Consider the following 57,671-nt stretch of genomic DNA (forward strand, 5'->3'; position numbering starts at 1 on the left):
TTTCTATTTTGCTGGAGGCGTTGTAAGTAGTAATTATAATAATGTAAAGCGCTCTTACTACAAAACCAATACAACTGCTTTGCTTAATTTGGATTATAAATTAAACAGCAATAACAAGTTAAAGTTGACATCCAACTACATCCATTCTTCAGAGCAAGATGCAAAAGTCTATACAGGGTTTAATAACGATGTTTCTCAAAACGTAATCATAAACAGGGGTGATAATAAATTAACTGATACCTGGATCAATCAGTTTTCAGGAAGTCATAAAGTCGGAGGCTGGACAGGTGATTGGGCTGTGGGTTATAACAAATTGAATAGTAAAAGACCAGATCGTCTTCAAAACACCATCAATGCAGCTAATAACACGCTTATTGCAAGCTCCGCTATCAGCAACCACAGGTATTTTGATGACCTTAATGACGGTACTGTTTTAGGACATATTTATTTGACCAGAACTTTTGCGGACAAATATAAATTGAATTTCGGTTATGATGGTTCTTATAAAGATAGAGATTTTGAACAAACAACAATTGGTCTGAACTCCACTTCTTCTACAATGGTTAATCCCGAAGATATTGATGCTTACATCAATGCAGGAAACAGAGATGCTTTCAGCTATAATGTAACTAGAAGTACTTATACGATGAAGAGAAATATCCAATCTGGTTTTGCTAACCTTGACATTAATTTTTCAGATAGATTCGTAGTTCAGATCGGTGGTCGTTATGACTTCATCAACTTTGATAACGCTTGGCAAGACATTCTCAATACAGGTGAAAAAAATACAACATATAATAAGTTTTTGCCCGCTCTTAATGCAAAATATATGTTAAATGACAGACAGAATCTTAGATTCGCGGCTTCTAAAACTTATACTTTGCCACAAGCCAAAGAGCTCATTCCTATCGCTTATTATGATGTAACAACAAACGTTTTAGGTAATCCTAATCTTTATGCATCAGATAATTACAATATTGATTTGAAATGGGAACTATTCCCAAAATCTGGAGAGATTATCTCTTTGACGGGTTTTGGAAAATATATTCAGAATCCAATTGCAAGAACAACATTCTCTTCTGCTTCGCCGGATATGACGTATTTCAATGTTGCTAATTGGGCTTACATCTTCGGAGCCGAATTTGAAATCAGAAAAGATATTTACAAATGGAATAGTTCCAAAATCTATACGTTCATTAATGCTACCTATATGCACTCGCAGCAAGAACTGAAAAGCGAAGCTGAAATTGCAAAAGAAAATGCTGGGACAATAGCACAATTTAGTGGGCAGGAAAAAGACGACGTTCAAGGGGTAGCAGATTTCTTAGCTAATGTCAATTTAGGCTACAATTACAAATGGAGTACTAATAATACTGTGGATTTTGTCTTGTCGTATTCTAGAGTAGGGAAAAACCTTTATGCTATTGGAACCAATAAAATAGGTAATTTCTATGAATTGGCTAGAAATGTTTTAGATGCTAATGTAAACTTTACAGTGAATAACTACAGTATCGGAATCAGTGCAAAAAATTTGTTAAATCCACACTATAAAATCGAACAGAATTATCTGGACGGGTCTGCAACTTTTACCCATAAAGATTACACTAGAGGTCGTCAGGTTGGGCTCAACTTATCTTATAAATTTTAAAATATAATAATAAAGTAAATTTAATAAAATGAAAAAGACATTCTTAAAAGCAATCGTAGGTTTATCATTACTGGCTTCAACAACTGCAGTATTTGTATCTTGTAGTAATAGCGATGATACTACAGAGGAAACGATTATTGATAATTCAGGGATCGATCCAAACAATTTCAAAGGAGATATTACAGGTAATGTAACCTTGGACGCTTCTAAAACTTATACACTAACAGGTAAATTAGCTGTTAAAAGCGGAGGTTCTCTTACAATCCCTGCCGGTACAAAGTTTAAAGCGACTGCAGGTGAGCTTGATCCTACTACTGGGGCTGCTAAAAACGTATCATACCTTATCGTAGAAAGAGGTGCAAAGATTTTTATTAATGGTACTGCTGCTAATCCGGTAGTTTTCGAAGGAACAGAACATAAACAAGGTCATTGGGGTGGTATCGTCCTTCTTGGTAATGCACCTTCAAACAGAAGTGCTGCAGGTACTTCTACATCAGAATTAGGTGATTCTATTTATGGAGGAACTGATAAAGTTGATAATGCTGGAGCTAGTGTTATTCAATATGTAGTGATTAAAGATTCAGGTTTCAAATATAGCCCGACAAAAGAATTCAACGGTCTTTCTTTATTTGGTGTTGGTAGCGCTACTAAGGTTTCTTATGTTTTTGTAACAGATGGTGCTGATGATGGTGTTGAGATGTTCGGTGGAAATGTAAATGTTGATCACATTGTTATTACAGGTGTTGGAGATGATTCTTTTGACTGGACAGAAAGCTGGAGTGGAACAGTAGAATATCTTTATGCTGCAAGAAAAAAACAATACGAAAATGCATTGGAACCAGGAAACAGGGGTATAGAAGCAGATACTCAGGATACAGATGCTAATACAACTAATGGAGCAAATGGAGGTGTTTCTAACCCAACTGTTAAGAATGCTACATTCATCGGAAACAAAAAAGATCCAGAATCTCAAGCTTTGAAAGTAAGAGCTGGTTCTAATGGTAAGTTTGAGAACATCGTGATTGCAAACTTCAAAACAGGTCTTGATTTTGAAACACCTAGAACTTTGGATTGGTTCACTAGCGGTTCTTATATTACCAATGTAAGACTAATCAGTGTAGATACAGCTCACAAAGGTATTGGTGCAGCCAATTATACTGTAAACGCTAACGCAACAGGTGCTGGTGCCGGTACAGCTTTGCCAGACTGGGCAAAAGGTTGGACAGGTCTTACTAGTTTCGACATAGCTGATGCTGGTACTTTATAAGTACTCGGCATCTCAGAAATAAGATAAAATTTCTTTTTTCTTCATATCAAATCAAAAATTTTTGAACCTGCAGGTCCTCTGCAGGTTTTTTTATTTAATATTGGAGCGATCGAAAGTTATTTTCTTACACCCGAAAACAATATTGAAGTATCGAAATAATTATAGCCGTAATAATAAAACATTTCCCGAAATTTGCTATCAAACAAATCAAAATCTCCAGATGAATATCATCCTCGCATCCACATCCACTCTTTTCGGAGGTCAATATTTAGAATATCTCAAACCAGAACTCAAGATTCTTTTTCAAGGAATTGATGAATTAATTTTTATTCCCTTTGCAAGACCAGGAGGAATCTCCCACAACGATTATACACAGAAAGCAAAAGAATTTTTTGCGACAATTAATATAAATGTAAGAGGTCTTCACGAGTTCGAAAATAAAGAAGAAGCGATTAATTCGGGCAAAGCTTTTTTCACCGGTGGTGGCAACACCTTTCTCTTAGTTAAAACACTTCACGAATTAGGATTGATGAGTATCCTGAAACAAAATGTAGAATCAGGAAAACCATACCTTGGATGCAGCGCAGGAAGTAACATTGGCGGCATTAATATGAAAACGACCAATGATATGCCGATCGTCTATCCGCCAAGTTTTGATTGTATGGGATTAGTTGCTTTCAATATTAATCCTCATTATCTCGACCCAAATCCTGAAGTCAAACATAATGGAGAAACCAGAGAAACGAGAATCAAAGAATTCCTGACGCAAAATGACATCAAAGTCATCGGTCTGAGAGAGGGCAATTGGATTAGAAGAATTAATGATAAAATTACAGTTGAAGGTTCAGAATCAACAAGAATTTTCGAGAAAGGAAAAGAACCTTACGAAATACCGCCCGGGACACAACTTTAAATTTAAACCAATGAAAAAACCAGCATTATTACTGTCATTAGTCGTAATGGCGCAGCTCTCTCTGGCGCAATCAAAATTTATAATTACGGACGGATCCAAAAATTATGATGCAGAGATCACCGTTCAATCCTGCGAAAGCGACACCTGTAACGGTCAGGGAACTGTTGTTTTGATGGACAAGAAAACCAAAAAGAAGTTCCAGACACTTCAGTCGGAGGATTTGTATTTTTATCTCAACGAAAAGCAGAAGCCCAGCGTTAATATCATTCAGCTTTATAATGAGCAAAGTCCATTGATTTTTGATGATTTTAATTTTGATGGTTCAGAAGATATCGCAGTCAGAAACGGAAATCAAAGTAGTTATGGTGGACCATCTTATGATGTTTATGTTTATAATGTCTCAAAAAAACAATTCGTGCCAAGCGACGAGCTTACAGCATTGGCCTACGAAAATCTTGGAATGTTCCAGACAGATCACAAAAGAAAAAGATTGATAACCTTTGCAAAATCTGGTTGTTGCTGGCACATCACAACAGAATATGCCGTCATTCCGAAGAAAGGTTTGCAGAAAGTCTACGAGTTGGAAGAAGATGCAACCGGTGCTGACGAGTATATGAAAGTTATTACCAGAAAGTTGGTTAACAACAAATGGGTTATCAAGACAAAAAAATACAAGACAGATGATTATTACAAAGAATAAAAAATGAAAATACAAAAAGAAATAGATTTTATCCTGGCAGTTGATGCCTTGAAAAATGTACAGCGAAGAAACTACAATGCAGACGACTCCAGAAGAGAAAATACGGCAGAACACAGTTGGCAGATTATTATTCTGGCTCAGATTCTTTATCCTTATGCCAAAAACAATACTGAAATTAATTTGTTAAGAGTGATCAGAATGTTATCAATCCACGATTTGGTAGAGATTGATGCTGGCGATACATTTCTTTTTGATGAAGAAGGAATGAAAGGAAAATTTGAAAGAGAAAAATTGGCAGCCAAAAAGATTTTCGGAATTTTGGATCAACCAATTGCAGATGAGTTTTATAATCTTTGGATCGAGTTCGAAGAGGAAGAGACCCCGGACGCTATTTTTGCTTGTGCAATAGACAGGATTATGCCATTTATTCTTAACTCATACACTTCCGGTAAAAGCTGGACAGAAGCCGGAGTTACAGAGAAACAGGTTAGAAATATGTTAGAAAATGCCATCTGCAGAGCTTCTGATGATATGGGAGAATGCTTCCATCACTTGATTTCTAAATGTATTGATGAGAAAAAATTAACGATTAACTAAGAATCGATCTCAACAAAAAAACGCTTCCAAATGGGAAGCGTTCTTATTTTTTTATAAATAACTTTTAATTACTTAGTTGTAGCTGGTGCATGTGTCGCTGGAGCATTATTTGCTGGCCCGTTCACCGGTGCTTCAGATTTTACCGGTGCTGGCATTGTTGGAGCTGTTTGAGAAGGTTTTCCTGTAAGGATAATACTTAACAAAATCAAAACTACAATAGTAGTTCCTAGAGTCCAGGTTGCTTTTTCCATAAAGTCGTTGGTTCTCTGCACCCCGAAAGTAGCAGAAGAAGTTCCTCCGAAAGTTCCGGAAAGACCACCTCCTTTTGGATTTTGCGCCATAATGATGATAACTAATAAAATGCTAGCAATGATAATTAGAATCATAAACAGCGTAAATATTGTGCTCATAGTATCGTCTTAAGAATAAATTTTGAAGCGCAAATATAGGGATTATAAATCAATAAATGAAAACTTATTTTTTAATAAATTTCACAACATTAGTTTCATTGCTGAGGGAATTAAATAGATGAAATTACTCATTGTTACAATTACAGCAATATTTAATACCTTCGCTAAGTTTTTAAAATTAATTATTAATGAAACTAAAACATATTCTTGTTGCAACAGCAGCGCCTTTTATGATGAATGCACAACAGGTAATGACACCGGAAATTATGTGGACACTCAACCGCCTTGGTGTTCAGTCCGTTTCTCCGGATAATTCTGCTTTGATATATAAAATCAGCAAAACAGACCTTAAAACTGAAAAATCAAATTCCGAAACTTTTTGGCTTAATGCTTCCGGACAATCAACCAAAATTGATTTAGGAAAGAAAAGCTTGATTCAATGGGATAATAATGGGATTTATGCTTTAGAAAATAACAAGATTTTCTTGTCAAAAGATTCAGGGAAAACTTGGTCAGAATTTTACAATATTGGAGAGGTTGATAATATTGTAATTTCTCCGGACGGAAAAAAGGTAGCTTTCAGCAAAGCTGTTCATGTTGAAAACCTTTTAGGAAAAGATAAATATAAAGATTTACCAAAAACAACGGCTCAAATTTATACAGACCTTAATCATCGTCATTGGGACGCTTGGAACGAAGGTTCATACAACCACGTTTTTGTGGTGAATGTTTCAGAATCTGCAGACAAGGCGAAAGATTTGTTGGAAGGCAAAGCTTTTGACTCACCTCAGAAACCGTTTGGCGGAGCAGAGGATTTTGTCTGGAGTCCGGATTCTTCAGAATTGCTTTATGTGACGAAGGCAAAATCTGGGGCAGAATACGCCCAAAGTACCAATACAGATATTTTCGCTTATAATCTCGCTTCCGGAAAAACTACGAATTTAACAGAAGGAATGATGGGTTATGATGTTAATCCGAAATTCAGTAATGATGGAAAATTTTTGCTTTGGAATTCGATGGAAAGAGATGGTTACGAAGCAGATAAAAATGACATAATGGTTATGGATTGGAAGTCCAGAGAAAAAACTAATTTGACCAAAGCTTGGGACGAAAGTGTAACGGGCGATGTAAAATGGGCTTCGGATTCCAAATTAGTTTATTTCACTTCGGCTTTCAGAGGAACTAAGCAATTATTCTCCGTTGATGTGAAAAATAAAATTGTAAAACAATTGACTAAAGGAGATTTTGATATCAATGATGTTGTTTTGGAGAACAAGGGAAAACTTTGGGTAACGAAAACCGATATCAATCACAGTGCTGATTTATTCGAAGTTGATTCTAAAGGTTCTTTGAAACAAATTACTAATATCAATAAAGACAATTATTCCAAATTGGTTCAGGGAAAATCTGAACTGAAAATGGTAAAGACAACGGACGCAAAAGAAATGGGCGTTTGGTTCCATTACCCACCAAACTTTGACCCGAATAAAAAATATCCAACTTTGGTTTATTGCCAAGGTGGACCACAATCCGGATTGACGCAGTTTTTCTCCACAAGATGGAATTTCGCTTTGATGGCGGCCAACGGTTATATCGTAGTCGCACCAAACAGAAGAGGAATGCCGGGCTGGGGCGTGAAATGGAATGAAGAAATCAGTGGCGATTGGGGCGGACAACCGATTAAAGATTATTTGTCAGCAACCGATTTTGCTAAAACTTTATCTTATGTTGACGGAAATAGAGTAGCAGCTGTTGGAGCTAGTTACGGCGGTTATTCTGTGTTTATGCTGGCTGGCGTTCACGAGAACAGGTTCAAGACGTTTATTGCTCACGACGGATTGTTTGATATGAAATCTTGGTACGGAACGACAGAGGAACTTTGGTTTGCTAACTGGGATTTAGGCGGAAACTATTGGCAGAAACCAACGCCTAAAGCTTATTCAGATTTCAACCCGAGTAATTTTGTGGACAAATGGAACAAACCGATTATGGTTATCCAAGGCGGAATAGATTTCCGAGTTCCTTATGAGCAAGGCCAGGAAGCTTTCCAAGCCGCAAAACTAAAAGGCCTTAAAACCAAATTTCTTTATTTCCCGAACGAAAATCACTGGGTTTTACATCCGCAAAATGGTTTGGTTTGGCAGAGAGAATTCTTTGATTGGTTGAAGGAGACACTTTAGAAAATTCCCATCCTTTGGAGGGGTGGCAAAAATTTGAAAAAAATTTTGACGGGGTGGTTCAAAATATTTTAAATTGCAGTTGAAATTTTTCGGCTGCAATTTTTTATTTTAGCTGAATATAAAAAACACAAATATGAAATTTTTATTACCAATGCTATTCATCGGAACTTTGATGAATGCACAAGTTTCCACAGTTGTAAGACATCCCGATTCCTACAAAGATTTCCCTTATGAAGGAACGAGAATTATTCAGGTTGACGAAGCCAATTCGCCGGACAATGAGGATAATGTTTTCATTTTTTCTAAAATCGAGAAAGGTGCAAAACCCGACAAAATGACGTTCCAAAGATTTACGAAAGTTGATGGAAACTGGAAAGTTGTTGCGAAAAAGCAGATGACTCACGATGGGATTTTAAGTGCTTGGGGACAACGGAAAGCGTTTGCAGATTATGACAAAGACAAAAGTATCGACGCTTTATTTATCTACGCCTTGAACGATTATGATCTAAAGCAACAATCTGTTCATTTGATTTTTTCTAAGAAAGATAAGCTTTATGAGATTTCTACTTCGGCAGAAAGTGGCTATACCAAAGATGTTTATTCAGATAATTTCAAAACTTTGCCAGAAAATATTCAAAGTAAAATTTTAGAATATTGGAATAAGTTGGATAAGGAATAATTTTTAAAAACCCCTTCAAAGTTCAAAACTCTGAAGGGGTTTTTTGTGATTAAAAGGGAATTATTCAATCTCAACCGCCCAACCCGCTTTCCAATCTTGATTCTTCTCTAGTTTCAAAATCCCAAATTTCTCCGTCAATTCTTGATTATGATTTTCCAAATCTGCAATGCCTTGCCAAGGTTCTAAACAAACAAAATCCGCATTTTTCGCAGCCCAAATTCCGAAATAAGGAAAATTAGAAAAAGTGAAAATGACTTTGTGATTATTTTTATTATTTCTCAATATCAATTCTCTGCTTTTCATCGTTGTCATTACCAACGCATCTTTTGCGAATAATTCGTAAGACAACGGAAGCGTTTTGTTATCTAGCTCAATAGTTTGTGTTTCGTTGCTGATGAGATTATCAATCAACGGATGGATTTCTAGTTTTTCATCATCAGAAAAAGCAATTTCGTAATCGTTGTAATTCAGACCATTTTCTGTGTCGATGGCGAATCCAGGATGTGCACCAAGAGAAAAATACATTTCTTTTTCAGACAGATTTTTCACTTGATAAGAAACAGTCAGTTTGTTCTCAACCAAAGTATATTTGATTTCCAAACTGAATTCGAATGGATAAATTTTCAAAGATTCTTCATCAGATTTCAATTCAAAAATAACTTCATTTTCAGTTGAATTTTTTACTTCAAAAGTTCGTCTTCTTGCAAAACCGTGGCGAGGCAATTCATAAGTTTGACCTTCAAAAATATATTGTTCATTTTTCAAAGCGCCAACAGTTGGAAAAAGAACTGGACTTTGTCCTCCCCAAAAATCGGGGTTTCCACTCCACATTATTTCTTTTCCGGTTTCGAGATTGATGAGAGAAGTCAATTCTGCTCCAAGTTCGTTGAAAGTCGCTTTTAGTGTATTATTTTGAATCGTTATCATATTGTTAATTTACTTAAATGATTTAAAAATATTGGTTGAAACCTTATCAAAAACAGTTCTTTCATTCTCATCATACTGCAAAATGGCATAGGCAAAAGCGTCATTTTTGAGAATCGTTTTCTGATAAAATATCTTTCCGTTTTTATAGCCTGAGATTACAAAAAATGTCTTTCCGCGTTTTTGATAAGTTATTTTTGTGGCTGTATTTTTAGCGAGACTTTTAAGGTCTGCATCAAATTGTTGTTTCAAAGATATTGTTCTGCCTTCTGCATCCAGATTATTTCGTCCAAAAACTCGAAGCGTTTCTTCGTTCTTTTGATTGATGAAAATTCGTCCATCTCCATTAGAACTTTCTGGCTCTGGTGTCATCAATTGTTTTGGATAATCAACACAATATTGAAAACGAACATTACAGTAAGGTTCGTAATCCAGATTGGCTTGAACAATAGAGTTTGTTGATTGCCCATATCCAAGATTAACAATCAGCAAAGCAAAGAAAAAACAAATTTTTTGCATAACATCATTTCATTTTTGAATCAACAAATATCTGTAATAATCTTTGATTTTGTAGTCTATCATCCAAAAGTGTATCATCTGTCATCTCAATTTACAATATTTTCCTAAATTGCCGTTTAATAAGCAATAATGAAAGGTCTTAATTTTCTGAAACGCATCAATAGCTGGGTCGTATATATTATATTGACTTCCATCGTTGCAGGAATTATTATTTCCTCCAACTTCCTGATTCAACATCTTAGAGGTAAGGAAACCGAGAGAATCAAATCTCTGGCAACGGCAATGCGTTATCTCCAAGATAGTGATGTAGACCCGAGATTCAATGAACTGGCACTTTATGTCATTAGTGAAAATGAAGATTTGCCCATCATTGTTACCAACAAAAAAAGAGAGGTTTTAGAAAGCCGAGGTATTTCCGAAGAGATTCTTAAAGACAAAGAAAAACTAAAGGCAAAAATGACTGAAATGGAAAGCAAATATCCGCCTTTCGAGATTCAGTTGCCGGATTTTAATAATCAATATTTGTATTATGATAATTCTGATTTGATGAATTATTTGCGTTATTATCCTCTTTTATTAGCGATTTTTATTTCATTATACCTCGTTTTTTCATTTTGGTTTTTACGATTACTGAAGAAAACCGACGAAGGTTTTGTTTGGGCAGGTTTGGCCAAAGAAACCGCGCATCAGATTGGAACACCGCTTTCCTCAATGATTGGCTGGGTCGAGATTATGAAGCTCGAAGATGAAAATGGAATGGGCGTGAAAGAACTCGAAATGGATGTCAACCGACTCAAAACCATTTCCGAAAGATTCTCCAAAATCGGTTCAATTCCGACACTTAATGATTTGGATATCAATGAAACTGTTCAGCAAAATTTCGATTATTTAAAATCCAGAATTTCAACTAAGGTTGAATTTACCTTAAGAAAAACTTACGAACCTGTTTTGGTTCCACATAGCCAGATTCTGATGAGTTGGGTAATTGAAAACCTTGTGAAAAATGCGGTGGATGCAATGAAAGGTGAAGGCAAACTGGAACTTTCACTTTACAAAAAAAACAAAAATGTTTACATCGACGTAACTGATACAGGTTGCGGAATGACCAAACAACAAATCCGAAATGCCTTCAAACCCGGATTCTCGACAAAAAAACGGGGTTGGGGATTAGGATTGTCTTTAACCAAAAGAGTAGTGTCAGAATATCACAAAGGCGACGTCAGAATTGCAAACTCTGAAGTTGGAAAAGGAACGACTTTTAGAATTATTTTGAGGGAAGAGCAAAAATCGTAACATCCATAACCAAACAGATACAGAGTTTTTTGATTTTATTCTATGTGTCTATGTGATAAAAAATATCAGAAGTGATTACTATTAATTGATAATCTTTCCTTGATTTCAAAATCCATATCTTTGCCGGATGAAAACCACTTTTGCAGATTTCGATTTACCGGAAAAGATTCTTGATGTTTTAGCTGACCTCAACCTTTTTGAGCCAACGCCCATTCAGGAAAAAAGCTTGAAACCAATTCTTTCAGGGCGTGATGTGATGGGAATTGCTCAGACCGGAACGGGAAAAACTTTGGCTTATCTGCTTCCTGTTCTCAAAACTTGGAAGTATAACAAATCCGGGAATCCTACAGTTTTGGTTTTAGTTCCTACAAGAGAATTGGTCGTTCAGGTTACAGAAGTTTTAGAAAAACTGACGAAGAATATCACTGCAAGAGTTATCGGAGTTTATGGTGGGAAAAACATCAATACGCAGAAATTGTTGTTCAATGATGGATGCGATATTTTGGTCGGAACACCAGGTCGCGTGATGGATTTGTCGATTGATAATGCGATTTCTCTTAGAGAAGTTAATAAATTAATCATTGACGAGTTCGACGAAATGCTGAATCTAGGTTTCCGCCCGCAGCTGACTCATATCTTCGAAATGATGAGAGAGAAAAGACAAAATATCCTTTTTTCTGCAACAATGACCGAAGCTTTAGACGAAATATTAAATGAATATTTTGCGTCTCCAGTCGAGATTTCTTTGGCAAGGTCGGGAACACCTTTGGAGAAAATTGCCCAGACTGCAATTCCGGTTGATAACTTCAATACAAAACTGAATTTGCTAATTCATCTTTTGAAAACCGAAGATAATCTTGAGAAGATTCTAATTTTCGCAAATAATAAAAAACATGCAGATTTAATTTTCGAAAAATTGAATGTTGAATTTCCTAATGAATTTGGTGTTATTCACTCGAATAAATCTCAGAATTTCAGATTAAGAGTCATGCAGGAATTCAGCAATGAAAAATTGCGAGGCGTGATTACTACGGATATTATGGCGAGAGGTTTGGACATTCCGGATATTTCTCACGTTTTCAACTTCGAAGTTCCTGAAGTTCCGGAGCAGTATATCCACAGAATCGGTAGAACCGGGCGTGCAGACAAAGACGGAATCGCAGTGACTTTCTACACCAAAAAAGAAGAAGCACAACTTCTTGACATCGAATTGTTGATGGATAAAGAAATTGCAAAATCTGAGTTCCCAGAAGAAGTAACCATTTCGAAGGTCAAAATCGCTTCTGAACAGGATGAAGTGAAAATGAAATTCCTGACAACGGCCAAACTCAACGAAGGCGAATCTGCTTTCCACGAGAAAAAAGATAAGAACAAGAAAATCAATCTTGGCGGACCAAGCAAGCGTAAAGCACCTAAGAAATTTGGAGCGAATAGAGCTCAGCAAAAAGCAAAGTCTAAGGCCAAGAGAAAGAAATAATAAAACACTTCAGAATTTTCTGAGGTGTTTTGTTATTTTGTAAAATAGATATAAAGTTTATCTTCTTTTCCGTCATTATCATTATCATAACTTGGAATACTGATAACTATTAATTCATTTTTAGTAATTGAAGAGACTTCTACAGTAGTGACTTCATCGGCATACATTACCAGACGCTTATTTTGCTCGTCATAGCTAAAAGTTCCATTTGCAGTTCTGCTCACACAATTACCATTAAAATCAATTCCATAGCTTACAGAAGACATTTTTCCATCTTTTTGGAGAGTGAAATTATTTTGACTTTCACAAGAATCTAAAGTATATGTTTGTGAAGAGCCATTTCCAAACTTTAGTATAGATTTACTTATTTTCCAATTCCCAACAATTGTGGGTTTAGATTCATCATCATCTTTTCGACAAGAAATGATTGCTAGTGAAGCCAAAGCAAATAAGATAAGTTTTTTCACGGTATTAATTTTATAATAGTTTTTGAAATTCTAAAATCTCTATTTTTTGAAAATTCTGATTAATTTATCATCTGTTCCATCACCATCAAAATCGTGCTGCATCGCTACCAAAGTTAAATGATTACTTGTTAAATTTTCCACCTCTGCAGTTGTGACTCCTTCTTCTTCAAGCAAGAGCGTAATTGTTTTGTTGCTTTCCTGATAGTCGTAAGTTCCTTTAGAATTATGGATTTGACAATTTGTGCTAGATTCGTCTGATTTAAAATATCCGACAGAGCTTACCGTGCCATCATTTGAAAAGGTGATGTTGGTTTTGATTTCACAATCATCAAGTACGTCTGTTACTGTAGAACCGTTTCCGTATCTTGTTATATGTTTGTCAATTTTCCAAGTTCCTACAATTGTTGCTTGAGATTCATCATCATCTTTTCTGCAAGAAATAATTGATAACGAAGCTAAAGCAAATAGAATAAGTTTTTTCACAGTATTAATTTTCCACAAATAAAATAAAAATTGATTAATAATGAAAATCAACTTCTAATCCACTTCCAGATCTCCTTCAAAGTTGCCTTATTTCCGTACATCAAAATCCCAACTCTATAGATTTTCGCAGCAATATAAACCATCAGTAGAGTAGAAGCAATCAATAGGAAAATCGATAACAGAATCTCCCAAAGCGGAACCCCAAACGGAATTCTCGCAATCATCGCAACAGGCGAAGTGAAAGGAATGATCGATAACCAAAAAGCCATTGGTCCATCAGGATTATTCATAATCGTGAAACTTCCGTAAAGTCCCAACATCAAAGGAACAATCGCAAACATTGTGAATTGCTGAGTTTCGGTTTCATTATCAACAGCACTTCCAATCGCCGCGTACATCGAACTGTAAAAAATGTAACCGAACAAAAAGAAAAATACAAAAACGCTGATAATTCCTACATAATTCATATCCAAAAGAATATGAGAAACTTCGGTTGCGATTTGTTGAAAATCCATATTTTTCATTACTTCACTTTGTTCTGCAGGAATATTTTTTTGCATTGCTGCAAATCCAGTATTAAGGAAAAATGCAGCAGTCACAGACATCGCAATCCAAACAATGAACTGTGTTAAAGCCACCAAAGTCACACCTAAGATTTTCCCCATCATCAGTTCAAAAGGCTTGACAGATGAGATAATGATTTCCACAACACGGTTGTTTTTTTCTTCCAAAACGCTTCTCATCACACGAACACCGTAAATAATGATGAACATAAAAACCACGTACATCAATCCAAAACTCAACGCAGTCTTAATTCCGAAAGCCAGGTCACTTTCCGGTCGGTCGCTTTCCGTCACGTTTTGAGAAATGATTTTGAAGCTTTTATCAAGATTCACGATTCTGTCCTCGGAAATTCCAAGCATCTTGATTTTTTCTTTTTTCAAAATTTCGCTCAAATCTCTGGAAACCGCACTTTTCGTATCCACACCGATTTTCTTGTTGGTCAATAATTTTGTTCCATTTTCCAACGCATCAAAATTTTTGTCTTTCAATTCCGGGATGATGAGAATTCCGTCCGAACCTTTCAGTTCTTTCAGATTTTTAACCAATGCATTTTCCGTATTGGTCGGGACAAAAGTGTAAGTAATATCTTTTGTAGACTTCAGTTGGCCGGCAAAGATTCCGCTTTTGTCAACCACTTCAAATTTGTATTCCGCTTCGTTAGCCTTGAACATAAAGCCAATCAAAGCACCAAATCCAATAATCATCAGCGGAGCCAAAAGTGTCAGAATAATAAAAGATTTTTTCTTAACCTGCGTCAGAAATTCTCTTTTCGTTATGAGGAATATATTTTTCATTCTTTTTGTAAAAAGTAAAATGTATTAAGTAAAAAGTAAATCAATTATGGATTATCAGTTATCAATTATGACTTAACTGCATTAATGAAAACCTCATTCATACTCGGGATTTTCTCATTGAAGGTTCGTATCGTTCCTGTTTTAAGAAGGTCTTGAAGCAAAATATTCTGATTCTCTGTATTTTTCAACTCAAAATTGAACAAACCATTCGCAGTTCCAAGATTTTCAATTTGATATTTTCTCGTCAGTTCTTTCAGGTTTTCAGAATTCACATCAGATAAAACCACAGAAAAAACATTCTGCTTAAATTGTTCCCGAACATCAAAAACTTTCCCGTCCAGAACTTTCTTAGAATTGTTGATGAGCGCTACAAAATCACACATTTCCTCTACACTTTCCATTCTGTGAGTCGATAAGATTATTGTCGTTCCTTCGTTTTTCAGGCGAATGATTTGGTCTTTGATGAGGTTCGCATTCACTGGGTCAAATCCTGAAAAAGGCTCATCCAGAATCAGCAATTTCGGACGATGCAGAACCGTTACCACAAACTGGATTTTCTGCGCCATTCCTTTCGAAAGTTCACTCAGTTTTTTCTTCCACCATTGGTCGATGTTCAGTTGTTCGAACCAGAATTTCGCTTGCGAAAGCGCTTCCTGTCGGGACATTCCTTTCAGTTCCCCAAAATACAAAAGCTGGTCGCCCACCGTCATATTCTTGTAAAGACCACGTTCTTCCGGCATATAACCGATGTTTTTGATATGTTCCGGATTCAGTTTTTCGCTGTCAATCCAAACATTGCCCTCATCTGCTTGAGTAATTTGATTAATGATTCGGATAAACGATGTTTTTCCAGCGCCATTTGGACCTAAAAGCCCATAAATACTCGCAGTAGGAACTTCAATCGAAAAATCCTGAAGCGCAATTTTCTTCCCGGCGTTGTATGTTTTTTTGATATGTTCTGCTCTCAGCATACAGATTTTTTTAATTTTTTTTAGGAGCAACAAGATTGGTCCTTTGGTTCACTTTATCACCCCGCTTTCCGTTGCAATCTTTTTGTTTTCCAAAGAAAAACAAAAAGGATTTCCACTACAATCGGGGCTATGTTGAGGTTTCGTCTTTCTTTTCAACTATTTTTGAAACCCCACAAAATTAGTTTAAAAAAGATAAAAATGTTACAGAAAAGGATGATAGTTGAACTATAAGTTGTCATCCGAAGCAATTACCAAAGAACGATAATAATTTCCCGAAGTGTCCATTATCACCCAATCTTCCGATATTATCAGTTTTTAATGATTTTCTAAATACTGAAAACCTTGTTCTCAAAAATATGATGTTTCAAGATTTTGTTTCGAAAAAACAAAACATCAAATGCTTGTTTATTAATCTCAATTCCTATAAATTTACGATACAATCAATATTCCTTGAAAATTTTTCTTTTGCAAGAATTAGAATAACAAAAAATATAAACACCTACTTTATACATTCACATTAACACATCCAAAATGCTATACCTTTTACCAGCTTACCTTTCCGAAAATTCTCCAATAGATTATTTTGCGCCGACTATCAAAGATATTATTATGAATGTCGATCATTATTTTGTAGAGAACGAAAAGACAGCCAGAAAAGTCATCAAATTTTTTGCGCCGGAAAAAAAACAGCCGCAACTCAAATTATTTCTCCTCGACAAATATTCTGAAACTGCAGATTTGAAAGAAGCCCAAAAGCTGATGAAAGAAGGTGTAGATTTCGGGTTGTTATCAGAAGCTGGTTTGCCTTGCATTGGTGACCCAGGCAATATTATGGTGGGCTGGTCTCACAGCAATCATATCAAAGTGATTCCCATTAACGGGCCAAGTTCTTTCGTTCTGGCATTAATTGCGAGTGGATTTAATGGACAGCAATTTTCTTTTCATGGCTATCTGCCCATTGATAAGGAGAAAAAGAAGAAAGAGATTCAGAACCTCGAAAATTTGGTTAATAAAACCGGATTTACGCAGATTTTTATGGAAACGCCTTATCGTAACAATCAGCTTTTGGAAGATTTAACCAAGTTTCTCAATCCGAATACAAAACTCTGTATTGCAGCTAATATCAATGACCCGGAAACCGAGTTGATTCAAACTAAAACAATCGCAGACTGGAAAAAAAATAAACCAGAATTGCACAAAATTCCTGCTGTTTTTTTGATTGGAAAGTGATTTTAAAACCGCATAGGCATATAGCTATTTATTCTTTAAAGTTACAAAGACTATGTGTCTATGTGGTGAAATATTTTGTAATTTCAAGAATTGTAAATTAAGACTATGAATCAAACTTATCCTTTCTACCTGAAACTTTCTTGCATACTTATCAGTATAGTCATTCTGGGATTTTTGGCTATCATCGGTCAGCAGATTCTTGTTCCAATGGTATTAGGACTGCTGATTGCCATTTTATTAATGCCGATGTGCCGCTTTATGGAAAATAAACTGCGATTTCCCCGGGGGTTGTCATCCATTTTAGCAAGTATCTTTGCGTTAGCTGTTATTGGTGCTATCATCTACTTGATGTCGATTGAGGTGGCTAAGTTGGCCAACGATTGGCCGCAATTTCAAAAGCAGTTTACGGATTTGGTTGATAATCTTCAAAGCTGGATTTCCAGGACTTTCGGTGTCCGCAGGCGTGACCAGCTGGAGTATATGAACGACACACTGAAAAAATCAATCAGTACAGGAACTGCAATCTTAGAAAAAACTTTGACCTCTGTTGGCTATGTTTTGATGTTGACCGGTTTCACATTTTTATTCACATTATTTTTTCTTTTGTACAGAACCCATATTCTCAAATTTCTGGTCGCCAGTTTTACGGAAACTCACCACAAAACGGTTTTCGAGATTGTGGAAAATATCCAGTTTATGGTGAAAAAATATTTGGTTGGATTGTTTCTGCAGATGATTATTGTAACCATTTTGTCATTCATTGCTTATACGGTTATTGGTGTGAAGTATAATTTTATGCTCGCCATTTTAACAGGAATTTTGAATATTCTTCCTTATATCGGGATTTTCACGGCGTTGCTGATTGGTGCTTTGATTACGTTTGCAACTTCGGGAATCAGCCACGTGTTGTTCATTGTGATTGCTATTGTTGTGATTCATGCCATTGATGGAAATATCATCATGCCAAGAGTGGTTGGCTCTAAAGTGAAAATTAATTCTTTGATTGTGATTATAGGTTTGGTAGTTGGCGAAATGCTTTGGGGAATTGCCGGAATGTTTTTGACGATTCCGGTTTTAGCGATTCTGAAAATCATATTTGATAGAGTAGAAGGATTACAATCTTGGGGCTTCTTGATGGGTGAAGATGATGAAGTTCCGGTTTTTAAATCTACTTTTGATAAATATTTCTACACTAAGAAAGCCAAAGTCGATAAAATAATTGCTGATTCTGATAACGAAACTCAGGAATAACTAAGTGGTTCCACGAAGTCAAATAATTAAAATTAATCTATGAAAAAATTAAGTTTCCTATTCATTATATTGTCTCTGTTTCTAAATGCTCAGACGGAAAAAGAAAATGTTGCAGCAATTAAAAAGTTCCAAAAAGAACTGAATACAGAATATCTAAACCCAAAAGAATCACCTTTGCGAGGCGATAATCTGAAGAATTTCAAAAAGCATCCGTTCTTTCCAATCAATCTGAAATACAGAGTTACAGCAAAATTTTTAAAAACCGAAAATCCTATCCCGTTTGAATTGCCGACTTCTTCCGGTAAATTCAAGCAATATCAGGAATATGGAAAAGCGACTTTTGAATTGGACGGACAATCTTTGACATTGACTTTGTATCAAAGTCTGGATCTCATGAAAATGGAGAAATATAAAGATTATCTTTTTCTGCCTTTCCGGGATTTGACGAATGAGAAAGAAACTTATGGCGGCGGAAAATATATGGATTTGAAAATCCCATCAGGAAACGAAATTGTCCTGGATTTTAATCAATCTTATCAGCCATATTGTGCTTATAATGCTTTTGATTACAACTGCCCGATTGTTCCGGAAGAAAATAAGTTACCAGTAAGAATTGAGGCTGGTGTGATGTATGAGGATGTTTATCATCATTAATTTTTAACTTCTTAAGCGAATGTCAACCAAATAGTACAATTTTTTTAAGTTTCAAAATATGATTCAAAAATATCATTGATTTCTATTTTTTCATTTTCGGGTAATGTTTCAATGATTAAAGAAACTAATTGATAAGCCAATGAAAATGGCATTTTGTGGTGTTTTTTTATCCAATTCAACAACTTTGTATTTTTAGGATTTAAATCATCTATACTTTCTATTTTTTTCCAAAGATTGTCGTAGTTCGTTTTTTCGCTCTTTGCTACATCACCAATAATTTCAGCAATTTTTATTTTGTTATAAGTTTTGAAATGATAGCGCTTGATATTTTCTATAGTGATTTCATCATTGACATTAATAAAATCTTTAATGATAAAAGAATATTCCTTAGAATTGAATGATCTTTTTCCTACAAAATTTTCTTTTTCAAAATAAATCAACCATTCATTCAGAGTATCGTAATCGATTCCAAAGTCTTCTATAATTGTATTCTTTCCTGCAATATTGTGTTTTACATTTTCTCCTCTGTCTAAGATGTTTTGAAAAATGTCTAATAAAGGCTGGTATTTTTCAATATTGAAATCTTTTGGGATTTTTTGCTTAAGTTTTTCTAAATTACTGTGAATGTTTATAATAAAATCTTCAATATTTTTCCACTTATAATTTTCTGTCATATAATTAAAGATATTAATGAATTCATTTCTAATTTCCTCGTTTCTAAAAATTGATATGAGATCTTCTCTTTCTTTAGCGGTGGTAATGGATAAAAAAGCTTTTAGAAAAGCTCTAGGATTTGTAGCCTTAAAACTTTCGATGATTTTCATTTGGCTGTACATTTCAGTCTCTTTATTTTTCATAATTCAATTAAATAAAAATGCTATCAATAAAGATAGCATTTAGATGTGTTAATCGCCTTGGTAATTTTCATTGTTTGGGTTTAGCTGGTTGGAATGATTGTTTAAAGCTGCTTGATACGCATCATTGTTTGGATTGCAGATGTCTGCTTCATGATTTCTTGGCATGATTTTCTAAATTTAAAGAGTTAATAAAATTGTTTTGTTCGTCTGGATAAATATAAAATTCATCAATAATTTCGTTTTCTGCTAAATACATTTCTTTGTTTTTTTAGCAAATTTAAAAGACGTAGGAATGATATTTTCAAGAAGTAATCCGAATTAAAAAAAGTTTTTGAAATGGGTCAAAAACTAAAAACCTTTCAGAGTTCGTGACTGTGAAAGGTTTTTTTTATTAGTTATTTGAATTATTAAATTCTCTCTAATTCTCCCGAATCAATCGTGGTTTTGAAGGTTCCGTAGTTAACAATGACTTTGTTTTTTGAAATCTTTTCAATGGTGCCAACACTTGTACTTCCGGCGATTCGAACGCGTTGGCCAACTTTCATCCAAACCGCGCGTTCTGCTTTGCGTTTTTCTTCCAATTTTTCGTTGGTTTCAGCAATTTTTTCGATGACGTCTTCTTTCTTCAGTTGTTGCGTGATTTTACGTTTTACCACCTGAAGACGTTTTGTCTCATCTTTGTCTGTTCCCAGTTTTCGGAATTTTTCCTGTTCCAGGATTTTCACAAAATCTTTGACCACATCTTTTCGGGATTTACCTTTCACGTAACTGTCGATAAACGTTTCAATCTTATTTCCGAACTGCAGTTTTCTGTGTTCTTCTTCGTATAATTTTTGAAAATTGAATAACTTTTGCTGAAGCTGTTCATTCAGTTTTTGAAGATTATCACGTTTGTCTTCTACAGATTCTTTGGTTTCTGCAAGGTTGGATTTCAGTTTTTCAACTTCGAATTTTTCCTGCTGAAGTTTTACGATTGTTTTGTCAAGGTTGACAATGTCGTGCTCTACTTTCTTCCTTGCATTCTTGATAATGAATTTCGGAATCTTATTTTTCTCCGCCACTTCAAAAGTAAAAGAACTTCCGGCTTGTCCGATTTCCAATTTATAAAGCGGTTCCAAAGAATGTTCGTCAAAAAGCATTGCTGCATTGGTTGCTGCAGACAATTGTTCTACAACCAATTTGATGTTGGTGTAATGCGTGGTGATGATTCCAAAGCTTTTCTTGTCATAGAAATATTCCATAAAACTTTCCGCCAAAGCACCGCCCAATTCCGGGTCAGAACCAGTTCCAAATTCATCAATCAAAAGCAGAGTTTTGTTATCTGCTTCACGAATCATTCCGGACATTTTTTTCAGTCTCGATGAGTAAGTTGATAAGTGATTTTCTATGGATTGATTATCGCCAATGTCTGTCATTATTTTTTCAAAGAAAAACATCTCCGATTTTGGATGAACAGGAACTAAAATTCCACTCTGAATCATCAACTGTAACAATCCAACGGTTTTTAACGTGATGGATTTTCCACCGGCATTTGGTCCGGAGATACAGATGATTCGGTTGTGTTCGGTTAAGGTTAAAGTTTGCGAGAAAATCTCTTTGTTTTCGTTTTTATTTCTGATCCAAAGCAACGGATGAAAAGCGTCTTTCAAACGCAAGGTCTGATGTCTGTTGATCTTTGGTAAAATTCCGTTGACTTTTTCGGCAAATTTTGCTTTTGCTCGAATTAAATCTAAATCGAAAATATAAGTTTGATAATCCGAAAGTTGTGGCTGGAATTCTGCAATCTCAGCAGTTAGTTGACGAAGGATTTTATCGATTTCTTTTTTCTCTTCTTCCTGATTTTCTCTGAGTTTGAAATAATGTTTAACAACGCTTTCCGGCTGGATATAAGTGATGGAACCTGTTTTGGAAATGCCTAAAACACGTCCGTTTACTCTTTTTTTGAAACCTGATTTTACCGCTAAAACTCTTTGGTCTTCGACAATTGTTTCCCTGATATCTTCTAAAAAATCGGAATAAGTAACCAATGAACGGTTGAAGTTTTCATCAATCGCTTTTCTAGCGTGTTGGATTTCTGTTCTCAAGGTTTTCAGAATTGTTGAAGCTTCGCTTTTGACTTCTCCAAATCGGTTGAACACTTTGTCAACTTTATCGATGATTTCTTTTCGGAATTCCAAATCTTTGATTTCTTCCAATAATGTTGGAAAAGCTTCTGAGAATTGAGGAAAGAACTTTTGTAGTTTCCCGATTTGCTCAGTAATTGTTTTGATTTTGATAAATGATTTATTCTCTAATCGATAATTTTCTATCAGCATCAGTTTTAGTTCCTCTTCGATGTCTTCATATTCATCAAAAGGAATGGCGTTGGAACTTTCAAAACTTGTTAAAAATTCTGAGGTTTTTTTCAAAGAGATTTCTGCCTCGTCTATTTCCATCGGACGAAGTTCCATTATTTTGTCTGCCGTTTTCGGCGAGTAAGCGAAAGGGACGATTTCCGAAAGGAGTTCCGGAAATTCTAATTCGTTAAGGTCGGTTTGATTAATATTCACATTGCAAATTTAATCAATTTATAATGTAATTTTTTATTGAGCAATATTGTGAATTGATGTACTTTTAAATTTTAATAATGCAAATGAAATCTATTATTCAATTCTCACCATTATTAATGTACATCTGGATTATCCTGAATTGGATTCTGATGTTTCAAAATTTTGGTTCTCAAGATTTCTTGGATATGACAGAATCTAGAGTAGGAGCCGAAGTATTATTCCTTGCTGCTGGGTTTTTTCTGGTTGCTATCGGTTCTGGCAAGAAAACAAAGCAAGATAAAGGTATGTTTTGGGGGATTTTCATCGCGTTTCTTTTGCTTGGTTTTTTTATAACAAAAGATAATGGATACGGATTGCTTTCTGTTGCAGGGATTTTTACCAATCATATTATAGAATATTTTACCCAAACAGGGGATTATGGAAAAGATGCTAATGATAATTTTGCGAAGGGAAGAGGTGGGATTTTCAGATTTGTTCTATTGGTTTTGTATGGACTTCCAATTGGTTTTTTATTTCAATATTTAGGTTACGGCAATAATGCTTTGATGATTTGTGCTGCAATAATAGGTTATTACACAATACTTTTACTTATTGAACTAAATAATTCTTTGAATAGAAATTAGCCAAAATAAAAAGGAACCTACAGCTGATTCTGCAAGTTCCCTCGATTCACAATATCTTTCTAGCGCGATATCGTGACACTGAAAAATCTAATTATATGAAAAAGTTATTGGATTGATTTTAAATTTTGGTTGCTAAGCTGAATGTCAGGTCCAGGTCATCTTTTACGACGATCATTCCGCCCATTTTTTTCGGTGGCGTGATGTTAAAATCACTGAATTTTACATTCTTGCGTCCGATTAATTTGTTATTTTCTATCTCGAATTCTACGTTATATCTTTTACTTTGGTTCATCATTTTGACTTCTACAACAGCGATATAATTTTTCTGAACTTTGGTGAAGTTGATGAACTTGATAATCATATTCGGATACTTGTCAGAATTCAGGATTTTCTGAAAATCTTTGGTCATCATCTTGTTTCCGCAATCGAACTCGTTGACTTTTAAAATGATATTCGGAAGGCTTCTTTCTGTAAAAGTATAAACACCAGTTTCTGCTTTGAATTTGTTATTCACACATTGAAACTTGTTGACATTGGTACTTCCGTTGATCTGAACAAAATTTTCCTGTGCCTGCGCAAAAAGCGTCATAAAACCGAAAAGTAAATAAAGAAGTCGCATAATTTTAATTTTTAAAAACAGAGGAAACCTGAGGATTTCCTCTGCTTCTGTTAACTGAATATCTAGAAAGCTATGGCTGCTTCTAATACAAATCCATTGAATTTGCCACCATAAAGGATGTTGGTTGGCGCATATCCGTCATATTTTTGGTTGACATACTCCAGCTTGGTAAGAATATTTTTTGTCATAAACCATCCACCTCCAACATTGAATCTTGTGACATCCACTTTTTCGCCGGTAGCCAATTTTCCGTCTACGCCATTGTATCTTCCTGCAACGTATAGATTCTCGTTGTTCCCAAATCTGTAAAGCAATTCTGCAGCGTATTGGTTCCATGTTCTTCTGTCTGTCTCTGCGAAGTTTCTCCCAGATGCGTTTTCATAAGTTCCGAAGAATTCCAGTCCTTTATATTTTACAAACGGATTGATCATAAATGAGGTCAGTTTGTTTTTGAAGTCAGGAACAATCTGTCCAGATCTGAAGTTTGCAGAAGAAGTTGCGGCTGTATTTTCCATTACAAAGTAATATCTTGATCCTGCTCTGTCGCCATCATAGAAATCGAGTCTTTGGGTATGCGCTGTATTATAAACAGATCCTGTTAATCTCACTCTAAGATCTTCATTAAGCTGTTTGTCATAGCCTAATTTGGCGTAAAGAGAAGGACTCGTTCCTCCATTAGCAGTTTGGTTCAGCCTTCCGTTGGTTATACCTGCCATTCCTATAAATCCGTCTCTTCTGTAATAGACCTCAGCAAAAACCATTGTTGCAAAAGCATCCATCAGATAGTTGCCTACAAAAGGGTTGTTTGTAACATAAGCATTATCACTTCTTCTGAAATGGACATCGCCATAATTGATCTCATCGTGACCAAATTTGATGGTTGCATACTTCATCACGTCTTTAAGAAAGTCTTTCTTGATGAAGTCTAATTTGTTGATTTGTAAATAGCCGCCTTTTACATAAGTCTCGTTGTGATGACGAGAAGATAAAAAAGTTCTCAAATGTAAGTTAACGCCGTCGTATAATGCCACGTCAAGATCAAGGTTGGCAGTTGCCAGGTTGAAGTTATTTCCGATATCATACAATTGGTTTGTATTGACTCCAGCAGCGTTGAGTACAGGTGTTGCATTATTCTCGTGCTGGATAGCCTGGAACTGAAGTGCGAATGCGCCTCCAACTCTAACTTTCATTTTTTCAAAAGTGCTTACAGTATCTTTTGGGTTTTCAAAAGCATTGATGCTTCTATGATCACGTGGATTAAGGTTGTCGATTGGAAATTCTTGAGCCAGGCCAAGGTTTGCCATTGCTAAAGCAGCGATGAAGCTAACTTTTAATAGATTTCTTTTCATGATAACAGAATTTAAATATTTATAGAATTAATTTGTTGCACTGATGTTAATGTTGATGGTAATTTCGTCACCTGTTTTAATCGTTCCCATCATAAAACTTGGAGGTTTGATTCCGAAAGCTGACATTTTAAGCTTTGTACTTCCTTTGATGATATAGCTGTTTCCGTTTTTGGTAACAGTTACCGGGAATTTGATGTTTTTTGTTACGTCTGTGATGGTTAGGTTGCCACTCACTGTTGCAGTTCCACTTGCTGGCAATGAGGCTGTTGTGAAAGTGATATCCGGATATTTGCTCGTCTCCAGAGATTTGTAAGCATTTTTGTCCATTGCGGACTCTTTGCTTTTGAGAGAGGTTGTTTTCATCACGAACCTAACATCATTGATTGTATTTCCACTTGCATTTCCAGATAATGTAGCTTGGGTTGAAGTCATAGTCCAGTCGTGTAATGTAGAAGTACCTTCAATTTTTATATTAGAACTCTGGAGGGATAATTTTTGAGCATTTGATAATTGTACAAAACATAAAGTTGCAGCTGCTAACGTCATTTTGATTAGATTTTTCATTGTTTTCATTTTCGTAATTTTTAATTGTTATAATTAATTATGTTTCATTGTTTGTAAGACAAAGGTATAAGTGTATTAATTATATTGCTATTTTTTTTAAATGACAAAAATCTTGTTATGGCCGTTGATTATGTAATTGATAAATTTTTTAAATAATACTTATAGATTTTATCTTATTTTATTTTTTTAGCTATTGTTGTAATGATCTTTATCCATAAAGGATAATGAAAAATCAGAGATGATATTTGTTAGGTGTGTAATAGCTGATGAAAATCAGTGGATAAATTTTTGAATATTTATAAAAAATGTTAAATTATTAGGAGATTAATAATTTTATATGACAGATGTCATACTCAAGAAAGTAAATAGAAAACACAAAAACCCCACTGAATCCAATTCAGTGGGGTTAATAGAAATAAATTAATTATGCGTATTAATTCAGCTGATAATTCGCAATGACGTGACCTAAAATAAAATTCACAAATTTTTCTTCAACAGCTTTCCTGTCAATGAGCTTGTTTCTGTATTCGTAGGATGTTAATGGTTTTGCGAATTCAGCATAAGAATCAAAGGTTTCATCTTTAAGTTTTACTCTTCCGCTATCAGATTTGGTATTGATGATCTCATCAGTCAAAGTTCTCAACTTGATGATGATATGAAGAATTTTTGGTTGTTTTACACCTGTATATCTCTCGATGATATTCACCTTGAAAGCATCGAAATAGATTGTCTTGAAATGAAGTTTTGAGCCACGCTCCTGTGCATTGATCTCCAGCTTATAATTCATTGATTATTTTTTACAAATTTAACATCAAGAATCATAGATTCAAAATAAAAAAGAATATTTGTTAAGATTAAATTTTTAATTAAAATTAATTATCTCTGATTCTTAGCTTTATTACGGGTAAAATATTTAATAATTCCGAAATTGATCACACCCAAAAGTAGCGAAACAGGAAGCATTAATATATTACCCACGATGCCCATAAATATTGCGGGACCAAAATTGGATGATGTTCCGTTCATCCGTTCTGTAATAAGTAAGCCTATAAAATTACCTGCAAAAATAATAATCATACAGCTAATGATACACACCAATAATAGTTTGACTGAACTATATCTTATATAGTTGGCTAATCTGAAAAAAAGGATGTAAAAAATAATACAAGCTATAGACATCCCAGCCATCAAAGGGTAATTGATGTTGCCTGTAAATGAAGATTTTCCACCGATGAAAAGCACCAGATTTCCGATAATGAGATTGGTCAAAATTACGAACGTAGATATTTTTGAGAGATAACGATGCATTTTGACAAATATACAAATCAGATGCCTGTCCGATATTTATTCTTATTGGTAATTTTTTTAATCAAGAAAAGTATAATTTTTGCATAGCCTTTCGTAATGAAAAAAATCTACTTAATTCTTTCTCTTTTTAGTGCATCAATTTTATTTTCTCAAAAAAGAGATTCTGCAACTTTGATTTCAGAAGTCAGAATTGATGCCTATAAAAAACCGACAGCTTTTATCAATTCCACAAAATCGGTTTCCGTAATTTCAGAAAATTTGCTCAATCAAAATACACCGGAAAGAATGCTTGAATCCATCAATCAGATTGCCGGAGCAAGAATGGAAGAACGTTCACCTGGAAGTTACAGAATTTCACTTCGTGGAAGTACTTTAAGATCGCCTTTTGGCGTTCGGAATGTGAAAGTCTACCTTGATGATTTTATTCTGTCTGATGCTTCTGGAAATACTTATTTCAATGTGATTTCTCCCGAACTTATTGACAGAATGGAGATTTACAAAGGTCCTGAAAGTGGCGATTACGGAGCCGTTACAGGCGGAACGGTACTTTTGAAAACAAAATCTTCAGAAAATTTGTCGGTCAATCTATCTGTCGGAAGCTACGGAACTTTCAATCAGACTGTAGATTTTTCAAAACAGATAGGAAAACATTTTGTTGAAATTTTCCAGAATTATTATCGGACCGATTCGTATCGTGATCAATCAAAAGTTCAGCGAAAACAGATTTTCCTGAAAGACAATTTTCAGTATTCGGAAAAGGGATTGTTGAAAGCGATGTTAATGTACTCTGACTTAGATTATCAAACGCCGGGAGGATTGACTTTAGAACAAATGAATTTCAACAGAAAACAGGCAAGACCAAAAACGGCAGCTGTTCCCGGAGCAAAAGAACAAGACGCAGGGATTCGCAACAAAATGGTTTTAGCCGGAATTTCAAATGAATATCAGTTTAGTCCTAATTTTTCTCATTTTATATTAATGCAAGGTTCGTATGTCGATTTTGAAAATCCTTTTATAACCAATTTTGAAAACCGTTTTGAGAAGAATTTTGCTCTAAGAACCCATTTTAATTATGAAAAAAACTGGGATAAAGCTTCTTTAGCTTACCGTTTTGGTTTCGAAGGCGGAATCAATGATATTCTAATTAAAAATTACGATAACAATTGGGGAATTGAAGGCAATCCGCAGAATTTTGACCAATTAAAAAACACTTCGGGATTTTATTTTCTTTCTCAAAAATTAAACTTTAATGAAAAGGTGTTTACCGATATTTCTATCAGCTTAAATTCAAATTCTTACGATTGGGAAAGACTTTTTTCAAGAAATGAAAACGGAAATATTCATTTTAAAAATCAGTGGCTTCCCAATTTTGGAGTGACCTACCTTTTAGGGAATGGTTTTTCAGCTAGAGGAAAAGTAGGAAAGGGGAATTCTGCTCCCACGAATGAAGAAATCCGTTCTTCAACACAGGAATTTAATCAGAATTTAAGTCCAGAATACGGTTGGAATAAAGAAATCGGAATCAGAAAACAGTTCGGAAATTTTATTTTTGTGGAAGGAAGTTATTTTGACTTTCGAATGAAAGATGCGATTGTAAGACGACAAAATGAAGCCGGACAGGAATATTTCGTCAATTCAGGTGAAACTGTCCAGAAAGGATTTGAAGTTTTGTTAGAATCTAAAAATTTCAATTTAAAGAATGATTTTTTCAGCAATTTCAAATTCAGATTTTCCGGAAGTTTTTATGATTTTAAATTTAAAAATTATCAGCAGAATGAAAATAACTTTTCAGGAAATGATTTAACAGGAGTTCCAAAAACAACAATCAGCAGCTTATTAAATTTTACCTTTTTCAAAAAACTAGATGTGAATTATTCTCATTTTTATATTTCAAAAATGCCTTTGAATGACGCCAATTCAGTTTGGTCAGAACCTAATTTAATAGGGAATATTCAGTTCAGATTCCCTCTTGATTTTGATAAAACAAGAGCCAATTTATATCTTCAGATTCAGAATTTATATAATGAAGATTATGTTTTGGGTTTTGACATTAATGCTTTCGGAAATCGATATTATAATCCTGCAGCAAAGAGAAATTTTGTATTGGGAATAAAGGTGGATTTTTGAATTACTAAAAGTTCTTAATGTTTTGAACGATCATTACCATAGATCAATTTTTTTCGTTTTATTTTTCGGTTCATTCGCATTTACGTAAATTTAATGTTTGTAAAAATAAATTTCTAATAAAAAGAATGGAACAATACAATTATGGGGTGATTGGCCTCGGTGTAATGGGGCGAAATCTCCTCTACAATATTGCCGATAACGGGTTTGCTGTTGCGGGTTTTGATCTCGATGCAGAAAAAGTAAAAGAACTTCACGCGGGTGCAACGCCCGGGACGATGGTTACCGGGACAGCTTCTATACAAGATTTTGTAGCGGCTCTGGAGAGTCCTAGAAAAATTATTTTAATGGTTCCTGCGGGTAAGCCTGTAGATGCTGTTTTGGAAAATATCACGCCGCTTTTAACTAAAGGTGATATTGTGGTAGATGCCGGAAATTCGTATTTCAAGGACACCGATAGACGCATTGCTGACTTGGCTTCTAAAGATTTACATTTTATGGGAATGGGTGTTTCCGGAGGTGAAAAAGGAGCGAGAAGAGGACCAAGTATTATGCCTGGAGGAGATTTAGAAGCTTTCAAACTTCTAAAACCAATGCTGGAATCCATCGCGGCAAAAGTTGACGGAGAAGCTTGTACGGCTTACATGGGGAAAAGTTCTGCCGGCAACTATGTGAAAATGGTTCATAACGGGATCGAGTATGCTATAATGCAGCTCATCAGCGAAGCTTATGATCTTTTGAGAAAAGGTGCAAATCTTAATAATGATCAGCTGTACGAAGTTTTCAAAGAATGGAATAATGGCGAAATGAATTCTTTTCTGATCGAGATCACGAGAGACATTTTTCAACAAAAAGATGATTTGACAAACGGTTATCTTGTGGACCAAATTCTGGATAAGGCCGGTGCAAAAGGAACCGGAAAATGGACTTCTGAGCAGGCTATGGAGATTGGCGTTTCGATTCCGACAATTGATATTGCTGTAACCTCTAGGATTTTGTCGGCTTATAAAGATGAGAGAGTACAAGCAGCGAAGTTATACTCTGAAAAACAAATTACCAAACCCGATAATGTAGAATTATTTATCAAAGAAGTTGGTGAAGCTTTGTATCTGGCAACTTTAATTAGTTATGCGCAAGGTTTGGCTTTATTAGTTAAAGCTTCTGAAGAATATGGATTTGATATTCCATTGAAGGATGTTGTGAAGATCTGGAGAGGTGGTTGTATCATCCGTTCTGTACTGTTGGAAAAATTCTATTCTGCTTATACACAAGATGAAAATTTAACTAATATTTTATTGAATAAAGAAATTTCCGAAATCGTTAAATCGAAAATCAAATCTTTAAGAAACACAGCGGCTTATGCGGTGAATAACGGGATCTCGAGTTTGGGACTTCAAACAGCTTTGGGCTATTTTGATGCCTATACCACCGAATCTTTACCAGTAAATCTAATTCAGGCTCAACGTGATTATTTTGGAGCTCACACTTATCGAAGAATTGACAGAGAAGGTGTTTTCCATACGTCTTGGGGCAATGAAAATAATTAAAACCAAATGATGAACAATAATACATTGAACGCCACTAATATTCTTATTTTTGGTGCTACAGGAGATTTAGCAAAAAGAAAACTTTTTCCAGCATTTTATAATCTTTTTATTGATGGACGAATGCCGGATAACTTTAATATTATCGCTTTAGGAAGGTCGGATCACAATGACGAATATTTTAGAAATTATATCAAAGTCAATCTGGAAGCTTTTTCCCGAAAAAATGTCACGGCTGAGGAGTGGGATTCTTTCCAATCGCATATTACTTATTTTCAGCATCAGTTAGATGACGAAAGTTCTTACATTAATCTCAATCAGAAATTGGAAGAATTAGATTCTCAATTCGGAATGAGAGGTAACAGGCTATTTTATTTATCTATTGGACCCAATTTCGTTGCCACAATTTCTAATCATATCAAAAAGACATCTCTGGCTTCTCAGGCAGATAAAGATAGAATCATTATCGAGAAACCTTTTGGTTACAACAAGCAATCAGCAATTGAACTGAATCAGCTTTTATCCGAAACCTTTGAAGAAAAACAGATTTATCGCATTGATCATTATCTTGGTAAAGAAACGGTCCAGAATATTTTGGCATTCCGGTTTGGAAATTCGATCTTTGAACCTTTGTGGAACCACAGACATATCGAATCGGTTCAGATTACAGTTGCGGAAGAAGTTGGCGTAGAAACAAGAGGTGGTTTTTATGAGCAGACCGGCGCTTTGCGAGATATGGTTCAGAATCACTTGCTCCAGGTTTTATGTATGGTTGCAATGGAAGCACCTTTGTCTTTGGAGTCCGATGAAATCAGAGACCGTAAGGTGGATGTTCTTAAATCAATCCGAAGAATCCCGGCAGACAAAGTGGATTATTATGCTGTGAGAGGTCAATATGGGGAAGGTGAAATCAATGGTAAAAAGGCAAGAGCTTATCGTGAAGAAGAAGGAATTGCTCCCGATTCCAACACAGAAACTTTTGTTGCAGTCAAATTTTATATAGATAATGAAAGATGGCAAAATGTTCCTTTCTATGTACGAACAGGAAAAAAAATGAAGGAAAAACAATCCTACATTACGATCCAGTTTAAGCCATTGCCACATTCAACATTTTCTGATACCAATCCGTTATCCGCTAATCGTTTGATCATTAATATTCAGCCATTAATGGATATCAGGCTGCAGTTTATGACAAAAAAACAAGGTCTATCGATGGCTTTGAGACCTGTAGAGATGATCTTTGATTATTTTGCCTGCAAAGAAGACACGCCGGAAGCTTATGAAACGCTTTTGCAGGATGCGCTGGAAGGGGATCTTACCTTGTTTATGCGTTCCGATCAGGTGGAGGAAGCCTGGGATGTTGTCACCACTATTCAGGAAGATTGGGCTAATAAAAAAGCGCCTTTTCCGAATTATGATGCCGGAAGCTGGGGGCCAAAGGAAAGTTTCGATTTGGTTGAAAGACAAGGTCATACCTGGGCTTAATATTAATTAAATCAGTTAAAAAATGAATATTACAGTATTTGATGATCTGAACCAATTGTACAAAAAAGCAGCGGACACTTTTGTTGAGCTTTCGGAGAAATCGATCCAGAAACATAATAAATTTACTGTTGCTTTAAGCGGTGGTTCGTCTCCAAAAGCTATTTTCAGTTTATTAGCAACTCCGGAATATGCCGGTAAAATTGAATGGGGTAAAATTTATTTTTTCTGGGTTGACGAGCGATGGGTTTCTCTCGACGATGATAGAAGTAACTTTAAAATGACTCTGGAAACACTTCTGAATAATGTTCCTATCAATAAGGCTCAGGTTTTCCCTATGTTTAAGGAAGATATAGAGCCTGGAAAGTATGCTGAAGAATATGAAGCCCAAATCAGAGAAGTTTTGGGAGCTGATGGAATTTTTGATTTTATTCTTTTAGGAATGGGAGATGACGGTCATACCGCTTCTTTATTCCCGGGTGAAGCTGTTTTGGACGAAAAGGAAAAATGGGTAGATGCTTATTATCTGAAATCTCAGGAGATGTACAGGATTACTTTGACTGAGCCCATTATCAATAAAGCTGAAAATATTTTGGTCGTAGCTTTTGGCGAGTCCAAAAAACATGCTTTGAATGAAGTTCTGTACGGTGAATATCATCCGAAGTTATATCCATTGCAGCTGATCAACAAAAAAGAAGGTTTTCTGTTTTTTACAGATAGAAAAGCGGTGAATGGATAAATTCATAATAATTAAATTTAATTCCGGATTTTTATCCGGAATTTCTTTTTTCAGAATCTTTTTTAGTTATTTGTATGAGATTTCTTGCATCGAGGAAATAAAAAATATGGTATGAAGGATATAAAATTGATCGTGACAGATATGGACGGAACTTTCTTGAATTCCAATTATGAACTGAGTCCGGAGTTCCCGAAAATCTATGAAGAACTGAAGAAGAGAAATATTTTATTTGTCCCAGCCAGCGGAAGACAAATGTCAGGAATCACCAAATATTTTACCGATTTTGAGGATGAGATGTGCTTCATTGCGGAAAATGGCGGTTATGTTTTGTGTAAAAATGAGGAACTTTTCGCTGACAAAATGGAGGATCGTTTTGTTAAAGAAATCATCGAAACAGTTAGAGAAATTCCTGGTGCCAAAGCTGTTGTTTCTGGAAAAAAACATGCTTACTACGAAACCAACGATGAAGAGTTTGTAGAATTTTTCACACAATATTACACCAATAACAAAAAAGAGGAGGATCTTACAAAACCTCTGGATGATGGTATTTTCAAAATAGCGGTTTATCATCCGGATGGTTCGGAAAAGCATCTTTATCCTTATTTGAAAATATTCCAAAAATATGGATTGGAGACCGTAGTTTCTGGTCATTATTGGCTGGATATCATGAACAAGAATATCAATAAAGGAAAAGCGTTATCTGAACTGCAAAATTCCTTAAATATCTCACCGGATCAGACGATGGTTTTCGGGGATTATATGAACGATATAGAAATGCTGAAAAGTACGCCTTACTCTTATGCGATGGAAAATGCACATGCTTCAGTAAAGGAGGTTGCAAAATTCCAAACTTCTTCCAATGACAATTTTGGAGTTGTCGCAACTATTAAAGGATATCTTGAAAGCAGTAATTAAAATAGAAACAGTAGATTGAATTTTAAATTCTTTTAAGTTAGTGTTTATTCTGTAATAAATATTTAGCTTAGATATTGATTTTAAAGTTGATAATGACCAACCATTCTGCTCAAAATAAAATTAACAAATTCATCTTCAACCTTCTTTCGGTCAATCAGTTTGTTTTTATACTCATACGAGTTGAGAGGCTTTGAAACCCGAACATAGTTGCGAAAATCTGCTTCTTTGATCTTTATTCGTCCGGCGCCATCTTTTGTATTAATAATTTCGTTATCAATTGTTCTGAGTTTAATAACAATATGATAGAATTTTCCCTGCCCTTTCCCTGAGTAGCGCTCAATGATATTAATCTTGAAAGCGTTAAAATAAATGGTTTTAAATGCAAGATTGGAATCCCTCTCCTGCGGCGTAATTTCTAGCGTAAAGTTCATAACATATTATTTGTAAAATTAAAAATTAGTAAACTAAATACAAAGCTCTTACCATTTTTAAGAGCCTTATTCCTTGACATAATCACTAACTAAAGTTTATTTATATTAATAAAATGTCATAAATGATTCATAATCAGGGAATGGTTTTTGTAATTTCTGCACAGATATTATAAAAAAGTAAAGTATGAAAAAGTATCTATTACCTGTAGTTGCAATTGGTATGTTAAGCTGCAAGGACAATAAAAATCAAACAGCAAATACTGGTGAAAGTGTAGAAGTAGCGACGCAGACTGATACCTTAAAACTACCGGCGCCGGATGAAAAAGGGGCTAAAAATAAATTCAGTAACGTCATCGGCTGGCCAAAAGATAAAGCACCCACTGCTCCCGAAGGTTTTACGGTAACGCGTTTTGCAGAGAATATAAAAAGTCCTAGAAATATGATTCAGGCTGAGAACGGTGACGTCTTTGTTGTGCTGTCTAATTCCGAAAGGACGGCTACAGAAAAAATAAAAAATGATATAAGTGGGAAGAGCGATGCCGAAGTTGGCGGCAAATCTGCTAACAAAATTCTCTTGTATAGAGATGCTAATAAAGATGGAATTCCGGAATCTTCCTATGTATTTTTGGATGGACTTAACCAACCTTATGGCATGCTTATCATCAAAGATAAATTTTATGTAGCGAATACTGATGGCTTGTGGGTTTACCCTTACAAAGCAGGCGATATAAAAATCACAAAGCCGGGAAAAATGATTCTAAGTCTTCCGGCAGGTGGCTACAATAACCACTGGACAAGGAATCTTACCACCAATAAAAATCAATCCAAGATTTACATTTCTGTAGGATCTGGAAGCAATGTTGGAGAAAATGGTATGGAAAATGAAGTGCGCAGGGCTAATATCCTTGAGATTAACCCTGATGGGAGCGGTGAAAAAATCTATGCTTCAGGTCTTAGAAATCCTGTTGGTATGAGCTGGAATCCTTCGACCGGAGCTTTATGGACAGTTGTAAACGAAAGAGATGAATTGGGTGATGAGCTGGTCCCGGATTACTTGACAAGTGTGAAACAAAATGCCTTCTACGGTTGGCCATATGCTTATTTTGGCCAGCATGAAGATCCAAGAAGAAAAGGGGAGAAGCCCGATCTGGTAGCTAAAACAATTGTTCCTGATGTTCCACTGGGAAGCCACACTGCCTCTTTAGGATTGACTTTTTATACAGGAAATCAGTTTCCCGGGTCATATAGAAACGGCGCTTTTATTGGTCAGCACGGTTCCTGGAATCGTTCTTCATTAGTGGGCTATCAGGTTGCTTTTGTACCGTTTCAGAATGGTAAAGCTTCGGGTTCTTATCAGCCGTTTCTAACAGGATTTATAGCAGATGAAGCCAAAGGCGACGTCTATGGAAGACCGGTTGGGGTTCTACAGACTATAGATGGATCACTACTTGTGGCCGATGATGTAAGTGGTATAGTATGGCGTGTTTCATATAGCAAAAAATAATTTTAATTATTCAAGCACCATTTAGAAGAGTTTCCACTTACAACTCTTTAAGGAGTTTTCCATCGATGAGACAAATAAATCCAAATCATTTTAAAATAACCAATTTAAATTTAATTGAAATCAGTTGATAGCATACGAACTGATTATTGTTTCGTGTTTATAGAAAGAAGATCGTTGTAATATTTATGAATTCAGATAATAATCCCAATATAAAAGCCGTCTTTTTTGATATTGACGGAACCTTATTCAGTTTAAAAAGCAAAACTATTCCGGAGTCTACTCAGGAGTCTATCAGAAAACTTCGGGAAAAAGGTATCAAGGTTATCGTAGCAACAGGGCGTTCCATTAATGATCTCCATCATGTTAATTCAATTGAGTTTGACGGTTTTCTGACATTCAATGGTGGCTATTGTATGACTGTTGATGGCGAGGTGATGTTCAAACAGGCCATCCATCCGGAAGATATCAAGAATCTTATTCGGTACTCCGAGCAATCTGATGTAGGTTTTTCCCTTATGTATGAAGACAAAGTGCAGATCAGCCACGCCACTCCAAAGGTTGTACAGCTTTATACTAATCTTAACCTTAAGGTTCCGCCGCTTTACGATAAAAATAATTCTGATATTGAAAATGTTTTACAGGTTAATATTTTTATCGATCCTCAGGATGAAGAATCCTTTATGCAGAAAGTGATGCCCAATTCCTTATCATCCAGATGGACGCCGTTATTTGCTGATGTCAATCCGGGTGGTGTGAGTAAGCAGAAAGGTGTCGAAAATTTCTGCAAACATTTTAATATCGATGTGTCGGAGACAATGGCATTTGGTGATGGAGGTAATGATATTTCAATGCTCAGATTCGTTAAAATTGGAGTTGCGATGGGTAATGCCAGTCACAATGTAAAAGAAGCGGCTGATTATGTCACAACAGATGTCGACAGTAACGGAGTCGAATCTGCGTTGAAGCACTTTGGTCTTTTATAATAATTATTATAATCGATTTAACTTATTTCATCAAATATTAATTCCTGTATTTGAGAAAATTAGTAAAATGGAAAAATTTTAAAATAGTCCCGAAAAAAAACAGCTCTAGGCATAGAACTTGTAAAGCAAGATGCTATGAACGCTAAAGAATTAAGAATAGGAAATCTTGTTTCCGATATCAATACAGGAGACAATGTGCAGGTGGATATCAAAATTATCCAAAGTATTATGAATGGGAAAACCAATTATAAACCAATTGACCTGAATGACGAATGGTTTAAAAAGTTTGGCTTTTCAAAAGAACATTTCGGTTACTATTATGAAAATATTTACGAATTCTCAGTACTCGCATCCAGAAACAATGCTTATATAGTGCGCTGGGGTAATCAGGTTTTGGCCGGAGCAGAGCCTATCCGTTACGTTCACGAACTCCAAAATATATTCTATGCACTCAAAGGGATAGACATTCCTATGAAAAGACTGTACAAGAATATAATGAGCCAGGCTTTGTCCAGCTTTGCATAGGAGAGTAATTCCTATCATAAAATGTTTCAATAAAAATATAACGCCGGTTTCTTAACTGGCGTTTTTTATAATTGGATTACATATGGGTTCTAAATAGTTTGCGATGCCTCTATATTTCCTGTCGTAAAACAAAACTCCGAAGTTTTAACTTCGGAGCTTATTTTTAGAAATTTACCCTTATATCGGCAGGACTTCTCATTATAATCGTGATCTTGTCCATATCATCTATGATTTCATAGTCAGCTTCCTCGTAGCTGTCATTGTCTTTCTTTTCGTGGATATCAATCTCAGAAAATCCTACCTCATCTCTTGGGATGTCGAGTAAAAACTTGTTTGTATTTTCTGGTCTTCTGAAATGCTCTTTTGTAAAATCTATAAACTGCATAATAATTTGTTTTTCGGTGTAAAATCCTTTTATCAAAATGCGTGCAAATCTTTTTCGAAGTCGTTTCTGAAGATTGATAATAGAACCTTGTTTTTTGCCGGATACTATTGATTGTTAATAATATAATAAATTTATTTTTTTTGAAAAATTTATAATCATAAAATTTTATTTTAACACTATTTCTAAAATTTAGACCGATTTAGAAAAATTCTTCATAAAAAACAAATATATTTGTTGTGAATAAAATTGTCGATTTTAAAATAAGAATCGACAATGAATAAAGTTGATATGAAAAAGAGAGTAATGATTTTTGATGATGATGAAGCGATTCTGGAGGTATTGCAGCTCGTACTCTCTAATGCAGGCTATGAGATTGAAGTGTCAAATACTTCTAATGATGTTCTTGCAGATGTTAGTGCATTTCAACCGGATATCATATTGATGGATCATCATATCCCAGCCATTGGCGGAATCGAAGCTACAAGATTATTAAGAGAACACGGCGATTTCGGTCGCATCCCGGTATTGTACGTCAGCGCCAGCAATAACATCGAAAAGTATAAAGAAACTTCAGGCGCAGATGATTATATCAAAAAACCATTTGACATTGATCATCTGGAAGCTAAAATCGCCAATTATCTCACAACGTGATTGACATCATTTCAAAACTTTTTAATATCAAAATTCTGTTTTGTACCGAGTATGTAATCTAATCAGTTTTACATCTAAGTAAATAGGTTTTTTACCGAATTTCTTATTAAAATGTTAATTAATTTCCTCCAAAGAACTATCTCTCAAAATGTGGTTCAAATATTGTAATGGTCAGTTATTATTAATTATAAAACCAGAGCGATATAATGATTGTAAAACCTTCTCAATTTGGAGTTAATGCTGATGAGCTTTCTGTCCGTTCTCTTATCTATTTTATCATCGAGCTGGAAAACCTGCTAAGATACATTGGCAAACATCTTTTGTCAACTGGTGAAACGATTGCTGTTGCAGAAAGTGTGACATCGGGATTTTTACAATTTTCATTTTCTCAGATGAAAGACGCTTCAAAATTTTATAAGGGTGGAATGACAGCTTATACATTGGAAGAAAAAGTTAACCTCCTTAACGTTAATGGAGATGAGGCTTTGAAACACGACTGCGTTTCAGCAGGTATAGCAGAGACAATGGCCCTGAATGTAGCCAGGTTATATAATTCGGATTGGTCAATTGCGGTGACAGGTTATGCAACGCCGACTGAATCATCCAATGGAAAACTATATTCTTATTTTGCGATTACTTATAGAGGTGAGGTGATTTTGTCCGAAAAATTGGATCTACATTCCAGAACCAAATCTGTCAACGCTCAATTATATTATTCCGAATTTATTCTCGGCTGCTTTAAAATAGAATTGGATAAACAAAAAGAGGAAAAAGCGTCTTGATATTAGTTTAATATTAAGGAATGAGATGAATTTTTATTTTAAATCTTATTAACCAAAGCAGTGATTTCCTCAACCAAAATTTTGACTTGTAACGGTCTTTTCTTCTCGTCAACGTCGAGTCTGTTGTAAAAGCCAGTTTTGACAATAACTATATTGTGTTCCGGGATGTTATTGTAAAATTTTAAAACTCTATAATCAATAAAACATTTTCAATTCATTAATTTATAAAATAATTTTCTCCGAATATTAATCCGTTCAAACTTTTCCTGCAAAATCTTTAAGACTCCCTTATATCTCCAATTTCACCTGATTCAATCGTAAAGAATTCAAGATAACCGAAACGGAACTGAAACTCATTGCTGCAGCAGCAATCATTGGGCTTAACAAAATTCCGAAGAAAGGGTAGAGCAGACCAGCCGCTAACGGAATCCCCAGAACATTATAAATAAAAGCGAAAAATAAGTTTTCCTTGATATTTTTCAAAAGTTTTTCACTCAGGATTTTTGATTTGGCTACACCTAAGATGTCGCCTTTTAGCAAAGTTATTTCTGCGCTTTCAATTGCGGCGTCGGTTCCTGTTCCCATTGCAATTCCGATATTGGATTGAGCCAAAGCTGGCGCATCATTGATTCCGTCGCCTGTCATCGCTACAATTTTTCCTTCGGTTTGAAGTTTTTTGATCTCGTTCATTTTATCTTCCGGGAAACAATTGGCTTTGAAATTTTTGATTCCGAGTTCTGTAGCGACTGCTTTTGCTGTGTGTTCATTGTCACCAGTCATCATTATCACTTCGATATTTTGAGAATGAAGATATTCGATGGCTTGTTTTGAAGTTGATTTTATTTTGTCTGAGAAGCTCAGGAATCCAAGAACTTTTCCAGCTTTGGCGAGATAAGAAATCGTCTTAGCTTCCTCCTGTTTCTGAATCACTTTTTGTTTTAATGATTCTGGAATTTTGATGTTGAAATGTTTCAATAAAGCGTCGTTTCCAAGTAGAATTTCTTCATTATTGATTGTTCCTTTCACACCTTTTCCAGAGATGTTCTCAAAATTCTGAACTTTCTCAAATTGTAGGTCGGTATTGTCATTTTGGGCTTGTCGAAGAGTCTCTAAAACCGCATTTGACAATGGATGTTCCGAATTCTGATTCAATGAACCAGCTAATTTTAAAATTTCATTTTTATCAGCATTTTCAAATGTTTCGATGTTGTCAAGACTTGGTTTTCCTTCCGTCAATGTTCCGGTTTTATCGGTAATCAGAACATTGATTTTGTGCATTTCTTCCAGCGCTTCAGCATTTTTGATTAAGATTCCATTTTGTGCACCTTTTCCGATTCCGACCATCAAACTCATCGGAGTTGCCAAACCTAATGCACACGGACAAGCGACAATCAAAACGGCTACTGCATTCACAAAAGCATAAATCAATTTGTTTTCGCCACCGAAAATATACCACAAAATAAATGTCAGAATAGAAATTGCAATCACAGTTGGTACAAATATCTTCGAAATCTTATCTGCTAATTTTTGAATCGGCGCTTTGCTTCGGCTGGCTTCGTTGACCATTTTGATGATTTGAGAAAGCAAGGTTTCATCACCAACTTTTTCGGCTTTCATCAGAAAACTTCCATTTCCGTTGATAGTTCCGGAAGTGACTTTATCATTTGATTTTTTCTCTACAGGAATCGGCTCTCCCGTAATCATCGATTCATCAACATTAGAATTTCCTTCGGTAATTTTCCCGTCAACAGGAATTTTTTCTCCCGGTTTTACTCTTAATATATCATTGATTTTAACTTCAGCTAATGATACTTTTTTCTCGTTTCCGTCTACAATCAGGTTGGCTGTATCGGGTGAAAGATTCATCAACGCTTCGATCGCTTTTCCTGTTTTCATATGCGCTCTGGCTTCCATCATTTGTCCCATTATCACCAAAGTCAGAATGACACAAACGGATTCGAAATAGAGTGGGATGCTTCCGCCGTGAGATAATTCGTGAGGTAAAATATCTGAAACGAATAAAGCAATTAAACTAAAAATCATAGCTGCAGCAACACCCAGAGCAATCAATGAAAACATATTGAGGTTCCAGGTTTTGAAAGAAATCCAACCACGCTTCATCACAAACCATCCTGAATAAAACAAGACGGGTAATGTCAAAATTAACTCTAAAATTGCTTGAACCTGATGAGAAAATGGCCAATCGATAAACATTCCACCCATCGATAAGATGAAAACGGGAACAGTGAACCCTAAAGCCGTCCAGAATTTTGTTTTTAATAATTTATAAGTTTCATCTTCGTGATTGTTATCTTGTGACGGTTTTGGAACGAGATCCATTCCACAGATCGGGCAATTTCCGGGTTCGTTTTGTACAATCTCGGGATGCATTGGGCAAGTATACTCAACAGTTTTCTTTTCCGGAATTTTGACCAAATCCATTCCGCAAACCGGGCAGCCGACGTTGGAATCATAAACTTTATCACCTTCGCAGAACATCGGACAATAGTATTTTCCTTCTTGATGGGTGTTTGATGTTAAATGTTTGGTATTTTGATGTGTATGTGAACTTCCAGCATCCAGCTTCTGACTTCTGACCAGATCTTCTGTAATTTCTTCCAAATGCATATGACAAACCGGACAACCTGAATCTGATTCATAAGTTTTGTCACCTTCACAAAACATCGGGCAAAAATAATCCCCTATTTTATCTTTGAAACTTTCCGGTAGGTTAGTTTTGGAATAGGTTTCAGGTTTGTTTTTGTGGTCACCACGTTCTTCTATCGGAACCAGAAACATATTACAAACCGGACATCTGCCTTGCTTGAAATAGAGTTTTTCGCCTTCACATTCCATTGGACAATAATAAACGGAACTCGGCGAGATTCTTTGACTAGGATGAAGGTGGTCGTGGTTATGATGATTGTGATTTTCCATTTTTCTTGAATTGATACTACAAATTTCTGAAAAATAGATGCCAATCAGTTATAAATAAATGGAAATATGTTATATATTATTATAATTAGAAAAAACCTCCAGAAGCTTCTGAAGGTTTAAATCTATAAAGAATTGATCTTAATTATTTTCTCGGTTTCAAAGACAAATTATCTACATAAACAGCTTGATGCACACCGTTTAATAGAACTTTCAAACCAACGTGGCTGTCTTTTTTCAGACTGATATTGATGACTTTTTTCTCTTTTGTAATTTCTTGTGGCTTAGTAATGGAAACAAAAGATTTCGGATCAGTTGCTTTACCTACTGAGAAAATTTCAAGGGAAGTTTCTCCACCATTATCTGTAATGTCAAGGCTCAAAGTATAATTTCCAGCTTTTACTTTTGGCGTGATGAGGTACATATTTTCTTTTGGATCTGTCATCGAGTAAAAAATCACTTTCTTCTCACTGGCGTACAGCATTGCTTTTCCTTTTTGTACAGTCCAGCACTTATCTATATCTTTCCAGCTGTCAAAGTTTTCTGTGATTGTAGTGACTGTTTTGCATTGTGCATTGGCAGTAATCATTCCACCAAAAGCCAAGATTCCTCCGAATATTAATTGTCTCATTTTTATTGAAATATTATGCTGTAAAAATAGCTAAAAAAGAGATTGTTGCAAAGTTTATTTTTAATGAGTCTAAATAGTTGGCTGTTTTATTAAATTCACAATAAAGAATATTTACTGTTGGTATTTAAATTAAATTGCAATATCTCATTTCATTAATCACACAAATAGTAAAGATGAAAACGAAAATAATGAAATGAAGTAAATGATGTTTTAAGATTCTTTTAATTAAATTTTCTCTTCTAATTTTTCTTTCATTAAAAGATTAAAACAGAAAGTGACTATAAGACCAATAAAAAGTAATTCTCCAATAAAAGTAAATGCTCTTGCAATTCCACTTACGAAACTTTCGCAGTCATTGTCATAAATAGCAAAATTCATAATAGTTCCATATAAAATGAAGAGAATGAAAGATTTATTGATTACAAACCTGAATATTTTCATAGAAAATACAATTTGTTGATTTTAAAAGAGTAACTAAATTATTTAAGCAGATCAATCTCAATCAAATTATTGTCTTTTGCCAATTTTTCCATTGCTATTTGGTTCAGTTATTTAATGATTTCAGCGGATGTTCTGAATTTTCCATTAGAATCGTGTTGATCAGGAATTTGTCCCACTAAATCTGCAGTAGGATTCTGACGGTAATTTTTAAATTTCTTAACAAACTGATTGTAATTTAATTCAACAATGCGGTAATTTTTCAGGTCAGGATAGACAAACTCTTTCTGGTTAGATCGTATACCTTTCAATTCCCAGGTATGACTTTTAGTTGAATCTTCGATCTTCAAAATTAAACCAGGTAAACCTTTGAATTTGTAAGGCCCATCTTGAATTGGAATTTCTTTGGTGAACCACGCTGTCCATTTTCTGCCACCAAATTCTGTGGTTGCTTTTTGAACGTCATAATTCAAAATTTTAGAAAATTCATTTGTCAATTTCCAATTAAGCTCCACATCCTGTTTTACTTTGTACTTGTCCCAAATCAAAAATGTGGTATGAAAAAGCTGATTGGAATTAGGATATTTTGTAACCCATTCACTTACTAATGCTTCGCCAGAAGGCATAGAGTTAATTCCCTTTTGATAGTCTGAAAATTGAGCAGAATCTGATGCATATCTTACAGAGCTATAATATTCTGACCGATCTTTTTGGATATTCAATATCATTATTTCTGTTTTGACATCTGCTTTGTTGGTAGAATCAGAAATGAATTTGTATTCGTAGAGAAATTGTTTGTTTTGTCCGAGAGCAAGACAAGATAATAGCAGTAAAATTAATAATTGAATATTTTTCATTGTTAATAGTTTTCAAGATCGAAATATACTGATAATTACTATGATTTTATATCAAAAAAACTTCACAGCTTCCACAAAATTCCCATCCAAAAGCAAATTATCGAAATTGTCTTTTTTGGAAACGAAAACATTAGGAATAATTTGTTCATAATAATTGCCATTTCTGTCGCTATCGTAGCCAATAGTAATTGCCATCGTGCTGCCAAAAGGTAAAGTATATTGGGTATTGGCGGTTGTTGCGCCGTAGGTTTTTTCGCCGATGAAAATAGTGTTTGGTCTGCCTTTGAAAGCGAGTGCTGTCACTTCGCCAGAACTCCCGGTAAAAAGTCCAGTGATTACTGCGACTTTTGTCTTGTCCATTAACTCGCCTTTTGGATTGATGAATGCTGGTTTTTTGGACCCGTCCAGATATTTTCCTTGGTTCAGTTTTATTTTAGAAATCATCTTTTTATTGCCGTCCAAAGTTCCCCAAACCACATTGTCACCTAACAAATCATAAAGAGCCAAAAGCATTGGTGTAGAGTTTCCACCGGTGTTGAATCTCAAATCAAGAATCCAGCCTTCGGGTTTATTGTTGGATTTGATTTCTGCAATCTTGTCATAAAGTGGTTGCGCAATTTTGTTGATGTTCTCCGGGCTAAGGTCAAAAAATAACATATTAGGCATCAGAATGTAGCCGTATTTTTCATCAATCATTTTAGCTTCGAAAGCAGGTTTGGTATCAAATTTCTTTTTCCATTGCTCAGAAAAATCATCTTTTGTAATGACTTTTCCCGTTCCCGAATATTTTTTGTTATTGTAGAAAATCAAACAATGATTGGCGTTTATTTTATCGAAGAACGGTTTGATTTCGGTTAAGGATTTTTCGAAATTATCATAACTTTTTAGCTTGTCTTTTGTTTCGGATTCTACAGTTTTCCAGTCAACAGACTTTCTGTTAAGGTAACTTTTTTCTAAAACCGAAAACAGTTCGTTATAAAAAACTTTGATGCTGTCTTGTGGTGTTTTTTGTTTTTGTGCGTTCAATCCTAAGGACAAACTGAGAATAGAAAGTATGGTTATTGTTTTTTTCATAGCCGTAATTTAGAATTATTTCTTCAGAAAATTCAGAATTATGTCGTTCAGTTTTTCCGGTTGTTCAAAAGGAACATAATGCGTGGAATTTGGAATAATCGCCAGTTCAGAATTCTTTATGAATGAATTGATGAGATTGGTGTGTTCCGGTTTGATAACATCATTGCTTCCGGCAATTACCAAAACCGGATTGTGGATATTCATAAGTTCTTTGTAGTTGATGTTGGGGTGGTTCAGCATCAGTTTGATTAATCGTGGATTTCCGGTGTTTTCAGCGAGTTGTTGTTGGAATGTTTTGATCAGGTTTTCATCTACACCACAAGGATCGAGATTGGCGCCGATTGTTACTAATTTATTGACTAATTCCGGATGTTCCAGATTGAAGGTCAATCCTGTATTTCCGCCGTCGCTCCAGCCAACGATATTCACTTTGTCGAGTTTCAGATTTTTGATGATTTTATAAAGGTCTGAAGCGAATTGATCATAAGAATAATCATCCGTTGTCAAATCTGTGCTTCTGCCTTGTCCGCGCGTATCTATTGCAATCACACGATAATGTTTTGAGAAAAAAGGAATCTGTTTGTAGAAATCAGAAATGCTTCCGTTGTTGCCATGTAGCAGCAAAAGCGGTTCGCCTTTTCCATACTCTTCGTAGTAGATTTTAGCATCATTCAAATCTATAAATTGTCCATTTCTACTTTTCCCAAATTCTGTTTTTTTAGCTTTTTCTTTATTCTCATAATAGGCAATCAACTGATTGGTTTTGAAATCGTTTTCAGTATTGTTTTCAACTTCAGCAATCTCTTTTTCATTCTTAGTTTTGTCATAACTGATATCGATATTAGAAATAAAACTACCATCAAAAGTTTCCCAATTCCCCTGACTCTGATATCTGAACAAAAGGTCTTTGGATAGCGTTTTCTTAGCAGAAATTCCGAAAACAAAATCGAAATTCTCCATAGGTTTATAATCTACCAACTGCAACGTAATAGCAATTTTATCAAGATTATTGAACATCAACCGATAATTTGATAAATCGATATTTTGCCAGCCTGTTGTTGAGGTTTTGTAAATGATATTTTCATCTAAAAGTGATTGCTCGGGAAGATCGTTTTTGACTTTATAGATATTCAGTTTCAATGTAATTTCCTGATATCTGGAACTCGGGATGATATGAAAATTATAAGATTTGAGTTTTGTCTTTTGATAAATTGGAAAAATATTTCCTTGCTCAACGGTTGGAATATTCTTGTCGAACATTTTAGAAAACGTGAGAAGAGGCTTTGACTTTTGACCAACCAGCTTTTCTTTCATTTGCTTTGCAACGATGTTGACGTTCTCGATCTGAGTCGTTTTATAATCGAGAATGATATTGGGATTTAGTTTAAGTTCGTTCGAAGAAACAGTTTTGTCCTGATATCCCGATGCACTGAAAGTAATTTTGCTATCTGAATCCTGAGGAAGTTCTAATTGATAATTACCTTTTTCATTGGTAATGGCTCCGTTTTTTGAATTCTTAATTCCGATTGAACCGTAAGCAATGATTTCGTTATCCGTGTTTTTTACAGTTCCGGAAATCTTCTGTGCTTTGAGGTTGAATCCTATCAAAAGGATTAATAGAAAAAGGAGTTTCTGCATTATCAAGTTTTAGTTATCTGTTCTAAAGACAACAAAAACGTTACAGGGTTGCCTGAGTTTTATGAATTAATTAAGATAATTTCACTTTTTCTTGATTCAATCTGAAAATCTCTTTCGCGTTGAAAACGATTACAGCAACAAATATCAATGAATAAGCACAAATCTGAATCAGATTCAATGGTTCGCCATAAACTGTACTGGCTAAGATGAATGCGATGATTGGATTGATATTCAGAATCATTCCGACTTTTGAAGAAGCTATTCCTGTTAAGGCAAACAGATTCAGTAATAATGGGACAATCGTGTACATTACTGCAATAATCTCGACAAAGAAATAAAATTTGAATTCCGTAGGAACTGGCCCCGAATAAGCCGGAAAAAACGGCAACAAAATCAAAGCTGAAATGACAATATGGAAATTCAGAATCAGAAACTTATCGAATTGCTTATTTTGGCTTTGACAAACCAGATATGCCGCATATGTGAAGCCAATTAAGCTGCTGTAAAACATATCCAAAATATTGGTGCACGACAATAAAATGCAGCCGACTAAGCTCAGAAAAACTGATAACCACTGAAGTTTACTCAGTTTATCTTTCAATATAAAATAAGCCAGAATCGTGGTGATAATCGGGCAAACTAAATAAGCGACCGACGTTGCACGAACGCTCACGTGATTCATCACATAGATAAATGAAAACCAATTCGCGGTCAACAAAATACTGCTTCCGACATTAACAATAATCGTTTTTCTTTTCGCTTTTTTAGAAATGGATTTGAAATAATTTAAGTTCTGTTTCAGTTTTTCTCTTTTGAAAAGAATCGAAACCAGCGACATTATCAATGCACAACTGAAAACCCTGTAAAAAAGAATGTCCGAAGATGCGTAAGAATGAAGTGGTTTCAGCACCAAACTAAAAGTTCCCCAAATAGAAAATGCTAAAATAGCAGCCAGATAATGTCGAAGATTGTTCAAGTCGTTGTTTCGTTTGGAATCAATTGCAAAAATAGGTAACTTTTGCTGGAAATTCTCTATAAAACTATTGATTTCCTCAATCTATAATTCCGATTTTATTATCTCCACAATCGATAAAAATACTATTACTCAGAAAGATTTTGTTTCCCAGCATTCCCGTCATTCCTGAGAACTTCATCATAGAAAACTGCGCATCGGAAAAACCTTCAACATATGTGATTTGTTTTACAGGAATCTGCAGATTTTTGAATGTGATATTTTCGTTACAGTCAGTCGTGTACGTTGTCAGAACATTGTTCCAAGACTGTGCTTTTTCGATATTGATTTTTGAATTTGGCGTTTTCAGATTTTGCCATTCTTCTTTGTAAGTCAGTAATTCGTAAGCGCTGGTTCCAGAGTCGTATAGGAATTTTCTTTCTTCGCCTTTCAATTTTCCGGAAATAATGATTCTTCTTTTTTTGAATTTGAAATCGAACAATTGATTTTTAAATCCATTCGGGATTTGATTCAAATTAAAAACAACTTGGTTGCTTTTAAAATTAATCACGGTTTTTCGGTCTTCTAAAACATCACAACCAATCGTTCCAATGATTTTGATGGTATCTTTTTCTTCGTTTTTTTCTTTAGTAAATATTTTAAATCGGTTTGATGAGATTTCAGTTTTTCCAATATAGAAAGAAGTTTCAGCCTTTTCATTATTGATAGAAATTTCTTTGATGTTTTTAATTTGATTCGAATAAAATACGGTGTAAGGCGAACCTGTGTCAAATTGCAAATAATAAGTTTCCGGATTTCCAGAAAAATGAATCGGAAGAAGCAACACGTTTTTCTCATTTCCCAACCAAGTGATGGGAATAATTCCACTTTCATTTTTGACAGTTAAATAGTTTTCTTCTGGCGTAAATTTTTGGTCGAAATAAATATATCCGCCTACCACTATCAAAACCAAAATGGCTACAAATCCTAAAGCTAATTTCTTAAAAAGTTTCATTGTCCAATTTTTCTGCAAGATTCGGTTTTTGAAACTGAATTTGAATAAAAAATGATATGACAATTTTACGTCAGTTTTATGACTTGGTTTATAAGAAGTTGTTTTTCAGTTTTATAGAAAGTGTGTTGTTTTGGTTGAGGCTAATTCCGTTTTTGATAACAATACAAAGTTTGATGACGATAAAAGCAATTAATGGAATTAAAAACAGTGGAAATTTGATAGAAAACCAATGCTGAATAAACGGACTTAAAATTAATAAAACGGAAATAATAAATGCCAAAATAATCTGAACACAAATAATACTTTTTCCTAATTCTCGATTGAGAGAATCCTGAGTTTTGTAAGTCAAAATCGCTGGAAAAATAATCCCGCCAAAAGGAATAATCAATCCTGCCAAAGCGGAGAGATTAATGAGTTTTGCTCTGTCGATTGAGATATTTTCTTTTTCCTTTGAGAATAGATTTTCCGGTTCGGTTTCCAAAGTCTGCGCAATGGCTTTCAAAGTAAAACCTTTTGGGATATTTCCGGACTCAATCCTTTGGATAGTTCTTAAAGAAAGTCCGGATTTTTCCGCTAGCTCGGTTTGAGTTAGGTTTTTGGCTTCGCGAAGGGTTTTGACTTTGGATGGCAAATTTAAATTTTATCTTAATTTATATTCAGACTTTATATAATTAATAATCTTAAGTTTATTATTTTCACTATTAATCTCTGATTGAGGTAAAGATATTTTTGTTCTCTTTATTTTATTGGAATTTTCATCTTTCCATTCAATAATATAATTATATAAAGGTTCGTCTAAGGCTAATTCATTACTTTCATCAATTTTCGTTTCTAAATTATTTTCCTTTAAAAATTTAAAAAGAACATCGTGTCCACTATTAGGATTTATTTGTTTAATATCAAAGACTTTAATTTTTTTGTTTCCATTAATTTTTTCTCCGAATTCTATAAGTTGAGATTTATAAACATTCTCTTCATTCAGTTCAATAATAAGTAGTTTATCTACAGATTTTGACTCAAAAAACCAAAATTTATAAATTGTATTCGTTTTGATTAAATCAGTACTTAAAAATGGTGAAAAATTCTCAGTGTAATTTTTGAAAGGAATTAATACTGCTTTATAATTATTTTGTGTATTACAACTTGATAAATATAAAGTCAATAAAAATAAAATTGTGTGTTTTTTCATATATTGATATTGTAATATTTAATCAAACCTTATCCAAAGCAATCCTCTTTTTCTCTTTAGAATTCAGAAACTGAGTAGGAGAGAAGCCTGTGATTTTCTTAAACTGATTAGAAAGATGCTGAACACTTTTGTAACCCAGTTTTTGTGAAATTTCTGTCAAATTCAATTCTTTGTAAAGCAATAGTTCTTTCACTTTTTCAATCTTTTGAAGAATGAAGTATTGCTCCAACGTCACGTTTTCATTCTGAGAAAAAAGCTTGGAAATAGAACTGTAATCTCTATGTAATTCTGAACTCAAGAATTCTGACAAAATAAAATCATCGCCCAGATCTTCTTCCGCAATTTTCTGAATCATCAAGGTTTTAATTTTCTCGATTTGTTTTTTAGAAGAATTTTCCAGAATTTCAAATCCAGTTGATTTGAGTTTCAAGTTCAAGGTTTGAAGTCCTTTGTCAGAAATCTCATTTTTGGTTTCAACTTCGCCTAATGAAATTTGATTAACATCAATTTTCAAATCCTCAAATATCGATTCCACCGCAGCAATGCAGCGGTTGCAAACCATATTTTTGATAGCAATTTTCATCTCACGAATTTACTGGAAATTTTAATCAAAAAAAAGCACCACGAGTTGTGATGCTTTCTAAGATTTATTTTAGATTAATTATTTAATAATCAATTTGGTATTTGATTTTTTACCTTCAGATTGTTGCGTGATGATATAAACACCCGATTGCAGATTGGTATTGATTTCGTTTCTACCTTTATTAACAATAGAAGAGAAAACAACTTTTCCGCTAATATCCTGGATTACAATATTCCCGGCATTTTCAGTTTCCAAGAAGAAATGGTTTTTACTCGGATTAGGGTAAACACTCAGTTTCGATTTCGAAACATCAGAGACAGCTAAAGTTTCCGCACAATTGTATGGCTTGAAATTAACTGTATTCGGGTTCACACTTCCGATAACAGATTGCACCATTGCATCATTAGAAAGTTCATCCTCTCTCCAGCAATTTCCGATTGCATTGACAGTAGCCGGCGTGTTGTTGAAAAAGGCCACAGTGTTTCCAGCGTTTATATTGTTTTTGAAAATATTGTTTCCATGATCATCGTCAGTTCCCAAGTCGATAACTGCATTGCTCAAAATGGTGATTCCCCAGAGATTGCCCCGGATTTGGTTATCTCTCACGATTACTTTCTGAGTTCCTGTCAAAGAAATTCCGCTTCCTCCAAGGTTAGGATTATTTTCGGTGTTATTATTTTCAATAATATTATTTCTGATAATTCCCGAGCTTCCGGCGCCTTGATGTGTAATCCCATAACGGTTATCTTTCACCGTGTTTCCTTCTATGCGGAATCTGTTAGTTCCACCCAATAAGCCGGAAACCGATATCCCTCCGGATTTTGTAATAGCTCTGTTTCCAATAATTTCATTATTAATAACTCTGGTAGAATCTACACCTGCAGGACCCATATTGATTTGAGGATAATTCCCGTTATCGGTATTATTTCCGTAGAAATAATTGTTAATGATGTCTATGGAGACAGCTCCGGACGCACCGGAATTGATGCCTGCTCTGGAGTTTTCCAAAAACTGTGAGTTTTTTACCACGTGACCTCCACCTTGAAACAGTGCTAATGCTGCGCTACTTGCAAGGCTGCCGGTGGAACCACTAAGAGAATTATTATTTTTATAAAGAATACAATTGTCCATCAAGAATCCCGTTGTCAGGACACGAACACCACCACCATATTCAACTCGGGTATTTTTCATTTCAGCTACAGATCCTTCCTCAAAACGGATTCCTCTGTAAGGCGCTGTGATATCGCTTGCTGTGATTGTAAAATTAGTTGCTGTTGTTTTGTATTCTCCATAAACGAAAATGCCAACGCCAGAATTTACTTTCAATGTTGTATTTTCATCAATAAGAAGTTTGTCCGTTGCAGAAAGTGTAAGGTCAGCCGTCAAATTGTAATCTGTGCCATTTTTAACCAAAACTGTTGGTGCCGCAGCCGATAAACTTGTCAATGTGTAGCTGGTTCCGTTGCCCGGACTTGTGAATTGTGCGTTAAGAAAAGCGCAGCAACCCACAAAAAAAAGTGTCATTTTTTTCATAAGCAAATTTTTATTCTTTTAAACGTCTTATAATATCGCAACTGTTGCGATATCATAATAGAAAAATTTTCTGTTATCAAATTTAGATAATGTATTTTATTTTCAACCTAATATATTTGTGAAAATTTTTTAGTATGTTTTCAGAAATTATTGCCGGCACAATGCGTTGGGGGATTTGGGGAGCAAATCATTCCGAAAAAGAAGTTCAGAAGTTGATTGACGTTTGTCTGGAAGAAAATATCACAACATTCGATCACGCCGACATCTATGGCGGTCATACCACCGAGGAACTTTTTGGAAATGCCTGGAAAGAAATGGATATCGATAGAGATAAAGTTCAGTTTATCTCTAAGTGTGGCATTGTAATGAATTCTGGAAAGAAACCTTCTCCTCTCAAATATTATAATTACGATTCTGACTACATTCAAAGTTGTGTTGATGGAAGTTTGAAGAATTTAAAAACAGATTATCTGGATGTTTTATTATTGCACCGTCCGTCACCGCTAATGAATCCTGAAGAAATTGCTGATACATTTCAAATTTTAAAAGATCAGGGAAAAGTGAAACATTTTGGTGTAAGTAATTTTTCGGTTTCTCAATTTGAATTAATCAATCGATATTTTCCATTAGTTACTAATCAGATTGAAGTTTCTGTGAATGAGATCGCTGCTTTTGATAATGGAATTTTGGATCAGTTGATACTGAGAAATCTGAGACCTACAGCCTGGTCGGTTATGGGAAATTATTTCACTGAAAAAACTATACAGAATATAAGAATTAAAAACATAATCGAAATTCTTTGCCAGAAATATAACGCTCAAGAAAATCAAGTATTATTAGCATTTATCCTGAAACATCCTGCCAGAATCATTCCTGTTATTGGAACCTCACAGGCAGAAACAATTAAAGTGCTGAATCAATCTTTATCAATTAATCTGGAAATAGAAGATTGGTTCAGAATATTGGAAGCGATTAAAGGGAAAGAAGTGGATTAGATAAGTTTTTAAGCTGCTGATTTTAAGAATGTTTCAATATTAATAATAATTCATTAATGATATTTCAAAATTAATTGTATCTTGCGGTATTATTATATCGAAATCAATAATTTGTTCATTCAGGCTTGTTGTTTTTCCTTTATAATGATTAAAACAACATTATAACTTAATTTTTTTAAAATGAACATTTTTGTTTCAAACATCAATTACGCAACTAAAGATTACCAGTTGCAAGAATTATTCGAAGAATTTGGACAAGTTTCCTCTGCTAAGATTATCACAGACAGAGAAACTGGGAGATCAAAAGGATTTGGTTTCGTAGAAATGGGCGATGCTGAAGGTCAACAAGCTGTTGACGCATTGAACCAAAAAGAATTTAATGGTAAAACTCTTAACGTAACAGAAGCTAGACCAAGAGAAGAAAAGCCAAGAAGATCTTTCGATAACAACCGTGGCGGTGGTTACGGTGGTGGAGATAGAGGCGGAAACCGTGGTGGTGGAAACCGTTGGTAATATCTTCTTTTATGAAAAAATAGAAGCGATCATATTTTTGATCGCTTTTTTTATTTCTTTCGGATGAGCAGGTAAGCATCATCATAACTTACATTTGGATAAGTATTGCTCCTGTATTGTTCTATTGAAAAACTTCCTAGGATCATTTTCAGATGATAATTGCCAAGATCAGCTTCCATAGACATTTCCGGAACGTTGACTTTTCCTGCTTTCCCTTTGTATTTCTTTACCAGATCTTTTATTAATGAAGAAAAATCAGCTTCTTCATCAGAATTTAAAATGACTTTGAACTGAGGATTTTCATCGGTAACTCGGTCATAGATTTCAAACGTATCGTTACCAATTTTTTTATTACCGTGGTTGTATCTGTTAAAGTAAAAAACGTATTGATAATCTTTTACATTGATGACATTCTGATCCGAGATGACTTCTAACCGGTCATAATCGGAAGCGTATTTTGCAGTTTTTTTGATATCAGAAAAACTATAGTAAATGTCAGAGTTGACACTCCAAAAATTCTTTTCATTAATATTTTTTGTGAGGTCTTTACTCTTTTGAGTGTCAATTAAATTTAATAAAAAATCTTTACGACTTCTCTTGGTGAGAAACACAAACTCGTTTCCGATTTTTGTCACAACGCTGTCTGCAACTGACTTTTTGAAGTTAATTTTTTGGTTCGGGGTTAATAATTTGTTATCAGTCAAAACCTTCATCAATTGATTTTCCTGACTTCTTTTCGCAACCGAAAATGTATTGAAATAAGGAAAAATCAAAGAAAATAAACCAAAAGCAAAAAGACTGATCGGGATGAATTTGATGTTAGAATTTTTATTAGTAATAAAATAAAAAACTATGGTTACAAGCCAAATCGCCAAAAGTAAAACGTAATATCTTGGCTCGGTATATCCATATTCCAGAATCCTCGTGAAAATTGCTGTGAATAGCAAAATCAATAAAGGAATCAGCGTAAAGTAGAAAATCCTGGAAAACATTTTGACCCACGATTTTGCAGAATTTTCTTTCAACGGATGAACTAGTAAAATCGCCAAAATCCCTACGATGGAATAGGCAAGAATCAGGTACGAAACCCAACCTCGAGGCAATTCCCAATTCAACAGAATCTTACCGGAATAAAAATATAGGATGACTACATATATTATAAGGAGTGGAATGAGAATATATTGTGTGAAAAATTTCAGAACAACAGGGTAAGTTCCTTCTTTTTCCAAATATTCTAATCCTTTTTCATTGAATAATAAAAAGATAAGACAGCTACCGAAAATTGCGAATAGATAAAATACTCTCAGATAAATTTTATCATTAAAATTAAAATCAAAAAGCTTGTCTACAGCAACGATGGCCAATTCTACGCCGCCTGTGAAAACGCCTGTGAAAACTGCTGTAAGGAAAATGTTGATGAAAAGATTCTTGTTATATTGCCAAAAATCCATTTCAGTTTTCTTTCTGAAAAACACCGCAAATGAAACAAAAAGATGTGATAAGATATAGGTCGGAACGAGCAAAAATGCATAAACTTCCGTAAAGTCTTTCTCTAGTTTTGGCAAAAGAAAATAGAGTAGAACAAGAAAAATTATGCCACTAAGTTCCAATAGGAGCTGCTTTCCTATTCTTTGTGAGAGGATTTTCAAACCAAACATCAACGAGATTCCCAGGCAGGAAACCAACGCAAATTTTGTTAATGTGAAAACCTTTTCGCTGGTGCGGAAGTTTTGTTCAGCAATCTGCATCAGGCAAACCGACGCTGCCAATGCCATCAGCAAAACCAAAGGGTATTGCCGGATTGCATATAAAGCTTTCCCGAATATGTCGTTTAATTTCTGAATCATCTGTTTGAGTTTTATTTATAAGAAAAAGTTATTTCTTTTTATCTTTTTTCTTCTTTTTGTCTTTCTCCTTCTTCTTGGATTTTTTATCGCTGGTTATTTCTTTAATAAAATCCTGAATATGATTCTCATGCTTGGGCTTTGTAGCAAAAACCGCTCTGGATTTGATAGAATTTTCAAAATCTCCTGCAGTAATTAGTTCCTCATCCAGCAAAATATTGAAAAGCTCACCTCCCGAATTATTAAAATAATTCTCCAAAAATCTTTTCAATACAAACTTCCTGTAATCTACAAATTCTACAGCAGGTCTGTAAAGATAAATTCTGCCTTGTTTTTCCACATTCAGATAATGCTTTTCTACCAGTATTTTTAGGAATGTGGAAACCGTATTTTGATGAGGTTTAGGTTCTGGGAAGATGTTCATCAGGTCGCGGAAGTAGATTTGGCCTTCCTTCCAGATGATCTGCATCACTTCTTCTTCAGACGGGGTTAAAGTTTGTAGCATCATAAATATTTTTTAGAAGATAATCGCTTTTACCATTATCAGGTAAACCAAAGATACAAAAATAGCAATCACAGCGCCAGATATCACTTCTTGCGGCGTATGCCTTTTCAGAATAACTCGGGTAATTCCAATCACAACTGACAGCAGAAACCAGAAGACTCCAATCATTGGATTAATAGCGGAAAACAAAGCCGCAACATAGATGTTCAGACTGGTATGCATCGAGCTTTTGATGAAAAAATTACTGATTTGCATCAGGATCAGCAAGATGCATAGCATCAGAATTGTCCAGTCGATTTCCCGGTGCAGAAAATAATCCACAGCCAGAAAAATAATCGTCGCAACAATGATAAAAACATATAGAGAATGGCGTTGTTTCCGGTTAGAAACATCCATATTCGTATAATTTCCTTTTTTCACATTTCTGTAGATCCAGATCGCAATGGGAATAATCAAGAGCAGCAAAATCGGTACAAACTTTTTCGAAGCCTCTTCCCAGGTGTAATTCCTGTAGCTGTAATAAAAAAAGTAGATAACAAGAGAAACCAACGGGTTAAAAAAATTCGAAATCACTTTCGATATTTTGAGAATAAAAGGACTATTGATTTCCATTCAGATAAGTTTCGGTGTCAATATACAAAAAATAAATATTGGGGCGTGTCCCTTTGTTTTTCCACCGCATTTGTCCACCGCAGAAAAACAAGCGGGCCGCGCTGTCCGCTATTATCTTTTTGTTTTTCAGGAACATAGTTCCCAAAAAACAAAAAGGATAGCGCTGCCATCGCTCACGCGCTGCGCCCGGTAGAAAAATTTCCCTTTCACAGAAAATGCTCGCCAATGTGATATTTATTAGGCATTACAAAAATATAATTCTATGCTAACAATAAAAAAGGATTTTTTTCTTATTTTTGCTACATATTTCGAAAAAACAATGAAAGAATTTTCTAAAGAAGTCTACCTTAAATGGTACGAGGATATGACGATGTGGAGAAGGTTTGAAGACAAATGCCGTTCTCTTTACTTAAAACAAAAAATCAGAGGTTTTTTACATCTATATAACGGTCAGGAAGCGATTCCGGCAGGTTTTACCCACGCAATGGATTTGACAAAAGACAGTATGATTACTGCGTACAGATGTCACATCCACCCAATGGCAATGGGCGTTGATCCGAAAAGAATTATGGCTGAGCTTTGTGGTAAAGCAACCGGAACATCCAAAGGTATGGGTGGTTCTATGCATATTTTCAGCAAAGAGCACCGCTTTTATGGTGGACACGGTATCGTAGGTGGACAGATTCCTTTGGGAGCTGGTATCGCCTTCGCAGACAAATATTTTGACAGAAAAGCCGTTAACATCTGTTTTATGGGGGATGGCGCTGTTCGTCAGGGTTCACTTCATGAGACTTTCAATATGGCAATGAACTGGAAACTTCCTGTAGTATTCGTTTGTGAGAACAACGGCTATGCAATGGGAACTTCTGTTAAGAGAACTGCCAACCACGAGGATATTTATAAATTAGGATTAGGATACGAGATGCCTTGTCTTCCTGTAGATGCAATGGATCCGGAAAAAGTAGCTGAAGCTGCTTACGAAGCGATCGAGAGAGCAAGAAGAGGAGACGGACCAACTTTCATCGAGGCTAGAACATACCGTTACAGAGGTCACTCTATGTCAGATGCCGAGCCTTACAGAACTAAAGAAGAAGTAGCACAATACAAGTTGGAAGATCCAATCGAGATTGTGAAAAGCAGACTTTTGGAAAATAACTGGGCTACAGAGCAAGACCTTGAAGCGATTGACGAAAAATCAAGAGAATTCGTAGAAGAATGTATCGAGTTTATGGAAAGTTCTCCATATCCGGATGCTTCTCAGGTTTACGACTTTATCTATTCTCAACCGGATTATCCTTTCATTGATAAATTAGAAAACTAAAATATTATTAATTTGAAATTTAAGAATTTGAAATTTGAATTCAATGAATCTCAAATCTCAAATCTCGAATCTCAAATCTCAA

57 protein-coding genes (1 of these 57 cut by a window edge) are annotated in these 57,671 nt (G+C 34.9%); 26 read left to right on the top strand and 31 right to left on the bottom strand.

The window, feature by feature from the left end:
* The 5 genes from BXY58_RS14015 to BXY58_RS14035 form a co-directional block, all read left to right on the top strand.
* Window positions 1-1,648 carry the 3' portion of a TonB-dependent receptor domain-containing protein gene (locus tag BXY58_RS14015; RefSeq protein ID WP_120214490.1) on the top strand. Its footprint begins 806 nt before the window's first position, so 1,648 of the gene's 2,454 nt are visible here — the last part of the coding sequence; its start codon lies beyond the left edge, outside the window; the stop codon is at window positions 1,646-1,648.
* A 28-nt stretch (window positions 1,649-1,676) separates the two neighbouring features.
* A complete protein-coding gene (locus BXY58_RS14020) occupies window positions 1,677-2,915 on the top strand; it encodes a hypothetical protein (protein ID WP_120214491.1) in 1,239 nt (412 codons plus the stop codon).
* Window positions 2,916-3,135: 220 nt separating this feature from the next.
* On the top strand, window positions 3,136-3,828 hold the full coding sequence (pepE, locus tag BXY58_RS14025) for a dipeptidase PepE (protein WP_120214492.1): 693 nt from the start codon (window positions 3,136-3,138) through the stop codon (window positions 3,826-3,828).
* 10 nt (window positions 3,829-3,838) lie between these two features.
* The gene (locus tag BXY58_RS14030) at window positions 3,839-4,528 is read left to right on the top strand and encodes an XAC2610-related protein (RefSeq protein WP_120214493.1); all 690 of its coding nucleotides are present in this window, start codon (window positions 3,839-3,841) and stop codon (window positions 4,526-4,528) included.
* Window positions 4,529-4,531: 3 nt separating this feature from the next.
* On the top strand, window positions 4,532-5,125 hold the full coding sequence (locus tag BXY58_RS14035; RefSeq protein WP_120214494.1) for an HD domain-containing protein: 594 nt from the start codon (window positions 4,532-4,534) through the stop codon (window positions 5,123-5,125).
* A 68-nt stretch (window positions 5,126-5,193) separates the two neighbouring features.
* On the opposite strand, the gene secG is transcribed toward BXY58_RS14035, so the two are convergent.
* Window positions 5,194-5,535, bottom strand: a complete 342-nt coding sequence (secG, locus tag BXY58_RS14040) for a preprotein translocase subunit SecG (protein ID WP_120214495.1) — start codon at window positions 5,533-5,535, stop codon at window positions 5,194-5,196.
* A 188-nt stretch (window positions 5,536-5,723) separates the two neighbouring features.
* On the opposite strand from secG, the gene BXY58_RS14045 reads away from it, so the two are divergent.
* Window positions 5,724-7,715, top strand: coding sequence for a S9 family peptidase (locus BXY58_RS14045; RefSeq protein ID WP_120214496.1), 1,992 nt, complete (start codon window positions 5,724-5,726; stop codon window positions 7,713-7,715).
* 133 nt (window positions 7,716-7,848) lie between these two features.
* A complete protein-coding gene (locus BXY58_RS14050; protein WP_120214497.1) occupies window positions 7,849-8,394 on the top strand; it encodes a hypothetical protein in 546 nt (181 codons plus the stop codon).
* Between the two features lie 60 nt (window positions 8,395-8,454).
* On the opposite strand, the gene BXY58_RS14055 is transcribed toward BXY58_RS14050, so the two are convergent.
* Both BXY58_RS14055 and BXY58_RS14060 read right to left on the bottom strand, forming a co-directional pair.
* The gene (locus tag BXY58_RS14055) at window positions 8,455-9,321 is read right to left on the bottom strand and encodes an aldose 1-epimerase family protein (RefSeq protein WP_120214498.1); all 867 of its coding nucleotides are present in this window, start codon (window positions 9,319-9,321) and stop codon (window positions 8,455-8,457) included.
* Between the two features lie 9 nt (window positions 9,322-9,330).
* Window positions 9,331-9,837, bottom strand: coding sequence for a hypothetical protein (locus BXY58_RS14060; RefSeq protein ID WP_120214499.1), 507 nt, complete (start codon window positions 9,835-9,837; stop codon window positions 9,331-9,333).
* A gap of 129 nt (window positions 9,838-9,966) precedes the next feature.
* Between BXY58_RS14060 and BXY58_RS14065 the strand changes: the two genes are divergently transcribed.
* Together BXY58_RS14065 and BXY58_RS14070 are read left to right on the top strand one after the other, a co-directional pair.
* Window positions 9,967-11,130: a sensor histidine kinase gene (locus BXY58_RS14065; protein WP_120214500.1), complete on the top strand. Its 1,164-nt coding sequence runs from the start codon at window positions 9,967-9,969 to the stop codon at window positions 11,128-11,130.
* Between the two features lie 127 nt (window positions 11,131-11,257).
* Complete coding sequence (locus BXY58_RS14070; RefSeq protein WP_120214501.1) at window positions 11,258-12,607, top strand: DEAD/DEAH box helicase; 1,350 nt, start codon at window positions 11,258-11,260, stop codon at window positions 12,605-12,607.
* Between the two features lie 32 nt (window positions 12,608-12,639).
* Here BXY58_RS14070 and BXY58_RS14075 read toward each other — a convergent pair whose 3' ends face one another.
* The 4 genes from BXY58_RS14075 to BXY58_RS14090 all read right to left on the bottom strand — a co-directional run bounded on the left by BXY58_RS14075 (window position 12,640) and on the right by BXY58_RS14090 (window position 15,886).
* The gene (locus tag BXY58_RS14075) at window positions 12,640-13,074 is read right to left on the bottom strand and encodes a lipocalin-like domain-containing protein (RefSeq protein WP_170144245.1); all 435 of its coding nucleotides are present in this window, start codon (window positions 13,072-13,074) and stop codon (window positions 12,640-12,642) included.
* Window positions 13,075-13,113: 39 nt separating this feature from the next.
* Window positions 13,114-13,557 carry a lipocalin-like domain-containing protein gene (locus BXY58_RS14080; RefSeq protein ID WP_170144246.1) on the bottom strand — a complete coding sequence of 148 codons (444 nt, stop codon included), beginning with the start codon at window positions 13,555-13,557 and terminating at the stop codon, window positions 13,114-13,116.
* A 47-nt stretch (window positions 13,558-13,604) separates the two neighbouring features.
* Window positions 13,605-14,915 (bottom strand): ABC transporter permease, encoded by a 1,311-nt coding sequence (locus BXY58_RS14085; RefSeq protein WP_120214504.1) that lies wholly within the window; start codon window positions 14,913-14,915, stop codon window positions 13,605-13,607.
* A gap of 65 nt (window positions 14,916-14,980) precedes the next feature.
* Window positions 14,981-15,886, bottom strand: coding sequence for an ABC transporter ATP-binding protein (locus tag BXY58_RS14090; RefSeq protein WP_120214505.1), 906 nt, complete (start codon window positions 15,884-15,886; stop codon window positions 14,981-14,983).
* Window positions 15,887-16,417: 531 nt separating this feature from the next.
* On the opposite strand from BXY58_RS14090, the gene BXY58_RS14095 reads away from it, so the two are divergent.
* From BXY58_RS14095 to BXY58_RS14105, 3 genes are all read left to right on the top strand, one after another.
* Window positions 16,418-17,116: an SAM-dependent methyltransferase gene (locus tag BXY58_RS14095; protein WP_120214506.1), complete on the top strand. Its 699-nt coding sequence runs from the start codon at window positions 16,418-16,420 to the stop codon at window positions 17,114-17,116.
* 105 nt (window positions 17,117-17,221) lie between these two features.
* Complete coding sequence (locus BXY58_RS14100; protein WP_120214507.1) at window positions 17,222-18,367, top strand: AI-2E family transporter; 1,146 nt, start codon at window positions 17,222-17,224, stop codon at window positions 18,365-18,367.
* 39 nt (window positions 18,368-18,406) lie between these two features.
* Window positions 18,407-19,021 (top strand): DUF1684 domain-containing protein, encoded by a 615-nt coding sequence (locus BXY58_RS14105; RefSeq protein ID WP_120214508.1) that lies wholly within the window; start codon window positions 18,407-18,409, stop codon window positions 19,019-19,021.
* A gap of 44 nt (window positions 19,022-19,065) precedes the next feature.
* On the opposite strand, the gene BXY58_RS14110 is transcribed toward BXY58_RS14105, so the two are convergent.
* Both BXY58_RS14110 and BXY58_RS14115 read right to left on the bottom strand, forming a co-directional pair.
* Window positions 19,066-19,878, bottom strand: coding sequence for a hypothetical protein (locus BXY58_RS14110; RefSeq protein ID WP_120214509.1), 813 nt, complete (start codon window positions 19,876-19,878; stop codon window positions 19,066-19,068).
* Window positions 19,879-20,285: 407 nt separating this feature from the next.
* Window positions 20,286-22,427 carry an endonuclease MutS2 gene (locus tag BXY58_RS14115; RefSeq protein WP_120214510.1) on the bottom strand — a complete coding sequence of 714 codons (2,142 nt, stop codon included), beginning with the start codon at window positions 22,425-22,427 and terminating at the stop codon, window positions 20,286-20,288.
* Between the two features lie 83 nt (window positions 22,428-22,510).
* Here BXY58_RS14115 and BXY58_RS14120 point away from each other — a divergent pair, with 83 nt between their 5' ends.
* The gene (locus tag BXY58_RS14120) at window positions 22,511-23,050 is read left to right on the top strand and encodes a hypothetical protein (protein ID WP_147366851.1); all 540 of its coding nucleotides are present in this window, start codon (window positions 22,511-22,513) and stop codon (window positions 23,048-23,050) included.
* 118 nt (window positions 23,051-23,168) lie between these two features.
* Here the strand turns inward: BXY58_RS14120 and BXY58_RS14125 are convergent, their stop codons facing one another.
* From BXY58_RS14125 to BXY58_RS14145, 5 genes are all read right to left on the bottom strand, one after another.
* A complete protein-coding gene (locus BXY58_RS14125; RefSeq protein WP_120214512.1) occupies window positions 23,169-23,669 on the bottom strand; it encodes a YceI family protein in 501 nt (166 codons plus the stop codon).
* Between the two features lie 62 nt (window positions 23,670-23,731).
* The gene (locus BXY58_RS14130) at window positions 23,732-25,018 is read right to left on the bottom strand and encodes a hypothetical protein (RefSeq protein WP_074235370.1); all 1,287 of its coding nucleotides are present in this window, start codon (window positions 25,016-25,018) and stop codon (window positions 23,732-23,734) included.
* A 27-nt stretch (window positions 25,019-25,045) separates the two neighbouring features.
* Window positions 25,046-25,582: a YceI family protein gene (locus tag BXY58_RS14135; protein ID WP_170144247.1), complete on the bottom strand. Its 537-nt coding sequence runs from the start codon at window positions 25,580-25,582 to the stop codon at window positions 25,046-25,048.
* A 433-nt stretch (window positions 25,583-26,015) separates the two neighbouring features.
* On the bottom strand, window positions 26,016-26,369 hold the full coding sequence (locus tag BXY58_RS14140; protein WP_120214514.1) for a prevent-host-death protein: 354 nt from the start codon (window positions 26,367-26,369) through the stop codon (window positions 26,016-26,018).
* Between the two features lie 89 nt (window positions 26,370-26,458).
* The gene (locus tag BXY58_RS14145; protein WP_120214515.1) at window positions 26,459-26,890 is read right to left on the bottom strand and encodes a hypothetical protein; all 432 of its coding nucleotides are present in this window, start codon (window positions 26,888-26,890) and stop codon (window positions 26,459-26,461) included.
* Window positions 26,891-26,986: 96 nt separating this feature from the next.
* On the opposite strand from BXY58_RS14145, the gene BXY58_RS14150 reads away from it, so the two are divergent.
* The 5 genes from BXY58_RS14150 (at window position 26,987) to BXY58_RS14170 (ending at window position 33,694) form a co-directional block, all read left to right on the top strand.
* Window positions 26,987-29,017: a TonB-dependent receptor gene (locus tag BXY58_RS14150; protein ID WP_120214516.1), complete on the top strand. Its 2,031-nt coding sequence runs from the start codon at window positions 26,987-26,989 to the stop codon at window positions 29,015-29,017.
* A 125-nt stretch (window positions 29,018-29,142) separates the two neighbouring features.
* Window positions 29,143-30,561, top strand: coding sequence for an NADP-dependent phosphogluconate dehydrogenase (gndA, locus tag BXY58_RS14155; protein ID WP_120214517.1), 1,419 nt, complete (start codon window positions 29,143-29,145; stop codon window positions 30,559-30,561).
* A 6-nt stretch (window positions 30,562-30,567) separates the two neighbouring features.
* Window positions 30,568-32,043 (top strand): glucose-6-phosphate dehydrogenase, encoded by a 1,476-nt coding sequence (gene zwf / locus BXY58_RS14160; RefSeq protein WP_120214518.1) that lies wholly within the window; start codon window positions 30,568-30,570, stop codon window positions 32,041-32,043.
* 22 nt (window positions 32,044-32,065) lie between these two features.
* Window positions 32,066-32,779, top strand: a complete 714-nt coding sequence (gene pgl / locus BXY58_RS14165) for a 6-phosphogluconolactonase (protein WP_120214519.1) — start codon at window positions 32,066-32,068, stop codon at window positions 32,777-32,779.
* A gap of 111 nt (window positions 32,780-32,890) precedes the next feature.
* Window positions 32,891-33,694, top strand: a complete 804-nt coding sequence (locus BXY58_RS14170; protein ID WP_120214520.1) for a Cof-type HAD-IIB family hydrolase — start codon at window positions 32,891-32,893, stop codon at window positions 33,692-33,694.
* An 80-nt stretch (window positions 33,695-33,774) separates the two neighbouring features.
* On the opposite strand, the gene BXY58_RS14175 is transcribed toward BXY58_RS14170, so the two are convergent.
* Window positions 33,775-34,125 (bottom strand): prevent-host-death protein, encoded by a 351-nt coding sequence (locus BXY58_RS14175; RefSeq protein WP_120214521.1) that lies wholly within the window; start codon window positions 34,123-34,125, stop codon window positions 33,775-33,777.
* A 184-nt stretch (window positions 34,126-34,309) separates the two neighbouring features.
* Between BXY58_RS14175 and BXY58_RS14180 the strand changes: the two genes are divergently transcribed.
* The 3 genes from BXY58_RS14180 to BXY58_RS14190 all read left to right on the top strand — a co-directional run bounded on the left by BXY58_RS14180 (window position 34,310) and on the right by BXY58_RS14190 (window position 37,137).
* Window positions 34,310-35,629, top strand: coding sequence for a PQQ-dependent sugar dehydrogenase (locus BXY58_RS14180; protein WP_120214522.1), 1,320 nt, complete (start codon window positions 34,310-34,312; stop codon window positions 35,627-35,629).
* A gap of 185 nt (window positions 35,630-35,814) precedes the next feature.
* On the top strand, window positions 35,815-36,612 hold the full coding sequence (locus BXY58_RS14185) for a Cof-type HAD-IIB family hydrolase (protein ID WP_120214523.1): 798 nt from the start codon (window positions 35,815-35,817) through the stop codon (window positions 36,610-36,612).
* 135 nt (window positions 36,613-36,747) lie between these two features.
* Entirely contained in the window at window positions 36,748-37,137 is a 390-nt protein-coding gene (locus tag BXY58_RS14190) for a hypothetical protein (protein WP_120214524.1), read from the top strand.
* A 163-nt stretch (window positions 37,138-37,300) separates the two neighbouring features.
* Here BXY58_RS14190 and BXY58_RS14195 read toward each other — a convergent pair whose 3' ends face one another.
* Window positions 37,301-37,522, bottom strand: a complete 222-nt coding sequence (locus BXY58_RS14195) for a hypothetical protein (protein ID WP_147366852.1) — start codon at window positions 37,520-37,522, stop codon at window positions 37,301-37,303.
* Between the two features lie 288 nt (window positions 37,523-37,810).
* Between BXY58_RS14195 and BXY58_RS14200 the strand changes: the two genes are divergently transcribed.
* A complete protein-coding gene (locus tag BXY58_RS14200; protein ID WP_229728451.1) occupies window positions 37,811-38,173 on the top strand; it encodes a response regulator in 363 nt (120 codons plus the stop codon).
* A 206-nt stretch (window positions 38,174-38,379) separates the two neighbouring features.
* A complete protein-coding gene (locus tag BXY58_RS14205) occupies window positions 38,380-38,955 on the top strand; it encodes a CinA family protein (RefSeq protein WP_120214527.1) in 576 nt (191 codons plus the stop codon).
* Window positions 38,956-39,243: 288 nt separating this feature from the next.
* On the opposite strand, the gene BXY58_RS14210 is transcribed toward BXY58_RS14205, so the two are convergent.
* The 12 genes from BXY58_RS14210 to BXY58_RS14265 form a co-directional block, all read right to left on the bottom strand.
* Window positions 39,244-41,892: a copper-transporting P-type ATPase gene (locus tag BXY58_RS14210; protein ID WP_120214528.1), complete on the bottom strand. Its 2,649-nt coding sequence runs from the start codon at window positions 41,890-41,892 to the stop codon at window positions 39,244-39,246.
* A 142-nt stretch (window positions 41,893-42,034) separates the two neighbouring features.
* The gene (locus BXY58_RS14215) at window positions 42,035-42,520 is read right to left on the bottom strand and encodes a hypothetical protein (protein WP_120214529.1); all 486 of its coding nucleotides are present in this window, start codon (window positions 42,518-42,520) and stop codon (window positions 42,035-42,037) included.
* 225 nt (window positions 42,521-42,745) lie between these two features.
* Window positions 42,746-42,961 carry a hypothetical protein gene (locus tag BXY58_RS14220; protein WP_120214530.1) on the bottom strand — a complete coding sequence of 72 codons (216 nt, stop codon included), beginning with the start codon at window positions 42,959-42,961 and terminating at the stop codon, window positions 42,746-42,748.
* A 107-nt stretch (window positions 42,962-43,068) separates the two neighbouring features.
* On the bottom strand, window positions 43,069-43,815 hold the full coding sequence (locus BXY58_RS14225) for a GLPGLI family protein (protein ID WP_120214531.1): 747 nt from the start codon (window positions 43,813-43,815) through the stop codon (window positions 43,069-43,071).
* 51 nt (window positions 43,816-43,866) lie between these two features.
* Entirely contained in the window at window positions 43,867-44,889 is a 1,023-nt protein-coding gene (locus tag BXY58_RS14230) for a S41 family peptidase (RefSeq protein WP_120214532.1), read from the bottom strand.
* Between the two features lie 15 nt (window positions 44,890-44,904).
* A complete protein-coding gene (locus BXY58_RS14235) occupies window positions 44,905-46,527 on the bottom strand; it encodes an alpha/beta fold hydrolase (protein WP_120214533.1) in 1,623 nt (540 codons plus the stop codon).
* Between the two features lie 70 nt (window positions 46,528-46,597).
* Window positions 46,598-47,503 carry an EamA family transporter gene (locus tag BXY58_RS14240; protein ID WP_120214534.1) on the bottom strand — a complete coding sequence of 302 codons (906 nt, stop codon included), beginning with the start codon at window positions 47,501-47,503 and terminating at the stop codon, window positions 46,598-46,600.
* A 76-nt stretch (window positions 47,504-47,579) separates the two neighbouring features.
* Entirely contained in the window at window positions 47,580-48,494 is a 915-nt protein-coding gene (locus tag BXY58_RS14245) for a hypothetical protein (RefSeq protein ID WP_120214580.1), read from the bottom strand.
* Window positions 48,495-48,582: 88 nt separating this feature from the next.
* Window positions 48,583-49,125, bottom strand: a complete 543-nt coding sequence (locus tag BXY58_RS14250; protein ID WP_120214535.1) for a helix-turn-helix domain-containing protein — start codon at window positions 49,123-49,125, stop codon at window positions 48,583-48,585.
* Between the two features lie 9 nt (window positions 49,126-49,134).
* Complete coding sequence (locus BXY58_RS14255; protein WP_120214536.1) at window positions 49,135-49,683, bottom strand: hypothetical protein; 549 nt, start codon at window positions 49,681-49,683, stop codon at window positions 49,135-49,137.
* A gap of 22 nt (window positions 49,684-49,705) precedes the next feature.
* Complete coding sequence (locus BXY58_RS14260; RefSeq protein ID WP_120214537.1) at window positions 49,706-50,266, bottom strand: helix-turn-helix domain-containing protein; 561 nt, start codon at window positions 50,264-50,266, stop codon at window positions 49,706-49,708.
* Window positions 50,267-50,344: 78 nt separating this feature from the next.
* Window positions 50,345-51,799, bottom strand: coding sequence for a T9SS type A sorting domain-containing protein (locus BXY58_RS14265; RefSeq protein WP_120214538.1), 1,455 nt, complete (start codon window positions 51,797-51,799; stop codon window positions 50,345-50,347).
* Window positions 51,800-51,933: 134 nt separating this feature from the next.
* Between BXY58_RS14265 and BXY58_RS14270 the strand changes: the two genes are divergently transcribed.
* Window positions 51,934-52,794, top strand: a complete 861-nt coding sequence (locus BXY58_RS14270; protein ID WP_120214539.1) for an aldo/keto reductase — start codon at window positions 51,934-51,936, stop codon at window positions 52,792-52,794.
* 180 nt (window positions 52,795-52,974) lie between these two features.
* Window positions 52,975-53,307: an RNA recognition motif domain-containing protein gene (locus tag BXY58_RS14275; protein WP_120214540.1), complete on the top strand. Its 333-nt coding sequence runs from the start codon at window positions 52,975-52,977 to the stop codon at window positions 53,305-53,307.
* A 50-nt stretch (window positions 53,308-53,357) separates the two neighbouring features.
* Here the strand turns inward: BXY58_RS14275 and BXY58_RS14280 are convergent, their stop codons facing one another.
* The 3 genes from BXY58_RS14280 to BXY58_RS14290 are packed head-to-tail and all read right to left on the bottom strand — an operon-like array spanning window position 53,358 to window position 56,268.
* Window positions 53,358-55,154 carry a DUF4153 domain-containing protein gene (locus BXY58_RS14280; protein ID WP_120214541.1) on the bottom strand — a complete coding sequence of 599 codons (1,797 nt, stop codon included), beginning with the start codon at window positions 55,152-55,154 and terminating at the stop codon, window positions 53,358-53,360.
* A 28-nt stretch (window positions 55,155-55,182) separates the two neighbouring features.
* Complete coding sequence (locus BXY58_RS14285) at window positions 55,183-55,656, bottom strand: BlaI/MecI/CopY family transcriptional regulator (protein WP_170144248.1); 474 nt, start codon at window positions 55,654-55,656, stop codon at window positions 55,183-55,185.
* Window positions 55,657-55,668: 12 nt separating this feature from the next.
* On the bottom strand, window positions 55,669-56,268 hold the full coding sequence (locus BXY58_RS14290; RefSeq protein ID WP_120214543.1) for a phosphatase PAP2 family protein: 600 nt from the start codon (window positions 56,266-56,268) through the stop codon (window positions 55,669-55,671).
* A 319-nt stretch (window positions 56,269-56,587) separates the two neighbouring features.
* On the opposite strand from BXY58_RS14290, the gene pdhA reads away from it, so the two are divergent.
* Complete coding sequence (pdhA, locus tag BXY58_RS14300; protein ID WP_120214581.1) at window positions 56,588-57,589, top strand: pyruvate dehydrogenase (acetyl-transferring) E1 component subunit alpha; 1,002 nt, start codon at window positions 56,588-56,590, stop codon at window positions 57,587-57,589.
* Window positions 57,590-57,671: the final 82 nt, after the last annotated feature.

The sequence above is a fragment of the Epilithonimonas arachidiradicis genome, from assembly GCF_003610695.1.
Taxonomy (GTDB): Bacteria; Bacteroidota; Bacteroidia; order Flavobacteriales; family Weeksellaceae; genus Epilithonimonas; species Epilithonimonas arachidiradicis.

Excerpts from the sequence above, each read along its gene's own strand:
- BXY58_RS14020 (WP_120214491.1), top strand. The coding sequence starts at position 1,677 with ATGAAAAAGACATTCTTAAAAGCAATCGTAGGTTTATCATTACTGGCT.
- pepE (WP_120214492.1), top strand. The coding sequence starts at position 3,136 with ATGAATATCATCCTCGCATCCACATCCACTCTTTTCGGAGGTCAATAT.
- BXY58_RS14030 (WP_120214493.1), top strand. The coding sequence starts at position 3,839 with ATGAAAAAACCAGCATTATTACTGTCATTAGTCGTAATGGCGCAGCTC.
- BXY58_RS14035 (WP_120214494.1), top strand. The coding sequence starts at position 4,532 with ATGAAAATACAAAAAGAAATAGATTTTATCCTGGCAGTTGATGCCTTG.
- secG (WP_120214495.1), bottom strand. The coding sequence starts at position 5,535 with ATGAGCACAATATTTACGCTGTTTATGATTCTAATTATCATTGCTAGC.
- BXY58_RS14045 (WP_120214496.1), top strand. The coding sequence starts at position 5,724 with ATGAAACTAAAACATATTCTTGTTGCAACAGCAGCGCCTTTTATGATG.
- BXY58_RS14050 (WP_120214497.1), top strand. The coding sequence starts at position 7,849 with ATGAAATTTTTATTACCAATGCTATTCATCGGAACTTTGATGAATGCA.
- BXY58_RS14055 (WP_120214498.1), bottom strand. The coding sequence starts at position 9,321 with ATGATAACGATTCAAAATAATACACTAAAAGCGACTTTCAACGAACTT.
- BXY58_RS14060 (WP_120214499.1), bottom strand. The coding sequence starts at position 9,837 with ATGCAAAAAATTTGTTTTTTCTTTGCTTTGCTGATTGTTAATCTTGGA.
- BXY58_RS14065 (WP_120214500.1), top strand. The coding sequence starts at position 9,967 with ATGAAAGGTCTTAATTTTCTGAAACGCATCAATAGCTGGGTCGTATAT.
- BXY58_RS14070 (WP_120214501.1), top strand. The coding sequence starts at position 11,258 with ATGAAAACCACTTTTGCAGATTTCGATTTACCGGAAAAGATTCTTGAT.
- BXY58_RS14085 (WP_120214504.1), bottom strand. The coding sequence starts at position 14,915 with ATGAAAAATATATTCCTCATAACGAAAAGAGAATTTCTGACGCAGGTT.
- BXY58_RS14090 (WP_120214505.1), bottom strand. The coding sequence starts at position 15,886 with ATGCTGAGAGCAGAACATATCAAAAAAACATACAACGCCGGGAAGAAA.
- BXY58_RS14095 (WP_120214506.1), top strand. The coding sequence starts at position 16,418 with ATGCTATACCTTTTACCAGCTTACCTTTCCGAAAATTCTCCAATAGAT.
- BXY58_RS14100 (WP_120214507.1), top strand. The coding sequence starts at position 17,222 with ATGAATCAAACTTATCCTTTCTACCTGAAACTTTCTTGCATACTTATC.
- BXY58_RS14105 (WP_120214508.1), top strand. The coding sequence starts at position 18,407 with ATGAAAAAATTAAGTTTCCTATTCATTATATTGTCTCTGTTTCTAAAT.
- BXY58_RS14110 (WP_120214509.1), bottom strand. The coding sequence starts at position 19,878 with ATGAAAAATAAAGAGACTGAAATGTACAGCCAAATGAAAATCATCGAA.
- BXY58_RS14120 (WP_147366851.1), top strand. The coding sequence starts at position 22,511 with ATGAAATCTATTATTCAATTCTCACCATTATTAATGTACATCTGGATT.
- BXY58_RS14125 (WP_120214512.1), bottom strand. The coding sequence starts at position 23,669 with ATGCGACTTCTTTATTTACTTTTCGGTTTTATGACGCTTTTTGCGCAG.
- BXY58_RS14130 (WP_074235370.1), bottom strand. The coding sequence starts at position 25,018 with ATGAAAAGAAATCTATTAAAAGTTAGCTTCATCGCTGCTTTAGCAATG.
- BXY58_RS14135 (WP_170144247.1), bottom strand. The coding sequence starts at position 25,582 with ATGAAAAATCTAATCAAAATGACGTTAGCAGCTGCAACTTTATGTTTT.
- BXY58_RS14140 (WP_120214514.1), bottom strand. The coding sequence starts at position 26,369 with ATGAATTATAAGCTGGAGATCAATGCACAGGAGCGTGGCTCAAAACTT.
- BXY58_RS14145 (WP_120214515.1), bottom strand. The coding sequence starts at position 26,890 with ATGCATCGTTATCTCTCAAAAATATCTACGTTCGTAATTTTGACCAAT.
- BXY58_RS14150 (WP_120214516.1), top strand. The coding sequence starts at position 26,987 with ATGAAAAAAATCTACTTAATTCTTTCTCTTTTTAGTGCATCAATTTTA.
- gndA (WP_120214517.1), top strand. The coding sequence starts at position 29,143 with ATGGAACAATACAATTATGGGGTGATTGGCCTCGGTGTAATGGGGCGA.
- zwf (WP_120214518.1), top strand. The coding sequence starts at position 30,568 with ATGATGAACAATAATACATTGAACGCCACTAATATTCTTATTTTTGGT.
- pgl (WP_120214519.1), top strand. The coding sequence starts at position 32,066 with ATGAATATTACAGTATTTGATGATCTGAACCAATTGTACAAAAAAGCA.
- BXY58_RS14170 (WP_120214520.1), top strand. The coding sequence starts at position 32,891 with ATGAAGGATATAAAATTGATCGTGACAGATATGGACGGAACTTTCTTG.
- BXY58_RS14175 (WP_120214521.1), bottom strand. The coding sequence starts at position 34,125 with ATGAACTTTACGCTAGAAATTACGCCGCAGGAGAGGGATTCCAATCTT.
- BXY58_RS14180 (WP_120214522.1), top strand. The coding sequence starts at position 34,310 with ATGAAAAAGTATCTATTACCTGTAGTTGCAATTGGTATGTTAAGCTGC.
- BXY58_RS14185 (WP_120214523.1), top strand. The coding sequence starts at position 35,815 with ATGAATTCAGATAATAATCCCAATATAAAAGCCGTCTTTTTTGATATT.
- BXY58_RS14190 (WP_120214524.1), top strand. The coding sequence starts at position 36,748 with ATGAACGCTAAAGAATTAAGAATAGGAAATCTTGTTTCCGATATCAAT.
- BXY58_RS14195 (WP_147366852.1), bottom strand. The coding sequence starts at position 37,522 with ATGCAGTTTATAGATTTTACAAAAGAGCATTTCAGAAGACCAGAAAAT.
- BXY58_RS14200 (WP_229728451.1), top strand. The coding sequence starts at position 37,811 with ATGAAAAAGAGAGTAATGATTTTTGATGATGATGAAGCGATTCTGGAG.
- BXY58_RS14205 (WP_120214527.1), top strand. The coding sequence starts at position 38,380 with ATGATTGTAAAACCTTCTCAATTTGGAGTTAATGCTGATGAGCTTTCT.
- BXY58_RS14210 (WP_120214528.1), bottom strand. The coding sequence starts at position 41,892 with ATGGAAAATCACAATCATCATAACCACGACCACCTTCATCCTAGTCAA.
- BXY58_RS14215 (WP_120214529.1), bottom strand. The coding sequence starts at position 42,520 with ATGAGACAATTAATATTCGGAGGAATCTTGGCTTTTGGTGGAATGATT.
- BXY58_RS14220 (WP_120214530.1), bottom strand. The coding sequence starts at position 42,961 with ATGAAAATATTCAGGTTTGTAATCAATAAATCTTTCATTCTCTTCATT.
- BXY58_RS14225 (WP_120214531.1), bottom strand. The coding sequence starts at position 43,815 with ATGAAAAATATTCAATTATTAATTTTACTGCTATTATCTTGTCTTGCT.
- BXY58_RS14230 (WP_120214532.1), bottom strand. The coding sequence starts at position 44,889 with ATGAAAAAAACAATAACCATACTTTCTATTCTCAGTTTGTCCTTAGGA.
- BXY58_RS14235 (WP_120214533.1), bottom strand. The coding sequence starts at position 46,527 with ATGCAGAAACTCCTTTTTCTATTAATCCTTTTGATAGGATTCAACCTC.
- BXY58_RS14245 (WP_120214580.1), bottom strand. The coding sequence starts at position 48,494 with ATGAAACTTTTTAAGAAATTAGCTTTAGGATTTGTAGCCATTTTGGTT.
- BXY58_RS14255 (WP_120214536.1), bottom strand. The coding sequence starts at position 49,683 with ATGAAAAAACACACAATTTTATTTTTATTGACTTTATATTTATCAAGT.
- BXY58_RS14260 (WP_120214537.1), bottom strand. The coding sequence starts at position 50,266 with ATGAAAATTGCTATCAAAAATATGGTTTGCAACCGCTGCATTGCTGCG.
- BXY58_RS14265 (WP_120214538.1), bottom strand. The coding sequence starts at position 51,799 with ATGAAAAAAATGACACTTTTTTTTGTGGGTTGCTGCGCTTTTCTTAAC.
- BXY58_RS14270 (WP_120214539.1), top strand. The coding sequence starts at position 51,934 with ATGTTTTCAGAAATTATTGCCGGCACAATGCGTTGGGGGATTTGGGGA.
- BXY58_RS14275 (WP_120214540.1), top strand. The coding sequence starts at position 52,975 with ATGAACATTTTTGTTTCAAACATCAATTACGCAACTAAAGATTACCAG.
- BXY58_RS14280 (WP_120214541.1), bottom strand. The coding sequence starts at position 55,154 with ATGATTCAGAAATTAAACGACATATTCGGGAAAGCTTTATATGCAATC.
- BXY58_RS14285 (WP_170144248.1), bottom strand. The coding sequence starts at position 55,656 with ATGCTACAAACTTTAACCCCGTCTGAAGAAGAAGTGATGCAGATCATC.
- BXY58_RS14290 (WP_120214543.1), bottom strand. The coding sequence starts at position 56,268 with ATGGAAATCAATAGTCCTTTTATTCTCAAAATATCGAAAGTGATTTCG.
- pdhA (WP_120214581.1), top strand. The coding sequence starts at position 56,588 with ATGAAAGAATTTTCTAAAGAAGTCTACCTTAAATGGTACGAGGATATG.